The sequence below is a fragment of the Pseudomonadota bacterium genome (assembly GCA_018823135.1).
Lineage (GTDB): Bacteria > Desulfobacterota > Desulfobulbia > Desulfobulbales > CALZHT01 > JAHJJF01.
In genome coordinates this window covers 1-47,981 of the sequence record JAHJJF010000091.1, presented here as the reverse complement: position 1 = coordinate 47,981, position 47,981 = coordinate 1, and the positions used below count along the sequence as shown (strand labels likewise).

The following is a 47,981-nucleotide window of genomic DNA, read 5'->3' as shown; positions in this document are numbered from 1 at the left end:
AATGCCGCAATCAAGCTGGCCGGTGCCTATTCGCATTTCGGAAAAGGTGATGAGGCCAGGAGTTGGTATGATAAAGGCATTGCCATGGGCGCCGATGACCATATCATTAATGAGGTGCAATTGCCTGATGAAACAAGGCTCATATCCGGCGTTATCAACGGCAAACTGCGGGTTAATGGCGTTGTTCCCGCCGGGGCCAGGGTCGGCCTTTTCGTCTGGAAGGAGAATGATCCTGAGGAGATTGAGCCGTGGATCATGGGGAGCAGGCTTGCGGCTATAACAGATCTGGGCGGTGAGGGAACTTTTTCTTTCAAGAATCTCGGCCGGCACTCCTACCGTCTGGCTGTCAAAACCGACAGGACAAGCATCCCGTATGATATTGCTGTGGAGCAAATCAGTCTGAAAAATGCGCCGGGGATCATTTCCCTGGACTTGGCGAATCCAGCGGTTGATCTTGGGGTTATTGAGGTGTCGGTGGATTAATTACCAGTTGGAAGGTTTTGCCAGGATACGTTTTATTTTGAGGTCAAAGAGTTTGTTGGATGATTGCGGTGCGATCAAGGCCACGGTGTCGGCCCCACGGGCTGTTCCGGCAACGGTCAACACATCATCCGGAGAGATCAGCCCGGCATCAGAGGCCATCATGGCGATTTCCACACAAACTTTTATTCCCTGGCCGAAGAGCCGCAAGGTGTTGGCAATCAGATCCTGCTGCGAGTATTCCTGTTTGGCGCGGATTGCGGTGCCGATGGTGCGGAACGGCATGGTGCCGGTGTGAACAACAGCCCCCATTGCTTCTATTTCCTGGCGGGTTTCAGGCGGCATTTCTAGGACGCCGGGCTCTTTAAACCCGACATTATGGGTGACAACCACCACTTTCACTTCCGTTCCCTGAAACATGCGGGCCGCGGCAAGGCCGGTAGAACCGACGGTTGAGGCAACCACTACCTGCTTGATGCCATATTGGTTCAGGCCCTGTTTGAGTATGGCAAGGGTCTCTTCGGTATTTGTGAAACCGGGTTTTTCAAAATACTGAGTCATAATGCAATTCCCATGTACCCATATACCAGTTGCCTAAATAATCATCAGGCGTTGCAGGTTGGTTGTAGAGGTATGAAATTTTTGAGGACTGGTCTTCCACATGAGCGGCTTTAATCCTTCCGACGATATGTCCGGGGATTGCAAGGGTGAACTGTGCAATATAGGAAATCCATAAATCAATGCTGACAAAGCGCAATCCTTCACCGGAAACATAGGTCAGATAGGCCGGATAGAGTATTTTGTACGCTTCTTTTTCCCTGTCAGGCAATGATTCCTCCCGTGTATAACCTATGGCGTCGCCAGTGGCAACCGCCTCCTGATATAAAGAAAAGAAGGGGAGGATGCGCATCAGGGCATACCATCCCTTGAACCCCCTGGGTTTTTTGACAAAATCCTTTGCATGGGCAGCTTCATGAAGCGCTATGCCCGGACTGTCTGAATAAAGGCTGATGGAGTTGGTATAAGGATTGTAATGATCGCCGCCGAAGACTCTGCCCGGCAGGATGGTATAAAGGGTTGTGGAGACAAAGCCCACGGTGAAACGGAAAAATCCCGGCATATCCCTGTTTTTGAAAAGTCTTTGCCATTCGCTGCCAGGTGAGTATTGATTTATACGGATTTTTACATTGTTAAGGTCATTGTCCACAAGATATTTTGAAATAGCGCTTTCCGTATCTGTTGATATATCGTGATTTTCAACCTTCCAGCTCCAGAGGATGAGTTTTGATGGTATTGAAAAGAAGTAATGGCCCAGGCCGTCGACAAATCCCACCGGCCTGCCGCGGACGATCTGTTTTTCATTCTCCTTGAGCATTAAAGTGTTAACGGACTCAATGTCTTCACCATATTTATAGGGAACCGTTGCGCAGGCGGATAAGGTTATGAGGGATAAGGCCAGAAGACTTTTGAGAACCAGGGGAGAAATGTGCATGGAAAACTCCTGTGTTTAAATGCCGCCAATAGCGTCGGCGAGCAGGCCCACCGCAATGCCGAAACTGTAGGAACGGTTCCAGGTGAGGATAACATCGAAATTGTCATACACCATAAAGGCGCGGCCCTGCGGACCATCCGGTTGAATGATTCTGGCGGTGATTGCTGCGCCGGCAAGATCACTGCCATCGGCCTTTCTTACGCCCAGTTGCCGCCATTGTTCAAGGGGCAGTTTCTGCGAGGCGATGAGGCCAGAATCAAGTCCCTTGGGCAGAAGCACCTCACGGCCCCAGGTCCAGCCGGTCTGCCAGCCGGATTTTTTTAAGTAATTTGAGCCGGAAGCAAAAAGGTCGGCGCCGTCCTCCCAGAGTGAAATCTTGCCGTTATTATCAAAATCAACTGCATTCCCCCGGAAAGTCGAGGGCATGAACTGCAGGTAACCCATGGCGCCGGCCCATGATCCCAGCATTTCGTTAACAGTCATGTGACCGGCATCAATGATGTGCAGGGCATGGATGAGTTCGCGTCTGAAATAAGGGCCGCGGCGTGCATCATAGGCCAGGGTTACCAGGGAATTGATCACCGGGCTTTTTCCGGTGATCGTCCCGAAATTGGTTTCAATACCCCAGAGGGCCAGGACAAATCGAGGCGGCACCCCGTATTGTTTGGCAATTATTTTTAACAGCTCCTGTTTTTCAACGAGTTTGGCGCGGCCCGTGTCAACTCTGCCTTTTGTAACAACCGCGCTGAGGTATTGCTCGAGAGTTCTTTTGAATTCAGGCTGGTTGCGGTCCAGTTCGATAATCTGCGGATTGAGTGCAACGTTGTGGAATGCCTGTTCCGTGGTCCGGGGTGATATTCCGCCAGCATGGGCTTCCTGTTTAAGCTTTTCAAGCCAGAGTGCAAAATCGTCTTCCGCATGAGTGGTGGGAATATTCCAAAGCAGGATGATCAGGAAAAAAAATAATGCACCGGCGATCTTCGGGGTGGTATTTGAGGGAGTTGGATTATTCTGTTTCATGGGGCAGGGTAATGGAGATTATGGGAGGTTATTTACTGATGACGAGGCATGGATTGCTAACTTGGCGTATTGCTCATTACTGAAACAAAGAGTGGGGGCGGCGCCGGAATTATACATCCTTTGTTTTTTGTCCATCAGGGCAAAGACAATCTGCGGCAGTTTATTGCCGTATTTGAAGTTGTCAGAATTTTTTTCCCGGGAGTCGTCGATGAATATATCATCCTGCCAGATACCGGCAAACTTTTGGCCGTTGGGGAAGGTTTTAGTGCCTTTTCCAGAAGGTTTGTCGTTTTGCCAGTATCCTTCATAGATAAAGCCGTCATCTGCATTGTAAATGCCAAAACCTTCCAGGCGGTTATTGTTCCAGTGGCCGACATATTTTTTGCCGTCGGGCCAGATCTTTGCACCTGAGCCATGAAATTTTCCCTGATCCCAGTTGCCGACATAAACTATGCCGTTTGCCGTAGCATAGGTTCCGTGCCCGTGGAACAGGTTTTTCCCCCATTGGCCTTCATACCAGCTGCCGTCGCTGCAGACCAGAGTGCCCTGGCCCTGAAAAATTCCATTCTGCCAGTGGCCGTTATAGGTTGTGCCGTCGTTATGGGTAAAGGTCCCTGAACCATTGATGGTATTGTCGTTCCATTCACCGGAATAAATTTCACCGCCAGGGGTGATAAAAATGCCTTTACCGTTGTACCTGCCGTTTTGCCATTGGCCATCGTAACTGCTGCCATCGGCATAAAGGGAAACCCCATGGCCCTGCCGGCAATTGCCCTTGATGCAGGGAGTTTCGGTGCGGTGCTCAGTGGTGGACGGAGGCTTCGTGACCGCGGTTTGAATCACTCGGGATTTGTCCGGTAGGGTGACGCGTTCAGGCGTGCTGACCAGCTTTTTTGGTGTACAGTGAGCGACAATGATGCTCACGATAACCAGAAGAATGAGGTATTTATATTTTTTCATGGGGATTAGAAATTATGATTAAATGGCGGTAATAATTTGTATCAGGCAATCCTACGATATTTTTCAATAAATACAAGAGATGAATAGCAAAGAATCGCTGTTGGTGAGAGAAATTCGCAAAAGGTCGGTGTTTCATGGCGTTATGTTGTTTGCGAAGCTTTTACTTTTCTGTATCCTGATGAAACAAGACGCCGCAATGTCTGCAGGTAGTTGCTTTTTTTAAATTCTTCTTATTGCAGGACGGACATTTTTTCAGTTCCGGGATTAGGCCGAAAACAGCCAGGAGTATGACAAGTGCGCCGGAAACAACCGGTACGGGAGATGTTGGGATTTCGGTGTCATAGGTGAGCAAACCCATAATGAGTGAAAAAAAGCCTACAGCAATAGCTATGGTCTTAAGTGACATAAGTCTACTCCATGTGAAATTTAATGAACGCATGAAAACAACATAGTAACAAAGAAATAATATGCCTTAAATCCCTGTTGCCATGGGCTGTCTGCTTTAGCCGTTGGTTGATTGCTTGAAATATAATGAACAAGACCCTGTCTGTCTACCAGGATTATCGAGCGGGCTGAAAGCATAATATCATCTTAACAGGAAGCCTCTTTGCTTTTTTATGTTTTGAGGGAAATTTTTGAAAAAACAAACGGTTCATTCTTGAACGCAAAAGGAGGAGCGCTATGGAATTAAAAGGCAAAAAAATAATAGTCCTTGTGGAAAATCTCTATAACGACCGGGAATTCTGGTACCCCTACTACCGGCTGAAAGAGGCCGGGGCCAGGGTAACGGTTGTGGGTCCGGAAACCGGCAGGGTCTATAACGGCGCCGCAGGCATTCCAGCGGTAGCGGAGCAGTCGGCCGGGCAGATTAATCCTGATGAATATGACGGGCTGGTCATACCCGGGGGATATGCGCCGGATCATATGCGTCGGCATCCGGCCATGGTGAAACTGGTCAGGGACATGGTTGAAAAAGACAAGTTGGTTGCGGCGATCTGCCATGCGGGATGGATGCTGGCCTCTGCCAAAGTGCTTCAGGGTCGGACCGTCACCTGTTTTTTTGCTATCAAGGATGACGTGGTGCATGCCGGAGCAACCTTTGTGGATGAAGCGGTGGTGGTTGACGGAAAGCTTGTTACCAGCAGGACGCCGGATGATCTGCCGGCCTTTCTCAGGGCGATAATTGCTGTACTGGTTGCATGAAAAAATCATTTTTCAGCAATAATTTCATTGGGTTGAATCGTCTGGATGATTGCGGTTTCAAGGCATGGATTTTTGAGCCCGGGATGCTTATTGCTGCTGAGGATCAATGGTGGGGTGATTCCGCCAAACGGTCTGTACCCCATGAAGGCCTGGATATTGTCTGTTTTGTCGACGCAAACAACAGGAGACATCCCTTGCCGCAAAAGGCTCGTGTTCCGGCGCTTTTTGATGGAGAGATTGTCCTGGTCATGGATGATTTCTTAGGGCAGTCGGTATTTATAAGGCATTTGTTTCAAGAAGAACGCGGGACTCTGTACAGTATTTACGGTCATGTCGTATTGTTGGAGCATTTATGCATCGGCAGCATGATACGGGAAGGAGATTGTATAGGAATGATCAACCATGACAAGGCAGTAAAATGCCCACCGCATCTTCATGTTTCCGTAGCCATTATCCCTGATGCAATAAACCCCGAGCAGTTGTCCTGGAAGAAAATATCTGAAACCCGTGAGATAACGATCCTTGACCCGCTGGATTTATTTCCTGCGGCCCATGTTGTGGTTCAGCAATAGCTCAAACGCCTTAGTTGTCATGAAACTCACCACCTCCGGTGGTGGACCCGGAAAGGTTCAACCGATCCGGCGAAAAATCAGTGTTTTTGAAACCGCAGAACATCGAACAAGGTGCCAATCGTCCGATGTTCTGTTAGAGGACAATATCGAATGTCGAAGTAAACAGCATGAAGTTCAAAGAAGAAGACCTTTCATGCAGGCAGTTCGCTCCTCAAAACGATGAAGGTCAAGAAGTATCAGTAGGTATTATCCTTCATCATTCGTTATTTTGCGGTTCGATATTCGATATTCAAATCTGTAGTAGTTAGGCCCCTTTTAGGGGGCTAACTGAGGCCTCCAGCTATGCTGGAGGAGACTCACTCTTTTTCTATTCCGATGTACGCCTTGTAAAATTTTCGGAATATCATCCTGATTCGATAAAACAATACGGGTCACGCTCTGTGAAAACATCATGCCCGGCACTATGGGCAATGGCAAGGCAGCCGCCGCAGGCCGGGCGGATCGGGCAGTCGCTGCAGTCTGTGCAGCCGTTTCTGTAGCGCTGGGCGCCTCCAGAAAAATAGATGTCACCTAAGGATTGATCAAAAATATTGCCGATCAGAGATGGAAATTTTCTGCAGGCATGCACCTCGCCATCAGGCAGGACGGTGAGAAAGTTGAAAGCCGCGCCGCAACCGTAACCGGCACAACCGTCAAGGGGGGGCAAGCCTTTCTGAAATTGCAGAATATTAAAGAGGTTGTCCTTGAGGCCGAGAATGGGATTTTTCCCCGCTGCAACCAGATAATCAGCCAGGAATTCCTTGAATCGGTCACGGTGGGCTGAGACCAGGTTGGCACCTTCGCCCACCCGGGAAAGGCGGTTGAAGGTGAAATGATCGGTTTTGTTCCTTAAAAACTCCGCCAGCGGCAGGACTTCACCCATATTGTCTTGGGTGAGAGTGAGCATGACCATGGAATAGATCTCAAGTTCTTTCAGAAGCGCAAGAAACTTGAGGGCACGCTTGAAATGTCCGGCCCCCCGGATGGAGTCGTTTTGTTTTTCAAGGCCTTCAAGGCTGATCTGGTAAAAGGCCGGTTTTCTGATGGCAATAATTCTTTCCATTGCCTGTTTCGGCGTCGGGTTTCCGAGGATTGCAACGCCCAGGCCCCTGTCCACCGCAGCCCGGTATAACTCGTGGAAATAGGGATAAAGCAGGGGGTTGCCGCCGGAAAAGGACACCTGGCCATCGACGTAATTTTCCAGGCAAAAAGCGCGCATCTGGTCAAGAACTATCAAGCCGTATTCAAGAGGCATGGGAGCTCGGTCGCTTCGGTCATAACAATGTTTGCAGCTGAGATCGCATTGCTGAGTTATATGCCATTGCAGGGTAAAAACTTCAGCGGTTTGATATGCGTCAAAAGCAGGTCCAGCTTTAAGAAAAAGGGGATCCCGGCGTATTTTTGATCCCGGGGACAGCAGAATTCCTTTGCGGACGGCTTCTTTCAATGTCTGGTCCACCGAGCCCACAGAAAGATCACTTCCGGAAATTAATGATTCCGGAGGGATTTCTTCAATGATAATTTTAAGCGCTAACAGGTCGGTTTCAATGGCCGGCCGCATCACAACCTCACCGGAGTGTTGCAGCTTCCAGACAAGAATCATCTCGCTTTCCCTGTCTTGGTCATCGGGATGAACTTTGTTCAGCAGGGGCAGGAGTTTTTGCCAGGATATTTCCAGCAGATGGAGAGATGGATTGATGGAAATCGATTCTGGATTGGTTGCCACCGCAGTGTTTTCAGCTGCGTGGGCTGCAAGCTCCAGACGGGCGAGATCCGGTAATAAATTTTTATCGTCGTCGCCCGCCTGGAAAGAGAGAGTGTTCAGGAATTTTTCCGGCTCAAAGTCCGGTCCGCATTCTTCTACAACACTCTTCCAGTCTTTAGCGGGAAGGGTTGCTTTGCAGAGCGGAAAAATTGTATCAAGGGTTTTTTTTAATGTCTCCTGCACGGGTATCTCCATATCCGGTCCTGGGCCGGACGAAAGACGTTAGTGACTAATGAAAACAACTTAAACGTTACCCTTGATCCTGAGCCGTAAGCAAGTGATTTTTAGAAGCGCCAGGGGCAACCCGCACAGGTATCAGCCCCCTCATCCACTTTTTTGCGTTTATCGGTGCTCAACTGCACCGGATTTGCTACCGCTTCAAGCGCTTGTTCCGGGTTTTTCGGTGCTACCTGCACCGGGTTTTTCTCCCGTTCAAGCGCTTTTGCCTGTTTTCGTGCAACCGGTAATGGAAAAAGCTGCTCCGGCCAACAGGCTTGCGATACCAAGTCCGGCAAGGATTTTCTTCAGATTTTTTGAATCCATAGAAGCCTCCCATGGTATTTATGGGTTAATAATTGAGGGCTCCTCTCCCAGGAATGAGAAACCCGGTGGATCGGAGATGTCTTGTGATGATGAATCTTTTATAGAATCAGAGGGTATCAGGCGTGATGAGCACAAGTCAAAAAAATAATTATGGAAAAAACGTATTTAAGAGGTGCAGGGATTATGACACTTGCAAACCCGAGTTGCTTGTGTATGATTATCTGTATTCTGCGCAGAAGAATTTTTTAACGGAAATTCTACAATTGGAGGAACATAATGCTGGTAAATAAGGAATGGACTATTGGAAAATTGCTCAGCACCTCAACAGCGTTCTGGAAAGGCTGCGCTTTACAGGCAGGAGTCAGGCTTGATGTATTTACAATCATAGGCGATCAGTGCAGGAGCCTCTCATTTATTGCAGAAAAAATCGGTGCCGATCAGCGAGGTTGCGAGTATCTGCTCAATGCCTTGTCGGCAATGGGCTTATTGAACAAAAAAGCTTCGATCTATGTTAATTCACCAGCCGCCTTGGAATTTCTTTGCAAGGATTCAAAAAAATATATCGGCTATATCATTTTACATCATCATCATATTCTTGATGGCTGGGCACAACTGGATAAAGCGGTTATTACCGGAAAGCCGGTTGAAACAAGATCCTACGGTGAGGAGATTGAGCGCGAAAGCTTTCTTATGGGCATGTTTAATCTGGCCATGGGAAACGCGCCTGTGGTCGCTGCCCAGACAGACCTTTCCGGGAAAAAACGGCTCCTCGACCTGGGCGGTGGTCCCGGCACCTATGCCATTCATTTCTGTAAGGAAAATCCAGAGCTCAATGCGGTTATTTTCGATCGCCCGACCACAGAGCCTTTTGCGCGGAAAACAGTAACCAGTTTCGGACTTGGCGAACGGATTGATTTTGCGGGTGGCGATATTAATTTCGATTCGATTACCGGCGGCCCGTACGATGTTGCCTGGCTTTCGCATATACTGCACAGCAACGGCCCGGATGAATGTCAGGACATGATAAATAAAACCGTTGGTGCAATGGAGCCAGGCGGCCTGATCATGATTCATGAGTTCATCCTTGATAATAACAAGGATGCCCCGGAGTTTGCGGCGCTGTTTTCAATCAACATGCTGATCAATAATCCGGCGGGAAGGTCCTATTCCGAAGAAGAATTAACCTCAATGCTGGAAACCGCCGGGGTCAGAGATATTTACCGGCATCCATTCAAGAGCCCTAATGATTCTGCAATTCTCTGCGGGATAAAATGATTCGGTCATTATGATGACGCACCTCAAGCCAAAGACCTCCCTGCTGGCAAGCGACCTGGACGGAACGGTCATTCCTTTTGAACCCGGACCGGAAAGGGATGCCGAGATTCAGGAATTCAACCGGTTGATGGCAGACAATGAACATGTTGGTCTGGCATATGTCACCGGCAGACATCTGGAACTGGCCCTTGCGGGGGTTTCGCAATACCGGTTGCCGGTACCGGACATTTTTGTCTGTGACGTCGGGACAACGATTTATCTCCGCGAGGGGAAAAACTGGGTGGTTGATCAGGAGTTTCGAAATCGGCTCAAGACTTCCTGGAAAGGATTTTCTGGAAGCGATATTGCTCGAATTCTTCGGGGAATTAAAGGGTTAACTCCTCAGGAAGCCGAGAAACAGAAGGAATTCAAGCAGAGTTATTATGTTCCTGTCACCCTTGATTATCGGGAAATGGCTATCCGGATAAAGGACCGCCTTGCCGGAAAAAATGTCCGGGCCAACGTCATTTACAGCGTTGGTTGCCAGAATAATATCGGCCTTGTTGATGTGCTGCCGCAGCGGGCGGCAAAAGACTATGCGTTAGCCTATTTATGGCGGAAGCTCGGATTGAAGAAAGAGCGGGTGGTGTATGCCGGAGATTCGGGCAATGACTTGTTGGCGTTTGTCAGCGGCTTTAATGCGGTTGTTGTGGCAAATGCATCCGGGACGGTAAAAGAGGAAGTCCGGCGACTGACAGGGGATAAAGGCATTGCCGATAAGGTGTTTTTTGCATCGGAAAGATACGTTAAAGGGGTTATGGAAGGTTGTTTTCATTTCAAATTATTTTCCCAGGGAGACGATCACTGACCCGCTCCGTTCTTTGCTGCTTTTTTCCCACTTAAAAGAATTAACAAGCTTTCTCTGTCTGAGTTCCTGCAGTTTGCCCTCAACCGCATCCGGCAAAACCGCCTTGCCCTGGGAATGCAACCCCTTGCCGGTAATAATCCTGATCTCCCTCAAGCCATTGCCTCTGGCCGTATGGATAAATGCTTCGGTTTTGATCAGCGCTTCAGCAGCAGTGAATCCATGCAGATCAATTTCCGCCTGCGGTTGGGCGGGGTAGGTGCTTTTCGACAAAGATTCGGCTTGTTGATGTTTTTCAGTTAAGGCATCCGGACAGGGCAAAGGGATGTCGCAGGATTTGAGAAGCTCCGCAAACCCGGGTTCCTTCTCTGTGCTGTCACTCTCATCACCCATAAGGCGGGAATTGATATTTTCTGCCCCTTTAAATATACGTATTCCGTGCTTATCTTTTCTGTAAGATTTCATTTTGTTCGATCAAGTGAATGAATTTGTTAGTGGCACGATGATTTGCGGAGAGACATCAAGCATGAGGATAATATTACTTATATGGTGATAAATCAAACAACTATCCGTTTATGGGACAAGTTTTTTTTACTGCCGGGACATAAAAACTGTTTGTGCTTGACACTTTTAAAAAGCACGTAATACAACAAAGATAAGAATGAAGCAGGAGATTTTTTAGAACTTTCAACCCATTGTGGGCGGAATATCATAAAATATCTACAACCCAGGAGGTGGAATATGAATAAGATTCTCATCGCAGTAGATGACACGAAGAGCGCTAAGGAAATTTTTGGTAAATGCAGCGAGATGTGCAAGTGTATGTCGCCTTCCGAAGTAAACCTTGTGTATGTGGAGATGTTTGAAGGAAGATCTTTGATGGATGATATGCTGGGTGATGCCGAACTTTCAACACTCAGGAATGTCCTTGAGGGGTCGGAATACAAAAACACTTTGGATGTAAAAGCACATAAAATACTTGATTACTATAAAGCGGCCATGGAAGGCAATGGCTGCAGTGCAAAAATAAAGAAAACCGTCAGGTCCGGGCATCCTGCTGACGAAATCATCAAAGTTGCCCAGGAGAGCAAGGCTGATATGATTATTATCGGTTCCCGCGGCAAAAATGTCTCTAAAATGTTCATGGGAAGCGTCAGTCGGGAGGTTGCCAATAATGCGGAGATTCCGGTGCTTATCATGCGCTAGTTTCCGGCCCGGCAGTGAACAGGGCAATTTGGGATTAGCCTGACCTCATAAAACCGGATGAGTTGAGTGCCCGCAGGCTTTCTTATCCGGTTTTTTCAATTTGGAGAAAGCCCAAAAGCTTAAAGGAGCATTATGACGAAATTAATTGTCTGGGAGACGGATTTGGCTGCGGCCGTGAAAAAGGCCAAAGCGCAGGGGAAAACAGTTTTGCTTGATTTTCATAATCCACATTGAATCGGCTGCCAGCAAATGGATGCCGTGACGTATCCTGACAGCAGTGTTGCCGCGTTTATTATGGAGAACATAATCCCGGTGAGGGTTAAATCTGACAGCCAACCCCTTGCCACGGATTTTAACATTAAATGGACCCCTTCGCTGATTACCCTGGACGGCAAAGGCGAAGAACATCACCGCACCGTAGGGTTTCTCGACCCGGCGCAACTCATTCCGTCATTGATTCTGGGTCAGGCAAAGACAGCGTTTGATGCCGATCAAACCGATGTAGCGTTGACCTTTCTTGGCAAACTTCTGGATACTTATGCAAAGAGCGATGCCGCACCTGAGGCTGTGTATCTGCAAGGGGTGTGCAGATATAAAAGCACCCAGGATCCCGCACCGCTCAAAGGTGCATATGAAAAGCTTGCCGCCACCTGGCCGGAGAATGAGTGGACGCGGCGGGCATACCCATACCGGCTGCTATAAGTCAACCGATGCAGAAAAAAGATCTGCTGCTTATTATCCTGGCGATCTTTCTGGCTGTTGCAATATTCCTCACGATAATCTTTGGTGGAGGCAGGAGCCGTCACGGGTACGGCTCCTGGTTTCATCAACAGTCCGTCACCCATACCGCCTGATACCGGCGGTAACCGTCAAATAAATATACTGCTATACTGTTTTGGCGCATGAGCCGCGGCTTTTCCGAACATCTTCACCGGCGGGAAAAATCCCTTATCCTGCGTGCTCGGCGATGTGTGATTTTCTGTCACGCTCCCGGCGGGCCTGATTGCTTCGAAATCAGGGCCGGGCGCAAGGGGCCTGAATGATGTCATATAACAGCAGAGAATTCTTAAGAGTCACAAAAAAGTAATTGTAAGCATGTGGTTTTTGTGGAAACTATACGCGGATGAATAAAAAAACGATCAGCAAACTAATAACTGTGGCAATGGTCCTTATCTTGATAGGGCTGTTTTTTTACGTCAAAAACCAAAATACTGTCCCGGAATGCATTGAGGGCGATTGTCAGAATGGAATCGGCACCCTGATTTTTGATGACGGCAGGCGTTATGCAGGTTCTTTCAGGGAAGGCTATTATGATGGCCAGGGAACCCTTACAATTGCCGACGGCCGGCAATACGTCGGGTCATGGGAAAAAGATCTGCCCAGCGGACAAGGAGTACAGACCAATCCTGACGGAACAAAATACGAAGGGGAATGGAAGGACGGCAACTATCACGGCCACGGGGTCCTGACCCTTCCCGGCGGCGGTGTCTACGAGGGCGGCTGGTTTGAGGACAAGCCGCACGGGAATGGGACCTATACCCATCCTGATGGGAGAAAATATGTCGGGCAATACAGCAAGGGCGTTGCTGAGCAGGGAGTGTTGATCATGCCGGATGGCACGGAAAAGGTGATTAATTCTTTGTAATATGCGGGGATCCTGCGTTGTTTGGGCCAACAGTGCAGGGTCGGGCTATTTTGCCGAGGCAATACGGGCGGAATTTGCCTTGTGGTGTTTTTTTACGGTTAAAGCAAGATCTTCAACCAAGAAAGGCTTAACGATATACCCTTGAATGCCCAGTTTGGCAAAAGCAACAATGTCGTTTTTTTCAGTGACTCCTGTAACAACGATCACCGTCGTCCAGGTGTCTTTTTTATTTTCACGCAAATCTTTTAGAAACTGATAGCCGTTCAGATTCGGCATCATGTAATCAAGCAGAATAACATCCGGTTTCCATTCCTCGTAGATTGCAATGGCTTCCATTCCATCATTTGCCATCTTGATCTCGAATTCATTTTCCGACAGGCCACGTTTATAAAACAGTTGGATCTGCTTGGAATCTTCAGCTATAAGAACTTTGAGCTTTGACATCAACAGGCTCCATTTAAAATTTATTGTATCACGCTACAGCGTTGAGTCCCGGCTTTCATGATGCAGGAGAGTTCTGTCCGGGTGTGAACGAAAAATCAGTAAAACTCAGCGGTGGTTTCTAAGTGCTCAGGCATGTTGTGGCCACAGCACGCCTCTTGCTGTCCACGGGAGTGATTTTTAAAGTGTATGCAGTATACCTATTTAGAGACAAAAATTAAACAGGAATATAACCGCAAGTATTTTCACCGGTTCAGTTCAGACCAGCAGACGACCTGGTTTCTGCCGAGATTTTTTGCGCGGTAAAGGGCCTGGTCCGCCTGGCTTATCAGTGTGGATTTCTCTTCGCTGAAGACAGGAAATACGGTAAGCCCCAGTGAAAGTGTGACATTGGCGGTCTGGCCTTCATGCCGGACAGTCATCTCTTCTATGGCGTTTCTGATTCTTTCAGCCATGAGGCGGCCGCCCTCCTGATCCGAGCCTTCAAGGACGATGGCAAATTCTTCGCCGCCGTATCGGGCCGCGAGGTCAACGGTCCGGACTGTTTCAGAAAGTATTCTGGCAACAGCCATCAATACCTGGTCGCCGAAGGGATGGCCGTAGGTGTCGTTAACTTTTTTGAAAAAATCGATATCACAGAGGATGAGGCAAAGTGGAGTTTTTTGCCTGCGGGCGCGCTCCAGCATGATAACGAAACCATGCTGAAAAGTACGGTGGTTTGCAAGTCCGGTAAGTCCGTCGGTTGATGCCATGGTGTTGATTTTTTCATGGGCCTGGCCCAGATCAATTTTGATGGCGATCTGGGCGGCGATCAGTTCCAGCATGTCACGGCGGTGTTTTGTGAAAACCCCAGGCCGGCACGCCGCAACGATCAAGGCGCCGATAACCTCCCCTTCCTCTTTTAGAAGAGGCATGATCAGCAGAGAGCGAAATTCGGAAATTTTTTCATCGTTGCTGAAGATCGGCGCGGGGCCGCGGTATTCTGCGGTTAAGGGAACCGTCCTCTGGAGTTTGAAGGCCTGACCGACCAGCCCCTCAGTTGCGGATTTTTCCAGGTCTTGAAATTGCTCGGCAAGCAGTCCCTCGGCCCGGACCACGCGGTGTTTGTCTTTGTTGCGAAGGCTTATGGCAATACAGTCGGCATCAACCAGGGTGCGGATCACCGTGAATGTCGCATCAAATACATGTTCCAGGCCAAGGACGGAGTTGAGTTCACGAAGGCCGACACAAACGCGCTGCATGGCTGATTTTTCTTTGTCCAGAGTCAGCATTTTTCGATTCATCGAAAGTTCAAGGGAGAATTTGCGGGCTGCAGTGCGCAGGACATTTCGTTCCGTTTCCGTCCAGGAATCGTCACTGGTGCGATCAACACAGAGAATCGCGGTTATTTTAGGGGATTGATTTTCATCATCAGGCGCCAAATCGTCCTCCACCCTGAGGGCAAAGAGACTTCCCACGCCTTGCTGGTTTTTATAATACGGCAGGCTCCAGGAGCCACCTTTGGCCGGGGCAAGTGCGACTTCACTGCCGGCTGATTTCAGAGCGCTGACAAAGCCGCCTTGACCGGGATAGGGCCCGGAAAAAATATCTTTTCTTGAGGTGGTAAGGTTTCTGAGGCGCAGTTCCGAGCCTGTCGGGTCAAGGGATAAAATTGCAACAGTGGTGAGTCCCAGGGCTTTTCTCAGCAATTCAAGCTGGAGATTGAAAGAAGCGGTGACCGCTTCCACTGCTGGGCGGCTGTTTTGCGGCTTGTCGAGGTCTTCCGTTAAATTCAGGGAGTTCAAGAGAGACGGCGTGTCGCCCATGAGGGCGAAATCCAAAGCATATTCATCTGTTTCCGCCTGGGCTTTAGATCGTGCCAGGGACTGGCGCATTCTTCTGCGATAAGCCTTGCTGTCTGTAAAAAGGCTTAAAGCGGTTATGGCTGCGGTATAAAAAATGAGATTGAGCACAAGAACAATAATCGACTGCGCGTCGGCAGCAAAGAGTCCGATCTCCATGAAAACAGCTGCCATGGTCGGCAGGATGAGTTGTTTGATGGGAAAAGACACATAGAGCCAGGCAGCAAAACAGGCCGGGAGGAAAAGAGCATGTTCGGCAAAAGGAACCAGCCGGCGAAAAAGGATCCAGATCAGGATGGTCCAGAGTAAAGGGCCGGTAACAGCATCAAGATACCGGTCGGAAATTTTTCCCTGCAGCCGAGGGTAGAGATCGCGGCAGCTTGCAAAGATCAAGAGACCGACGACAATGATTTGCAGCAAAACATTTGAGTCCGGCTCGAACAGGCCCATGGCGACAGCGGCGACGCCAATAATGCCGAATAGCGATCCGTACCAGTTTCTGATGAGAAGAAAACCTGTTTCGCTGAACCGGGACTGCTTTTTTCTGGACAACGGCTTCTCCTGCGGACAAAGGATAAATTTCTGGAAAAATCGGTCTGGCAAACCCTTGAGAAGTCGGCTCTTGTTTTCTGTGCGGCCAGCGAATCTATTTTCGCCTGCTCACATATCGCTTCGGTTTTATGCAGGCGATCTTATCAGTGAATCTTTTAATTACCTCGAAATACATTCTGCCCGTCTTTTCAATGATCGTATTGTGGTCGGCGCCCGGCACCATCTGAAATTCCTTGCCCTTGGCAGGGCTCAGCGATTGCAGTATTTCGGCGCTTGCTACCGGAATAATCTCGTCGAACTGGCCATGGAGGATAAGCGTAGGTTTGGCGATACCGGAGATTTTCTGGGCGTTTTTGAAGCCGTTCATTTCAGAGAAATCCAGCGTATTAGCGTCCACCCCCAGCGTCAGCAGTAAAGGCAGGGTGTGGGCAAAGCCGCTTTCAATGATCAGGCCGACAATGTCTTCCGGGTAGGAAGCGGCAAGTTCAATGGCACAGGCGCTCCCAAGGGAACGGCCCATGACGATCAGGGACCCGGTACGGTTTTCCCGCGACATCCATTCTTTAATCCAGCTAAAGATTGTGTGAGCATCGGCCATCATGGAGCTGGCAGTGGGCGTTCCTGTGCTGTTGCCGTAGCCGCGATAATCAACAGCCAGAAAATTAAGTCCGACAGCGTTATACATGGGCCCGATGTCGTCATAATCGCTGACGATCTCGCCGTTTCCGTGAAAGAAAAGGATGTGCGGGGCGGCTGGGTCAGAAAGATGCAGGCGCCCTTCAACGGTAATGCCATCGGCAACGCTGATATCATGTGCAACAGCATTGGGTGGCGGTTGTGTGCTTACGTCTTTGCGCGGATGGAAGAGAACGGCAAGAATATCAGGGTGATCAAGTTTTGCGTAACCGAAAGGGATTTCCGTCATGTTGTTCCTTTTTGAATTAACGTTTTAAAGATCCTATTAAAATATGTATCACCGGGTTTGTCAAAGCACATATACCGGATTTTATACGGCTGTCAAAATGGTTATTATACAAGATGCTCCATGGGTTGAGAGTGTGGTAACAGAAAATCAGGGATTTAAGAAGCGCAAGGAATTCCCGCCAGGCATAAACTGTCGCGGCTCGGGTTCAATCTGTCATGTGAGTTAAATCCTGTTTGAGCAGGTTTGCCTTTACTATGGTTGAATCTTTGTGGCAGGATAGACGAATGGTTCGATCTATCCTGATTTGAGCGGTTCGAATTTTAAACAGGACCTGCGAGTGCATTCTCCGAGGCTCAAAGCCTGGCGCTTATCTGCCGCGGGGAGCTTCAATCCGGTAAATATTGTTCGATTATCAAGAAATTAAAAAGAGGTGAGGTCATGGGGGGTGAAGTCTCTTTTGTGGCGTTAGGCAGCCGGATGCGGGCGATTCCAGAGGTGCAGACCCTTGGGGTCAAGCCCAATTACCATGATTACACTCCCCGCGAAAGACAAATGATTAACCAGGCTAAGCTGATTCTTTATCCATCATTGAATTATGCGCAGTTTTTTACCACGGCCGGGAGAAAGATATTCCCCAGTGTTGAAACCTACCTGTATGCTGATGAGAAAATAAAGCAGACAACGCTTTTTAATCTGCTGGAAATTCCTCATCCGAGAACGAGATTTTATTATTCACGGAAGAAGGCGGATATCCTTGATGATTTCACTTTTCCATTCATCGCTAAAATTCCACGCGCGTCATCCATGGGCAAGGGAGTTTTTAAAATCACCAATCTCCCGGAACTTGAACAATACCTGCGAGTCGTAAAAGTGGGTTATATTCAAGAATACCTGCCGCACAGCAGAGACCTGCGAGTCGTGTTGATCAATTACCGGTGTGTCCTTGCATACTGGAGAAAGTGCGCCCCCGGTAATTTCAGGGCCAATATCTCACAGGGAGGGGAAATTGATTTTGATAATGTGCCCGAGGAGGCCATAGGTCTTGCGGAAAAATATGCCAGGCGCTGTAAGTTTAATGACGTTGGGCTGGATTTATTGCTCCATGATGATTCATGGTATATTATCGAAGCCAACATGCAGTATGGGCGAGAGGGCTTCAGGAAGAAGAAAATGGTTCTCAAGGAAGTAATTCGTGAAAAGCTCTTGTCCGGGGAGTTGTTTTCATCCCCTTGATCTGTGTTTATGCTGCTGTCCCCGTGAATGCCAAAAACGGAAGCATTTCTGTGGTTTTTCCGGCTGGTATTTTCGCGCGGCGGAGCAACAGGCCCGGGCTACGCTCGTTATCGCTTAAACGCTTTGATTATCCTGGTAATTTCATGAAGAAAGTCTGTGAAGTGTGTGGCGGATCGGGCCAGATAAGCTATTTTAAGGGGGTCAGCCGGTTTTTGCTTTCCACGGAAGAATGCCCGCAATGCCTCGGCCTTGGCTCTGTCAATCCGGGCGACGAGGGAACGGCATCCAAAAAGATAAAGACGGAAAAAGGCGATAAACCTCGGAAGAGCAGGAAAAGATAATTTTCTTAACAATTATGATATCCCGGTTGACTGCATGTGTGGGTTTGTGGTAATCGGTGAGATGCTGCGTCTGAAATCATGCGTTTAAACACGGATCTGAACAAAAAAGAAAACAGGAGATACCATGAATATTATCATTGGTTCATTGCTCATATCAATAATTGCGCTTAAATTTCAATTTGAGTCGGCATGGCCTTTTTTCCTCTGTATTGCCGCAGGTCTTCTGCTCGCGCCGATCCATAATAAACTCCTCGGGGAAACCAAGAACGCACCCATTGGAGTTGCCTATCTGGTGGTGGTTCTTGCGGCGGCATCGGGAATTATTGTTCAGCCGCTGTTTTTCAGTTTCGTACAGATAGCGTTACTTTTTCTGGGCGGTGCATTGCTCTATGCAGGCTTCAAGGAGCAGTACGCTATCAGGGGTTAACCCCTCCAGTCTCGTTCATAGATAAAGTGCATTTTTTCATAAGCGGCGGAAGTTTTAAGGCTCCCGCCGCTTATTTTTTTGTTTTCCGGGTGGGTTGCCGGATTAACAGGATTGATGAAATCGCAGATAGCGAATGCAAAGAGACTTGGAACAGACTGATTTAATCGACAGGGGTTGTAACGTGTTGATTTTGTGAGGTGGACCTTTTGCTGCTGCAACTTGATACGATTCCGACAAGATTGATCACCGTAACTTCCGGGGGAGCGAGAAATCGAATCGGCGGACCCCAGGTTCCAGACCCTCTGCTCACATACAGTAATGTGCCGTTTTTCCTGTTGAGATGGCCGGCCCTCACCGGATATCGAAACCAGGTCAGGAGATTAAACGGAAAGATCTGCCCCTTATGGAAATGGCCCGAGAGTTGAAGATCAAAAAAGGGTGCACTGTCCGGGTCAACCTCTGGCCGGTGTTTCAGGAAAAGCACAAACTTTTCGGGGATGATGCCGGAAAGAAATGTCTTTTCCGGTAAAGCAGGGCGCTGGGTGATAAAATGACTCGTTTCATCGTCAACACCTGCAAGGATCAGGGTGTTGGTTATCGACAGGTAATTACCGTGAAGCAAAGTAAAGCCGGCACTTTCGGTAAAAGACACTGATTTTGATAATCCTGCGTAATATTCATGATTGCCGGTAACGGCATATTTTCCATACCGGGGCTTTATTTCCTGAAACATTGCGGCAAGATCAACCGGTCGAATTATAGAGCCGTCAACAAGATCGCCGGTTGAAACAAGCAGATCCGGCTCTGCGGCCTTGACCGCCGAAAGTATTTGTTGAAGCCTTTTTTCTCCGACAAGAAGCCCCAGGTGTACGTCAGAAATCTGCACGATTCGCAATGAGGTGTTAGATGGTAATTTTTCTGTTTCAATGGTGATTGTCTCCATGCTTATATTTCGGGCTTCGAAAAAACCATAAATGCAGATCGCCGAGGACAGCGCCAGGGGAACGAAAAAGACCAGCGCTGGATTCAGCTGAAAGGCCGGGAACTTTTTTCTTGTGAAGAATTCCTGGAGTTTTGAGGCCACTCTCAGGAAGTCCACCACAACGGCAATGGAAACAAAGAGGAACAGGAACCCCATCCAGCAGTAGCCAATCCACGCCATGAGTAATGCCGGAGTTTCATGGGCGGACCTTTCCAGCAGACGGACAATGATCGGTGCTGCTGTCATTACTGACAGGAACAGGCAGAGCAGAGAAATTCTATTACGCCCGAACTTGAAAGCGCTTTTGGCCTTTATGAAGAAATAAAGATGTGCAGAACCGTAAATAGCAAGAAATGTGAGCAGAAAAAGGGACATGGTTTTTTATAGAAAAATGTTGCTCTTGTGATGTGGGATAATCATCTCACCTTTTTAACTGGTCGTATTACTAATAAGCAAGTAAAGATTATTGCACTGTTTTTGGCGCGGGGAGTTTCACCAGAGAAATTATTATAGCATCAACCCCAGGAACAAAGGAAAAATGATCCTGATCTTCTGATCAAAACGTTTCAGGTCATTGTCGTATCCTGCTCGCAGCTGAGAATTATAAAGATTCACAAAAAGGAAAATATGATGAAAGACGATCATGCAGGTCCGAGAAAGGAAAAGCCCGATCCAGACAGAATGGCGATTTTACGATCCCTGCCCATTGAGGTGAAACAGCAGATTACCGGTGAGGAGGCGCAGGCCTTTCTTTATAACGAACCGCTGCCGGATTCCTTGCTTGAGAAATTGAAGGATTATCTTGTGGAAGACAAGGACCGCGCACCTTAAGGGAGCAGAAATTTATTGGTTGACCCGTTTCCTGAAAAGGTTTAGCGTAATTTCTCGATATTACCATGAGTAATACTGTTGTTAGCCCCAAATTGCCAGATCTTGCAAAGAGAGAATTTTCAGGCTGGTGTTTAATGATTATCGGAATTCAGTAAGGGATGACTGAGCGAAAAACAGAAAGGGAAATCTGGGCCATAGGCGGTGGTAAAGGCGGTATCGGCAAGAGCTTTATCATCAGCAGTATCGGCAGCACGCTGGCGATGCGCGGCAAAAAAGTCGTGCTCATAGACGCTGATTTGGGCGGCGCCAATTTGCATTCGTTCCTCGGCATGAGCCGCCCGAAAACCTCCCTTTCTGATTTCTTTGATAAAAAAGCCCCTTTAGAGGATTTGCTTGTCGAGTCCGGCATCCCTAATCTCAAGCTTTTGAGCGGTACAGTCAATTCGCTCTCCTCTGACAGCATTAAGCACGCGCAGAAACGAAAGTTTTTTCACCACATCAAAGAACTCGATGCCGACCACATCCTCATAGATCTCGGCGCCGGGACCCATTTCAATACCATTGATACCTTCCTGCTTGCCGATAAGATGATTGCGGTGATCGTTCCTGAGATGATCGCCATAGAAAATATGTATTATTTTCTGAAAAACGTGTTTTTTCGGAAACTGGTTACCGCCATGACCATGGCCGGTAAAAAGGACGTTGTAACCGCTTCCTGGAAAAACAGGGGAAAGCTCGGCATTGAGACCCTCAAACAATTGCTGGATTATCTTAAAGGATATTCCGAACAAGTCGAAGAGGTAATCACCAGTGAACTGAATAGTTTCACCGTAAATATTCTGTTGAATAAGTCGAAAAACGGCAAGGACGCTCAAGTCGGACATTCAGCTAAAAGCGTCTGTATGAAGTATTTCGGCTTCAATGCAAAATACGTCGGGCATGTAGAGTTTGACGAGTTCGTCACCAGGAGCACCAACAAAAGGCAGGTCTATGTGCAGCAGCATCCGGCCTCAAAAACAACCAAGCAACTCGATAAGGTCATTGACAACCTCATTGAGGGTCGGCAGGTAGGAATGGCCGGATGAAAATAAACAGGGACGAGTTCAGAAATCACTTTGAAGTGCTCGAGCTTCCTCTTGATTCGTCATTGCAGGAAATACGGACATCGTATAATTATCTGAAAGAGCTGTATTCAACGGATTCCATTGTCACTTTGCCGGCGGCAGGGGAGATTTCCAACGAAAGCGTTGCGGAGATTCTTGAATCAATCGAAGATGCATACCAGCATCTGCTTCTCTTGTTCAAGGAGGAGGGTAAGGCCCTTGATTATGAGCTGAAGCGCCTGGTTGACGAAATATCTGAATTTGACGGCCATGCGTTAAGGCAGATAAGGATTGCCCTGCACGTCGACCTCGAGGATGTGGCCGACACAACAAAGGTTCAACTCCGGCATCTAAAGAATATTGAAGAAGAGGACTTCGCAGCCCTGCCGGTCCCGGTTTATACCAGAGGATTTGTTGTGCTTTTGGCAAAATATCTGTCCCTTGATCCGGAAAAGGTTGCCCAGGATTATATGAAGCGTTTTGCCGACTGGAAAAAAGAAAATCCCTAAGCCTGGAAAGCCCGGAGTTGCTGTTTGGGAGAGAGGCTGAAGGTGTTTCAGAACCCAAAGCGTACCGTGCGAAATATCCAGGTTAGAGCCGGGGGCGTATTTTTCAAAAGATATTATTCCTGAAAGTTCATCTCTCCGGGAATCCGTTCTGAAAAGACCCGGACCAAGGTTCCTGTGATGCCAGACTCCCTTACCCGTATAATCAAGAGAAATTGCGATATTTCCGACGCCAGGGACAATGGCATATACTCAATCTGTATTCTGGTATTAAAACTCCGCAATCTCTATAAATGGGAAAAAGGCCTGGAACCATGGGAGGAGCCCGAATCCCATGCAGTACTCGATTGGATTGACACCAGGGAGTCTTGCTGGAAGACCCTGCTTGGAGATGATTATGCCAGGCTTTCGGTAAATGGCAAGGCCTTGGATCCTTTTGATATCCGGTCGGTGAATGAGTCTTTAAGCAAAGGCAAACAGCTTTACGGCGCTGGCTACGGCAGGTCTTTGAAGGCAGTGTTTTTTCTTGCCGAGATTCTTGAAGAGCGCCGGGTCGAAGACTATCAGGTCTTTATTCTCGGGCACGAAGAAGCCCGGGAGCTTGCCAGTCCTTTTGCAATGTCTCAGGACGGGGTTATTTATCTGCGCAGGGAGTCGTTGCGGTTTTTCTTCTGGGATCATCTTCAGGAGGCGAGGCCTTCAGCGAAAGCGGCTATTCAACATGCCCTGAAACTGTACGGTGTTCTTGACCGGGATGATCATCTGGACAGGGACAGCCTGAAAAACACCTTTGATTATCTGGTGGATGAGGAGATGGAACCGCTTATCTATCACGAAATCGGCGAAATAAAAGAAAAAGAAGTAAGCGGTGATATCAGTCGGCGGCTTATCAGGGATTATCCTGACAGCCTGATAGAATTTTTTTCACGGGCATTAAAGGATGTGCTGGCGGACACCCACGAGAAGGGAATGCTCAGTTATATCCTCAGGACTAGAAAGGAGACCTCTCTGGCTTTTTATATTTCATTTCTCTCTGGGATCAGGAGAATGCTTGCCCCTGAACTTTTAGACGCTTTTGATCATTTTCTTATTGACCGGAACTGGGACCGCATTGAAGAGGCAAGGTCTGTGAGCCGCGAAAACAACCTTATTCGTGCCCGGAAACTTGCGGAGATTGTTGGCAATAGCGACGCACCTGGAGAGATTACAAGGCAGAAAATCGAGCAGGAGCTTCTCGCACCCCTCGGTTTAATGCATTGAATCTGAGGCAAAGAGGGTGATCAGTAGTCCTCTTTTAACCGGTATGGCGTGAAGCGGTTTTTTCGATCACCATGAAAAGCTCTTTTGGTTTTATCGGCTTTGAAACATAATCATCCATGCCCGCATCAAGACATCGTTCTCTGTCTCCTTTCAGGGCATGGGCTGTCATCGCAACAATTGGAATGTGTTGCCCTGTCAGCTTTTCATCTTCGCGGATTTTTCTGGTTGCCGTCATGCCATCCATTTCCGGCATTTGAATGTCCATCAGCACAAGATCAAAGATGTTTTCCGCCAGGGCGTCAAGGGCCTCTCTGCCGTTTTCAGCAAGCTGAAGAGTATGGCCGCGTTTTTTCAGCATCATCATTGCAAGTTTCTGGTTTACCTTGTTGTCCTCAACCAGCAGAATTTTGAACTTGGGGGCGTCTTCCCGCAGACTGTGCCTTGTTACCATGGTTGGCGTTGAAGCGGTGGATTTACCTAAAACCGTAAGGATTGCATCAAGCAGCTCCGCCTGTTTTACCGGCTTTGAAAGGTAACCGTTGACCTTCAGTTTGGTGCAGAGCAACGCCTCGCCTCTTTCGCCGATGGAACTCAAAATAATGATTTTCATTTCCTTGCAACGGCCATCTTGCGACAGTTGCTCAACCAGCTCCAGGCCGTTCATCCTTGGCATCTGATAATCGAGAAGCATGAGGGGGATGGGGGCGCCTGATAAACATTTTTCCGAGAGAATTTCCATAGCGGCAGCGGCATTTTCAGCGGTTATCGGCTTCATGTGCCACCCTGCAAGAACATCATGGAGGATGCGCCGGTTTGTTGCATTATCGTCAACAATGAGCACCGCCATATCTTTGAGGGATTCCATAGATGCCCGTTCAATTTTTATGCGCGCATGGTGCTGAAGGCCGAAAGCTGCGGTAAAGGAAAATTCGCTCCCCTGGGAAACAGCACTTTTCACGCGGAGTCCGGCACCCATCATATTTGCCAGTTTTGCAGAAATGGAAAGGCCCAGGCCTGTTCCGCCGTATAGGCGGGTCGTTGAACCGTCTGCCTGGGAGAACGCTTCAAAAATTGTATCGATCTTGTCTTCCGGAATGCCGATACCGCTGTCAATGACCGTAAAATGCAGAGTGGCCGCATCAGCAGTCACCTGATCGGCGTGGACCCTGAGTACTACTTCACCTTCTGCGGTGAATTTAATTGCATTGCCCACAAGGTTGATGATGATCTGTTTAAGCCTTCCCGGGTCGCCGATCAAGGCATCGGGCACGTCATTTTTCATATCGAGAATAAGCTCGAGATTTTTTTCGTCAGCCTTTAAGGAAAGAGTATCAATTATTTCGTCCAGCGCATCGCGCAGATAAAAATCGATGGGTTCCAGGTCCAGCTTGCCGGCCTCAATTTTTGAAAAATCAAGAATATCATTGATTATCGTCAACAGAGAATCAGCCGATATCCTGACGTTGCCGAGAAGGTCTCTTTGCTCATCGGTGAGTTCAGTCTGCATGGCAAGTTCGTTCATGCCGAGAATGCCGTTCATCGGCGTGCGGATTTCATGACTCATGTTGGCGAGAAATTCACTTTTTACACGATTGGCTTCTTCGGCCTTGTGTTTTTCCGTAACCAGATCTTCATAGGAGTTGTTCACCTGCTCAGCCATGGCGTTGAAGGCTGAACAGATTTTACCGACTTCATCGGTGCTGATATGTTCAAACCGGAAGGCAAGATTGCCCCTGCCGAATTCTTGCGCCCCGGTCTCGAGGATTTTCAGCTTTTTCTGAATCAGGGCGACGGTTGTCAGTGCAGTGATACCCATGAGAATAACGACGCCGAACATGAAAGAGAGAATAAAGCGCGAAAGGGTTTCATTTTTCCTATAAATTGATTCGTCAAGTTCCTTGATCCGGAAGCGATTCAGATGGATCAGGGTGGTAAGAGAGGTTTTAGCCTCCAGGGTTTTTTCAAGTATGGACTCATCCATTTCTTCAACAAAGGAACCGGAGGAATCGTAAAAAAAGGCATCACGGAACAGTGAAATGATATAGGCAATTTCTTTGATGTTTTTCTTGAGCCCGGCATGAAGAACTTCCTCACGGGAAACAAAGGCAAAGGGGGGCTTTTCAAGCAGGGCCTGAATCTCTGTGAGCCGGTCGATTATCGGCTGATAGTTGTCGATTTTGCCAAGCAGGTAGCTCTGTATCAGGGGAGCGCTTTCCCCGATTTTCTCTTGAATGTTGATCAGAAAGTCAAGGCTGGGCCGTTCAACGAGGATGATCTTTTCAAGGTCCGTGTCTATTTGTTCATGGCTTCTGTAGAATAATAACAAACTGATGATGAATAAAGACGCTAGAATACCTAATCCCCAGTGAAGAATATTTTTGATGGAAAACGTTTTGATCATGAATGGCTCAGGTTATTTTCCGAAAATAAGGGTGAGGTTTTCAGATACGTCTCCGGTGCCGTATTTCGGTTGTTCGGATTCCGGCTCCTCTGGGCGGCCGGCAATTTCATAGCGGGAGACGCCGAACTGATACGCGGCGACCGGGGTAAATTGAATGTCATCAAGATGCCGGGTGTTCAGCTTGCGAGCAAACTCAAGAGTCCATCGGCCGTTTGCCCATATTCCTTTTGCCTGTACGTCGGCACGGCTGGCAGTGGGTTGCCGGTAGGTGAATTGCGGGACAATATCTCCTTGATAATCCAGCAGAATCGTCGACTTATAAGTGCTTTTGCCCTGGTCGCCGGTTCTGAGCAGAAACATTGTCTTGCCGGATTTGGAAAAAACATCTTCTGCCTTGTTCTGCGGTTCCGATGAAAGCACCTGGATCTTATCATCGGCATATCCTTGTGGATCTGTCCGGCACGCCTTCCAGAACCAGATGTCGGCGGTATAGGGATTGTCGGCATAGATGCTTAAATCCACCGGGTGCTGCGACAGGTTCCATTTCAGGACAAAGATGTCTTCCCGGTCAGGACCCATGCCGTACAGTTGTTTTGTTTTGTCCCATTTCCAGCTGCGGTGCAACCGGGACTCGTCGGCATCGGCAAAGGTAACAAGGAAAAATATCTGTTCATCGGTGTATACGGATTTAATGATGATATCGAGATCGGCAACCATGTCGTGGGTGGTTATGGCCTTTGCCACGGCCCACGCGTCATCCTCTGCCTTTCCGTCAATAATCGGTACGGTGGAAATTTTTGCAGAAACCAAAGTCTGGTCGGCCAGGGCAGGACTGAAAAGGAAAAGAACACAAAGAAAAGAAAAAGGAATTGATCTATGCATTGGCAGCCTCCGGGTTGATGACGACGTTGGATACATAGTAGATCATATCAAGAGGATACAAAAGAAAAAAGTCACCGGACCAAGAACTGATCCGGTGACTTCGGGGAGGATTCAACTTCTCCTGCATTTTTGGGGAGGGGGGGTTATTTACATTTTGCAGGAGAAGGTGAGTCGTACGCATGGTTGTAAAGATAGCTCAAGACGTCCTCAAGCTCTTGGTCGGATTGTTTCTGCCATTCGGCATTGCACTTGAGACCCATGTATTTATCTTTTTCAAAAACCCGTTGCCATTGTTTCATGGTTTTGCTGTCAGGGCCTAATTCAGCGGCTGAGCCGTCTGGTTTGTGGCACTCACGGCAGTTTTTGCGGAAAAAGTATTTTCCTTTGCGTTCGTCACCCTTTGCCGAAGCCATTCCGGCGCTGAGCAAACAGATCGAAAGTACGATGAGAATTGCTGTGATAACTGTTTTTTTCATTTGTAAATCTCCTTTATACGAGTACGCATTTGTCGTGTTTTTCGTTCCAACGGGCCCAGAGGATCCAGACTATTAATATCAGCAGAAATACCGGTGGGGTAAAATACCAGGTGATAACCTTGGGCAAAAACGTTCCTGTGCCGAGTTTGGGTTCAAGGCCGCTTGTATTGAGCAAGAGGCTTACCATGGGATTGGTCAGTGCAAAAGCAACCAGGGTAACCATTAATTTGGTGTGCCCTTCGCCCACCCGCCAGAGGGTGCTGCTGGCGCAACCGCCGGCAAGCAGCATTCCAATGCCGAAGATCGTGCCGCCGAGAAGGCTGCCGATCCAGAACGGATGGTAGACGCCCATCATGTCAGGCTGCAGATAATTCCATTTGATGACGGCCGAGCCAATGCCATAGACGATGAGGCTGATGGACACCGCCTTGACCATTTCCGATTCGCCGGTCATGAAAGGACATCGGAAAGCCCTGGAAAAACAGAATCTCGAGCGGTGCATGATGATGCCGATGAGAAAACCGAAAAACAGCAGGCCGCCCAGCTGGGTCTTATCCAGTGCATCATAGAAGTAAAATGCGCCGATTATGCCGATCATTAAAAGTCCGCCCAGGTAGGGCTGAATCTTTGACCAGTCCATGGGCGGAGTTTTCGGGGGTTTTGGGGGGGATGGTTTGACCGGCAGATGATCCATTTCCCAGAGCAGTACCCGCAAACCGAGATTTGCTCCGACGCCAAGGCCGATCATCATGGCATAGCCGCCCATGGAAAACATGCCGATCGCAGTATAAAAGCCGCCGACGTTGCAACCGCCGGCCAGGGCCGCGCCGGTACCCATGAGCATGCCGCCAAGGAGACCCTTGGTGTATTCCCGGCCTGAGGTGCCGCGGATAGCAAATTGCTTGCTTATCAGCGCCGAAATCAATGCGCCGGAAAGCAGGCCGATATTGGTGAGTGACATGGTATTGGTAAAGGGGGTGGTATCCGGGGCGGTATTTGAGATCCCCACCAGATAATAAAACCACTGTCCCCAGTTTTTATACCCGCCGGCAATTCCCCAGGGACCCTGCCAGAGAAAGATAAGCAGAGCCATGATCGCCATGAGAATCCCGGCAAGCCATGTGGGCCATTCGTTCTGGAAGAGAGCGTTGTAGGCGCCCTTAAGGTCTTCCTTGACGCTGCTTAAAAAACTTTCGTTATCCATGATGAACTCCATTTGGTGGAGATCTCCTGCAACGGGGGGGTGTTGCAGGAGATCCCCAGCTAAGGATTAAATTGTATTAGAAGCGCAATGTTGCTGAGAGATTTGCAGTCCAAGCCTTGTCAACAATCGGGAAGAGTGCATCCAGGCCGGTTGCTTCATCAATTTTCACCGGCTCGCCCATAGGGTTGCCACTGCCGGTATATTCGTAGTCATAATACTGATAGGCAGCTTTCAGGAAGAAAGTATCACCATAAATTGGTTGAATGTAATAGCCTTCATATACTTGACCCCTTACTGCCATCTTGCTGCCGATCAGTGAATCTTCAGCACCGGTGAAGTTGAACCAGTACTTGGAACCCCAGTTGTATTCCAGGCCCAGTTTAGCCTCAAGAGGCATGGGAATGACTGCGCCCACAAGAATCATGTAGCCGTCGCGTTTTTCCATGTCGCCGTTTGAGTTCAACAGACCCTGGCCCATCAATTCATAGAATGGGTTTGTGGAGATATGTTCAGGTTCGGTATGACTCCATGATCCGGAAAGGAACATGTCAAAATCAGCAACGTTCGTACGGAAGAGCATGGTTAACGCATCCCAGTCGCCGATATTGGTCATGGGCTGCATACGGCTGATAAAGCCGCCGGCATTCTGGGTAAAGGTATATATATCGTCTGTAGCAGGATTGCCGTCATGATCCGACTTGGAAACGATGAAAGGCATTACAGTAAGACCGGTGAAGCCGTCGGTGATATCCGAGGCATGGGCATAGTTCATTTCGACCTTGTGGGTATCATCGTCAAATAACGACCAGATGAATCCCATCAGATGGACATCGTCGACATCGGCGGTTGCGTTGATGGAGTAGGAATTGCCCCAGTCGCCTTCAAAGCCGACACCGTAGCAGAGTTTGAATGCAAAGCCTGGAATTGTCGCGAGCTCTTCAAGGCCGAAGCTCAAAGATGCGCCGTCAAACTGCCAGTTGATGATGGTGGCTATGGGTGAGCCGCCCTCAAGGCTGTAATTGCCGTATTCACGGGGTGGGCCGTCGGTGGAAGGTCTGCGTCCGAATGATAGGTTGAAAGGCACGGAGCCGGCCTGGTTTTTGTAGTTGAAATAGGCCCTTTCCAGGCGCATGGTGTCGCCGTGGGGAAGGCTTGTGGTGTTGCCGTCAAAAGTGACGTCGCCCAGACTTCCTGAATTGAATTTGACCCCGGAACTGTCACCCCAGACCTTATAGGCGGCAAGTCGGCCCGCAAAGGACAGGTTGTTGTTCACCTTGGATTTCATGTTGAGATGGAATTTGCTGGTCCAGATGTTGCCGTTATCAAAATCATAACTTTCTGTGGGGGGTACCATTCCAAAGGTCTTCATCATGTCCATCATGTCTGTTGCTTGTTGAAGGGTTGCGCCTTGAAAACCTCCAAATGGATCCCCGACAAAGGTAAATGGAGTGAAAAACCCCTGGATCATGGATTGCGGCGCAAACTGCATATTGTCATAATGGATGCTGTCTGCCTTGGTGCGCATTTCTACACCGAAGGATACCTTGTCCGTTGAGGTGTGCAGTTCCGCCTCGTTGAGGCGGTCGTCCATCTCGTCGATGGTCTCCTGCATGTCGGTGATTTTCTTTTTAAGTTCGTCAATTTCAGTACTTGCCACTACTTGCGACGGGGAAAACGCGTTCATTAAGAGAAATGAACCGGCCGCAAACGAGAAAAATGCCGCCTTTCTAGTTGATAACATTCTCATTTTTACCTCCTGTACAATGTTTTATGAAACCTCCCAATTACATAGTCTTAGTCTGTTTTTTCAGTAAGCGAACGTTCCCCGTTCACTCCAGATTGTCAGGATAAGACCATCTAAAGTCAAGAGCAAAGTTCATGCCAGTAGGTAAAAAATTAATTAAAAGCTTTACTTATTTGATTTTGTTGGATTTTTAACAATTAAATATTTGCTTGCCAAGTTGGAGTGTAAACCTTATGTTAATTAGTGTAAGCTGTACATGTTAACGGTTAACATAAGGGGGTAACAGGTTTGGATGAGATTGCTGCTAATTGGAAAACTGTTGCAGATACCTTGCGGGATGGGTTGCTGGTCGTCGATCGAAACGGCAATATTCTGGCGGTTAATGCGGCAACTGAAACATTGACCGGCTATAAGGCTGAGGAGTTGATCGGCAAATCATGCAGGGTGTTAAACTGTACCGGCTGCAAGACGGTGGGGAATACTGATCTGGATGAGCCGTGGTGCAAATTGTTTACCGTGGGCAAGAGCAGAGATAAAAAATGCCAGATCACCGGCAAAGACAAGCATATTGTCCAGATTCTCAAAAGTGCTACGGTCTTGCGTGATAAGCTGGGGGCGGTAGTAGGTGCAGTTGAGACCCTCACCGACATGTCGGAAATTGAGCGCCAGCATCAGGAGATCACCAGCCTCAGAAAAATCTTCATGCTGGACGATGGTTTTCATGGCATTCTCGGCAAGTCTGAGGTCATGCAAAAGCTTTTTGGGCTTATTGATAATGTCTCCATGTCGGATGCGCCGGTGATGATCCACGGGCAGAGCGGGACTGGAAAGGAAATGGTTGCCCGGGCGATTCATCTGAGCAGCCACAGAAGAAAAAATTCGTTTATTAAAGTCAATTGCGCGGCGTTGAACGAAAACCTGCTTGAGAGTGAATTGTTCGGCCATGTCAAAGGAGCGTTTACCGGCGCAGATCAGCTGCGGATCGGGCGATTTGAGGCGGCGCATAACGGCACGCTCTTTCTGGATGAGATCGGGGATATTCCTCTGTCCATACAGGTGAAATTATTGCGGGTGCTTGAGGAAAAAGAGATTGAAAGGGTCGGCGATAACACGCCGATTCCTGTTGACGTCAGGGTTGTAACTGCCACCAACAGAGATCTTGATCAGTTAATAGCCGCAGGTGCATTCCGAAAGGATTTTTATTTCCGGATCAATGTCTTTCCCCTGTATTGCCCGACCCTTGCGGAAAGACGGGAGGATCTGCCGATCATTGTACAGCATTTCATCTCAAACAATAATTCATTCAGCAAGGATAAAAAACTTAATGGGGTTACGGCGGGGGCCATGGAAAAACTCTGGCGTTATCCCTGGCCCGGAAACATCAGGGAACTGAGAAACGCCATCGACTACGCGTTTGTTCTGTGCCCGCAGGGGGAAATTGATGTCCAGCATCTGCCGCCGAAAATTGCAAATTCCGGGGAATTTCCGAACACCTCAGGCAGGAGGCATACGGATGTGTTGGGTGCAAAGGATCAACTCATCGATGCCCTGTGCCGGACCGGAGGCAATCAGAGTGAAGCGGCCAGACTCCTTGGCGTCAGCCGGGTGACGGTGTGGAAGCGGATCCGTAAGTACGGCATCGACCTGGAACGGGATCTGTTCTGATTTGAAGCCAGAAGCCAGGAGTCAGGAGTCAGAAGAAAAACTGAAAAAGACAAAGCAGGCGGACTTGCAAAAAGTTGTTGCAGCTTAAGGTTTACCAGGTGAAATCAACATGTTGCATGGAAATAACTCAATGAAATCAGTCTTTTTTACGATTTCATTCAAAGAAAACTATGCTGCTTTTTTCTCTGGCTTCTTTTGTGAAACTTCTCAAGTTGTATGAATGTGTAGCAAGTCGAAGATGCTTACTTTCTTTCATTCCAGCGCAGGCGGCAGCGCTGACTTCTGTCTCCAGGCTTCTGGCTCCTGATGCCTTGCGACCCGAAGTCTGGTGCTTATCTACTGCGGGGTGGTTTATTTGGTATCAGGGGCAGTCTTATCAAAATCCTTGTTCAGGTCGATGAGCACGGTCATGTTGTTATGCTGAACGTCCAGTTTCTGTTTATCCGGCGAATCTTCAAGAAAGGCGCTATACGCAGTATGTACTTCCTTGTCTATTGCGACCATTTTTAATATTGTGTTCCTGTAGTCCTGCTTTTGAGACGCATCAGCCCAGTGGTAATGATTGCTTTTGATGAAACTGTCATAATTGTTTGAGATCTGCTGCCTTAAACCGAAATAATCAAGCAATCTGGTCTGGGTCGACTCTATTTCAAAGGTGAGCTCATCCTGAAGTTCGGTAACCTTCTTTTCAAGGCCCTGAATTTTCAGTTGCTTCTTGGCTTCTTTTTCAGGGGTTGTCTCGGTGCTCTGCAGTTGGGCGAGCTCATTTTTAGTCTTGATGATTTTTGCTTTTGTTGACTTGATCGCTGCAATTTTTCCTGAAATCACATCCACCACGTCATCAGCCAGGTCCGTATCTTCGGCATAGATCGGCGGTGTGGGAAAATTAAAACCGAAATCAATTTTTACCACCTTGTCCGGTTCACTGGTGTTGTTGCTGCTTCCCGGTTCAATAAGAGAACCCTCAAATCCGGTGTATTTTTTTTCACCGTTGGCATAGGGGCCGCCGTTTAAAACAAGATAGCGGATGCCGCCCCGGGGCAGGCTCAGGATGTAGATGTATTCAAAAACACCACTATGACTGCCAACATTATCATGGGCAATAATCGGCCAGAATTCATCCTGGCCGGCGTTATCCTGAGCAAGCACCTTTACATAGCCGGTACTGTAATTTATTTTGTCGGTGAAAAGCTCGATCTTGATATTTTTATCATTGGCTGAGCTCAGGCTTTTTCCCACAAGAGAAAGGCTTGCCTGGGCCCGGCCTTCTTCCTTTACCTCAGCACGGGCTTCCCTGGGAATGAGGGGGAGGCTTTCGTTTGTGTAGGCGGCCCGGCTGTCTAGTGCCGCCTTGGACAACGAATGGGCGTTTACGGAAGAAATCCCGGCAGTTCTTTCGCTGAATAAGCCAGTAGAGGCACAACCGGAAAGGATCAGGCTGGCAACTCCGATACAGAGTATGGCGACGGTTTTTTTGGGCGAATTGCTGAAAGTCAGATCGCTTATTGATGAATGATTCATACCCATGTTATCTCTTCCTCCCTTAAAGACGGTAATGGATTTTGGAACTATGTTGGTGATCGCAGGATTATCAGACGAAGCAATGTAAGGCCTTATGCAAATAGAATGAATTGGGCCGTGAGAAATTCCGGTTAGATTACTATGAAGTCGTGAACTTGCCAAACACTATTTATCAGCCTGGATAACAATGCGGAGGCAGGTCTCTTTTTTCAGGGTTTTGAAGAGATAAGACCGGCAGACCCTGCGGAAATCCAGCACTGCCGGCCGTCGGCAAGCTCGATATGGAGCCATTGACCGCGGTCTTCAATAAGCGTGAAGTCGGTGCCCGCATGCAGGGGTTCTTTGAAGCTCGGCTGATAGGTGTGGCCGTCGCCTTTACGGGCGATGGTTTCCGGGGCAAGGATAACGCCTTCCGGGGCAGGAGGAAAGAGCAGGTGGTATGATAACGAGCCGCCAATGAGCAGGGCGAGGACCAGAGGAATAGCCATGGCCCATTTTGATAAGGCCCTTCCGGAAAAAAGTTTAGCGGTGGAGATCACCCAGAAGGTCGCGTAGAACAGGGCAAAGAGCATCAACCGGACCTTGAAGGACAAGTCGTAATGCCAGAAGAACAGGGTTTTGACAATTTTTTCTTCCTGCCTGGGATCAATTTTGTCCTGGCGTTGGCTTTCAGCATAAGCAAGGTTTTGCGCCAGGCTCGGATCATCGGGAATATACCGCTGGGCTTTGCGGTAATGCAGGATTGCCCGGCCGATATCGTCGAGTCTGAAATAGATGTTACCGATATTATACAGGAGCTTGCCGTTTTCGATGCCGCTTTTTGAAAGGCGCTCAAAGCGGAAAAGAGATTTACGGTACAGTTCTTCAGCAGCCTGCCGGTCGGCGTCATAGGCTTCGTTTGCCTGCTGGAAAAAGTCATTTGCCTGTTGCAGGAGTTCCACCTTTTCGTGGTCCGAAAGGGCAAAATCCTCGGCATGCCCTGCAAAAGGGAAGGAAAGACAAAGGAGCAGAAAGAGCAGGGAAGAAATATGTTTTTTCATGAACCAAGGTCCTTCTCAAGTTGGCCGACCAGCGCGATGCCGCGATTTTTCAGATCATTGATGTTTTGCGGGGAGGCTGAGCCACCGGCATAACGCCTGGCTTCAAAGGTTGTGAACAGATCCATGAGGGCCGCAATATTTTGCGGGGAGGCTCCTTTTTCGGCAAGGGGCGTCTCAATATCATCAAAGGTGATCGCCCCCGGCTTAATCCCCATTTTATACCCAAGATAGGTCTGCAGGGCGGTTGCCATGGTCTCATATGCCTGTTCGGACTCGGTATTGCCGGAAACGCCTTTCATGGATTGGAGAAACAATGAATACGCTTTTCGGGTGTTTCTGGCTGCAGGGTTCTTTGCACGTCTTTGAATAAAAAATAAGCCGAGATACAGCAGCATAAAACAAGCCGGCGGCAGGAGGAGAACCACCAGCCAGAAGGGCGTCGGTTTCCTCTCTGAGACCGGTTGTTGCATTTCAAGGACGTCCGGGCCGGCATAATTATGGGCGATACCTTCTTTTACCGTTTGCAGTTCCTTTTGAGCCACAGAAAGAACCCGGCCTTCGGCATCGGTTGCGGTGACAACCTTTGTTGCTTTGACGGTAATTGGAATGGGCGGGCTTTGGGCGGTTTCGTAACGCCCGGTGTCGGTGTTGAAGAAATTCAAGCTCACCGGCGGGATTTCATTTACCGTAGTTTGTTTTGCACGGATGGTCTGGGTGAAGGTTTTGACCATGGGCGCAGTCTCGCCCGGGGCAATTTCCTGAGGAATCTTGAAGTGTTCTCTAAAACCTGGAAGGGATTCAAGTGCGGGCAGCTCGACATTTTTTATATGTTTTCCGGCAACCTGCACAGTCAGGGTAATGGGATCGCCGATGCTGACATCCAAGGGTTCGGCGTTGGCGGTGAGACTGAATTTGCCGATCAGACCTGAAAAATCTGCAGGCCTGCCATTTGCCGGCAAGGCTTGTACCAGCAACTCCGGTTGATTGGAGGGAGTGACAACCGTTGTGTAAACTCCTCTGCGGCCACGCCCGAAAAAGTCATCATCAAACATGGAAAAGGGGTCACGGCTTTGATTCCTGTTGTATCCTGTTAATATCTTGCTGGATACGGTTGCCTGGGGCAGGGTGATTTTCCCGACCGGCTTTGGGGTCATGGTTTTGCGGAATTCCAGGGTCATGTATTCCTTGCCGTCCAGGACGGCTTTCCCCCGGTCGCCGATCACCTCGCCGCTGCCAAGGGGAATCCGCACTGCGTCATGCATTTGAGCGGGATCTTCAAAGTCCTCGAAACTAAAGCGGTCATCATCCAGAAACGGCATATTGAACTCAATGTCCCGCACATCTTTGCTGACATACCAGGTAACCGTAAGGGTGATGGGTTCTCCCACATAGCATTGATCTTTACTCAGGGTTATCCGCAATTTAAATTCATCGGTCTCCAAGGGTTTTCTGGCAATGATCGTCACCGGATCGGTCACCAGGTTTTTATTGCCGGCAACCACCGTAATCGGCGGTATGGTATGGGTGCCGGCCCGCTTCGGGGTCAGGCTGTAACTGAACACATAGCCGCTTTTTGACACCTGGGTGACCTTGCCGTTGATAATCGTTATGGATTTGCCACTATTGGTCTGGCCGCCTTTCTGCTGAACATGGAAAGCAGCATCAAGGCTGCTTAAGTCGGGTTGAGCCGGGGCTTCATCGCCTTCCACCTGGACTTGAAACAGAAAGGATTCACCCACGAAAACCTCCTGTTTTTCAACCGCTGCACGCGCCGCGAGTTCCTGCCCGGAGGCAAGAACCGGCAGAAAGATGACGGCTAGTATCCATGCAATAATAAAGATGTTTCGCAATTGATTCATTACCAGTCCTTTTCTACCTGACTGTAACCGGAAGCCTGCTGCCTGCTGCGGCGCAGGTTGAGATTCTGCTTTTCCTGGTTGAGGATATCTTTGGCGGTCTGGTTCGGGGCCATGGCCTGCATGGATTGCTGATCCTGCTGGGGTTGGCTGGCAGGCGAATCCTGCTGTTCTCCCTGCTGGCCCTGGTCCTGTTTTCCCTGGTTCTTGTCCGCCTGTTCGTCAGACTTTTCAGATTTGCTTTGTTCTTCCTTTTTATTTAATTCATTTAAGGCGCCTGCAAGTTTTTCCTCCGCCTTTTTCTGGGACTCATGCGCTTCTTTCGGGTTGTTATTTTGAAGGGCTTTTTCTGCTTTTTTCTGGGATTCTATGGCATCCTGGATGTTTTTCTGCGTCGCATCATTTGTTGCATCCTGGTTTTTTGAACTGCTCTGCGCCATTTTTTCAGCCAGGTTTTCTGTCTGTTCCCGGAGGTCTCCCTGCTCCGCTGCTTGTTTCATCGCTTCTTCGCCGGTATCGTTTTCAGGCGATTTATCCTTGGCAAGGCCCTCGCTTTTCTGCGATGCCTTCTCCTGTTGGTCGATGAGCTTTTGCAGGTCATCGGCAAGTTCTTCCTGTTTTTGTTGCTGTTCCTGGCATTGCTGAGCCTGCTGTTGCATCTGTTCCATGGCCAGTTTGATGTTTAACCGGGTCACTTCGATATTTTCTGCCGCTGCTTTCAAGGTGGGGTCAAGCTCCAGGGCCTGCCGATAATACCCGAGACTCTGGCGGAAATTGTCAAGGGACTGTTCCGGGTGTTCCTGCAATTTTTTCTGCGCCTCCCGGAAATGGGCATTGCCGAGATTATACCTGCTTTTGGCCGCTAACCCGGGTGTTTTCTGATCTATCGATGAACGCTCAAAAGCCGGGATTGCCTCTGATGGATTATCAAGGCGATACAGCGCTGCTCCCTTATTATATTCGGCGATGGCCGCAGCTGGTTTTTTTTCAAGGGCCTGATCATAAGCTTGTATGGCCTGGTCGAATTTCCCCTCCTGAAAAGCAGTATTGCCCTCCCGGATCAGATCATTTGCCGATTCCGCCCAAGATGCTGCAGGAGCCAAGCTGATCAGGAGAAAGCAGAGCAGTGTGTATGAATTAAATTTTGTCATAGTGCCGGGAACAAAAAATTATTTTTAATGATGAAAAAACTGCTTATCACCTAAAGGATGTTGACCGTATACCACGCATGCCGGTTCCGGGGTGTAGCTGCAGGTGCCGGCCAAGACGCTGAGGCGTTTTCAACATTTTCGCGCCAAGAAGAAAGGGTCCCTACGGATAATTTGCAGAGACCAGCTGGGCTTCCGACACCGGCCCTGTAGCTACACCCCGGAACCTGGCTCTTCATCGGATACAAATTTGTGATTGCCATCGAAATTCAGCTACCTCCGGAATGCATTCCATTCTGCCGTTTATCCGAAATCAGTGCTTCAATTATCAACAGCATGAGGGCCAGGCCGATAAACAGCTGAAATTTTTCTTCGTAGCGTTTGAAGGTCTTGGCGGCAAGTTCTTTTTTTTCGGCCAGGGCAATGAGCTGTGCGTAGACATCTCCCAGGTCGATGGTGCCGGTGGCAACCGGCAGGTAACGGCCGCCGGGGGTCGCGTCGGCCATCTGGCGCAGGGTGTCGGCGTCGAGCTTGGTCCAGACCTCACGGCCCTGGTATTTGAGAAAGGTTTTCTGCCCCTGGGCATCGGTTAGCGGAATTCTCTGTCCTTCTTTTTCGTCACCAAGGCCGATGATGATCAGCCGTATGCCTTTCTCTCCGGCCATACGGGCCGCCTCCACCGGAAAACTCTCATGATCTTCGCCATCGGTGATCAGAATTATATCCTTATATTTTTTCACCTGATCGTCAAACACCTGATCCAGCACGGTGCGGATCGCATCGCCTAAAAGCGTGCCGCCGCGGCTGGTGCTTTCCGTTGAAATATCATCAAGCATCATCCTGAAAAAACCATAATCCAGAGTCAAGGGGCACTTGATGGTCGCGGTTCCGGCAAACGCCACCAGGGCCACGCGGTCACCCTGCAGACGGCCCACTGCATCGAGGATTGCGAGTTTGGCCCGTTCAAGACGGTTGGGAACGAGATCTTCGGCAAGCATGCTCCGTGAAACATCAAGCATGAAGACAACATCGCGACCGGAGCGTTTTACCGTTGCCTCGCTGGGGTTCCAGGCCGGACGCGCCAGGGCAAAGACTATGCAGCCAAAAGCTGCAAGCACAAGCGCCGCTTTCCAGCCCCGCCGCATTGGGCTTATGGGAGGAGGGTTTTTTGCGTAGAGTCCGGCGCTGATAAAATTGAGCATGGCTGTTTTCCTCTTTCTGGCGGCATAGATAAACAGCCCCAGAAGGAAGGGCAGCGCCCAGAGGAGAAACAGCATTTCAATGGTATTGAGCTTGAAAGCGGTCATGGTATCTTCCTGAATACCGTTGTGCGTAATACTGTTTCGAGAGCCAGCAGGCAGAAAGCCATCAGCGCAAAGCGGCTGAAATATTCTTTGTAATCCATGTAGCGGACGCTTTCCACCTCGCTTTTTTCAAGCTGGTTGATCTCTTCATAAATTGCCCGCAAGGCTTTTTCGGTATCAGCCACCCGATACATGCCGCCGGTTTTTTCAGCAATCCGGGTCAGCGTCTTGTCATCCACGCCGCGGCCGGTCTGGACCACCTGCGTCCCGAAAAAGGTTTTAATCTTCATCAGGCCGTCATCGCCGCCCACCCCGATGGCATAGATTTTTATGCCCCATTCCTCGGCAAGAGCCGCAGCGTCAAGGGGCGAGGTTTTGCCTGCATTGTTTTCGCCGTCAGTGAGCAGGACGATGATTTTGCTTTTTATTTCATATTTTTTGTCTGAATCGGAATTGGTCCGCGCCAGAGTTTCTTCAGCGGTCTTAAGCCGGGCTGCAGCCAGCATCAGGGCATCGCCGATGGCAGTGCCGTCTTCCGGGCGCTGGGTAACCAGTTGGACATTATCCATAAAGCGGTCCAGGGCGCCATGGGCCAGAGTCAAGGGGCAGATGGTGTCCGGATAACGGGCAAAGCTGATCATGCCGATAAGGTCGTTTGTCCTGCCGGACAGCGACGTATCATTTCCCTGAACAAATTCGGTAAAGAGCCGTTTAACGACCTCAAGGCGGTTGAGGCGTTCCCCTTTATAGTCCATTTCCTGGCCCATGCTGCTGGAACGATCCACTACCATTTCAATGGCAATGCCCTTGCTGATATCGATGATTTTTTCGGTGCCGGCCTGGGGCCTTGCCAGGGCAACGGTGAGGAGGATCACCGCGATAATCCTGAGCAGCAGCGGTAACTGGATAAGGCTGTTTCTCAGCGAGTGTCCGGCAGAGAGGGTGAAGCTGTTTGAGGAAAAACGCACACCCGACCGATTGGTGCGTCTCAGCTGAAAATAGAGGATAAGCGGAATGACCAGCAGGACAAGGAATGCCCAGGGAGTTGCGAATCTCATAGGGTGCGCTCCTCCTGGTGCGGTTCGGTTTCCTTGATGAAATTGCGCAGAAGGCCCACGGTTTCACGGGTTTTTTCATCACTGGGTCGGTGTTTTGCAAATTTTACCAGATCGCAATGGGTAAGGAAGTTTTTAAGCTGCGGTTTATGCTGGGAAGGAATTATCTGGTTTGAACCCAGTTCGCCAAAGAATTCCTCGGTGGTCTGCTCCGGCGCTTTTATGAAAAATCTGTTTTCAATGTAATGCCTGAAAATGTCTGAGACTTTTGAGTAAAAACGTTTTATTTCACCACGCTCAACCAGGCCGAGGGCGACAAGGGCATCAAGCTCCTGATACGCACGGATATGGGCCGGAACCGGCGGCGCCTGTTTTTCAGGTTTATTTTTGTGGAAATAAAACCAGTACACCAGGGCAGCGATTGCCAACAAGGCGAAAATTGCCGCCAGGCTATAGAGCAGGGTTCTATCAGGCGGAGGTTCCACAATGTCTGCTATGTCGGCGATATCCGGCCTGGTGGTGTTTTCAGGGAGCAGGGACTTGACGGTGACTGCAAGCTCCTCGGTGCTGATTTCAAGTGGTTTGGTTTCCTTTCCCGGGTTGAAGATGATGGTCAATGATGGAATTGTGTAAACGCCGGCCAGAAAGGGTTCGAGGATATAGGTACGCATCCTGCGAATGGTGTTGTCAGCGGCAAGAAATGGTTCGGTATTGCTGAAATCAACCACCGTGAACTCGCCAAATGAGTTTTCCGGATTCGGCATCACCACCTCATATCCTTCCGGAGCGATGGTGGTCAGGGAAAGGGTTATGCGATCCGCAACGGTGATTTCATTTGTATCAACAACAAGTAATATTTTTGCCGGCCCCTGTTCAAAGGATTTGGTAATTGCCGTAGATATCTCTGCGGTCTCGGGGGCTTTACGTTCGCAGCCTGAAACCAGAAGGCAAAGCAAGGCAACCATAATAATAAGCGAAGCAAAATGATTTTTCCCCAACATATATGAACGGTCCATTTGCTAGTGTCGCCTCCGTTCCCTTCTCTTGAAAAAGTGAATGAGATCCAGAAGATAATCGTGATCCGTCAAAAGCTTGATATGGTCTACGGAATTTGCCCTGAAGTTTTCCCGAATGCTTTCCTGTCGTTCCCGGGCCAGTCTGGAATAGTTTTCCCGAATCTTTTGGCTGCCGGTGTCAATCAGCACCAGTTGGCCGGTTTCTGCATCTTCCAATTCTATGAGGCCGACGTCCGGAAGGATTATTTCCCTTGGGTCAGACACGGAAACTGCGATGAGATCATGCCGTTTGGAAAGAACTCGAAGGGGTTTTTTAAAGTCCGGGGCGATGAAATCGGAAACCAGAAAAACCACCCCCCGTTTATGGATCACCCGGCCGAGATAATCAAGGGCACTGCCGATATCGGTCCGGGTCCCTTGCGGAGTAAAGCAAAGCAGCTCGCGGATCAGCCTGAGGACGTGGGAGACACCTTTTTTCGGCGGGATGAACAGCTCGATGCGGTCCGTAAAAGCGATGAGCCCGACCTTGTCGTTGTTCTTTATCGCTGAAAAGGCGAGGAGCGCGCAGAATTCAGCGGCAATTTCATTCTTGGTTTTTTCACTGCTGCCAAAGGAGCCGGAGGCGGAAAGATCCACCAGAAAAACCACGGTGAGCTCCCGTTCCTCAACATACTGCTTAACATAGGGGTGGCCGGTTCTGGCGGTGACGTTCCAGTCAATGGTGCGGATTTCGTCGCCGGGCTGGTATTCGCGTACTTCGTCGAACTGCATGCCGCGGCCCTTGAACACACTTTCGTATTCACCGGCCAGGACATCGTTTACCGCCTTGCTGGTGTATATCTGGATTTTTCTGATTTTTTTGGCGAGTTCCTTAGAGATCATGGCACTTCGACGGATTCAAGGATCTGACGGACAATGTCTTCGGAGGTTTTTTCTTCGGCTTCCGCTTCATAGGTGACAATCACCCGGTGCCTGAGGACATCCGGGGCAATGGTTTTCACATCCTGCGGGGTCACATAGCCGCGGCCTGCAAGAAGGGCTACTGCCCTTGCTGCCATGGCAAGATAGATGGTGGCCCGGGGTGAGGCGCCGTAACGGATGAGATCGCCGATTTTAAGACCGTATTCCGATGGGTTGCGGGTGGCGTTGACCAGATCGACGATATAGGTCTCTATTTTTTCGTCCATGTAAATGGTATCAACAAGCTGCCTGAGTCTGATGATATCCTGGGGGGAAATCACCGGGTCTGCTTTAATGTCGCGGGAGGATCGCGCCATGAGCTTGAGGATTTTATGTTCCTCCTCTTTTGAGGGATAGGTGATGGAAAGCTTGAGCATGAAACGGTCAACCTGGGCTTCGGGCAGGGGATAGGTGCCTTCCTGTTCCACCGGGTTCTGGGTGGCGAGTACCATGAACGGCTCGCCAAGGGCAAAGCTTTCGTTGCCGATGGTCACCTGCCGTTCCTGCATGGCCTCAAGGAGTGCGCTTTGTACTTTTGCCGGGGCGCGATTGATTTCATCGGCAAGGATGATATTGGCGAAAAGCGGCCCTTTGCGAGTGGTGAACTCCCCGGATTTTGGATTATAGATCAGGGTGCCGATCAGGTCGCCGGGAAGCAGGTCCGGGGTGAACTGGATGCGCTGAAATGATGCCTGGATGGTCTGGGCAAGGGTGGTTACCGACAGGGTTTTGGCAAGACCCGGCACGCCTTCGATGAGCACATGCTGATTGCAGAGCAGGGCAATCAGCAGCCGGTCGACCAGTTTGGTCTGGCCGATTATTACCCGGCCGATTTCATCGCGAACCTTTGCAAGCAAAAGGCTTTCTTTTTCAACCTGTTCATTTATCTGTTGAATATCCAAAGACATGATTGTTCCCCCTTATAATGCAAGAAATCAAAAAATATATTTTTTTGTGGATTTTATCTATAACCGGTTTTTTCAAGATTTATTTGTAGTATGATCTGTAGCATGAAAAAAAGTTTCAGAAAAATTATGACGTTGTCGGAATCTTGTCAAGCAGGAGTGTGAACACAATGAAAAAGCTTCCTCCGAAAGTGGAGAACGCCTATAAACGGCTCTTGCCATATTTAACGGCCCTGTTTTTTACATCCGGGTTCTTTTTTGATGTGGTCACTCTGGGCCGGATTGACAATATCCTGAATATCCTCAGCCATGGCGCCTATCTCTTGGCTGTAATATTTATTCTTAGAAATCAGATAGTTGGAGCAGCAGCACCCCCCCATGCACACAGGGGCATCCTGCTTTTTTTTGAATACCAGAATGAATTGCTGCATTTTCTGTTGGGCGCTCTGCTCAACGCCTTTGTGATTTTTTATTTCAAGAGCGGCTCGGTTGCCAACACCTTTGTGCTCCTCATGATTCTCGCGGTTCTGCTCATCGCCAACGAATTGCAGATTTTTAAAAAACAGGGTCCGGCATTAAAGGTCGCACTGATTGTTATCAGTTTGGTCAGTTATTTCATTTATCTGGTGCCGGTCACCCTTGGAAAGACCGGCACCGGTATTTTTGCCTTGAGTGTTTTTTGTGCCTGTGTGGTGCTTGCCGGGTTCTGGTATTATCTTTTCAGAAAGCAGATTGACAGAAGAAAAATTTATAAAAATCTTGTAATCCCGGCAGGTTGCGTTCTGCTTGGCTTTGTGCTGCTCTATGCCCTGAAAATAATCCCGCCCATACCGCTGAGTCTCAAGCATCTGGGGATTTACCATGCCATGGAGGTGTCCGGCGACCAATATATTCTCTACAGGCAGACGCCGAACTGGCGGTTCTGGTCAAAAGGCGATCAGGAGTTTGTGGCGCGGCCCGGCGACCGGATTTATCTGTTTGCCAAGATTTTTTCTCCGGGCGGTTTTAAGGGCAAGGTTTTTCTTCACTTCCAATACCATCTGAGGAACGGGGAGTGGAAAACCTCGGACAGGATTCCGATGAATATTGTAGGGGGCCGCGCCGACGGGTTTCGCGGTCATGCCTATAAACAGAATTATGATCAGGGCGAATGGCGGGCAAAGGTGGAAACCGAAAACGGTCTTGAAATCGGCCGGATCAGTTTTACTGTGACATTGTCAGACGAGAAGGAAGAAAGAAAATTTTATACAGAGCTCCATTAAGGGCTCCTCTCAATCTCCAGACTTGTCAGCCTCGTAAAAAGTATTGGGATGGCAAAGTAAGAAGCTTGAGATACGAGGCGTATTGATTTTTTAGGTGCGAGGCAATACAACGGGTATGCCGAGCAGCTAAAAAATTATTACAACGAAGTAGATTGAGCTTATTACTTTGCCATCAGCTTTGATAATCCACCTGCTTCTGAAGTTCCTTCACCCGGCGGCTGATATATTTTTCCAGCAGGCTGGTCTGTTCCCTGCCCAGTTCTGAGAAGCATAATCCAAAGGTTTTGTTGTCTTGATCAATATGCTTCAGATGACCGGTTATCTCGAGCTTGTCTCCACCGGGAAGGACCACAACAAAGTCAATGGCGTCGTCCGGCGGTATCTGGGTAATAATCTTGGCGCCGCCAGCCTTTAACCCTCCAAGGCTGATATCCTGAATATCGACATTTTCGGTTTTGTCATCCTTGATTGCCCGGGCATCGAGGGGTTCTTCCGGGGAAGGATGCACCCGGACATGCAACCGGTTATCCCTGATTCTATTTTCAACATATGTTCTGAGGATTTCCTGGTCATAGGAGCGGATTTTGGTGAAGTTGATCCCAAAACAGATATTGCCGGAATCATTGTCCTGGAGTTTTTTGTGCATGATGACGCCGGCGGCATCAAAACTTTTGAAACCGGGAAGAGAAATGATCAAGGTGACTTCCTTTTCAATGCCGGCGCTGGCAAAGCTCGGCGGCACAAAAATGCCGATGCCGTTTCTGCCGATGTCCCGCGCATTGAGGATATCAAGAAAGCCGTCTCCCATGATCTGCACTTCGACAGGTTCAAGCTCCAGAGGCAAAACCCTTTTTTCTTTTCTGTGCTCTTCCATCCTTTCTTTGCCCGATTAAGTCATAAGTGATCTGAAAGATTTCTCAGTAAAGATAAGAACTAAGCAGCATCAAAAATTGTCGGACTCGCACGAAGCGCTCGTCGGACGCGTATTCCGCCGTTACCTTGTTGAAATTACGGGAGGCGATAATTCAGTATTCCATATCTGCGATTTCATCATAAATTGTCGGACTCGTAAGTCGTTGTCGCAGTAAAAGGTCCACCAAGCAAAATCAACATGTTACAAGGGGATAACTCGATGAAATCAGTCTTTTACCGATTTCATCATAAATTGTTTGATAGTCAAAGGCAAGAACAGGAATGACCCTGTGATGAATTTGGACTTTTATATATTGACCGGGTAGAAAAGAAAGATGATTTTTGCCTAGATCATACTTTTATTGTATATATATCATGACACGTTTTCATTACCCGTTCAGCAGTCAAGATACTGGAGGTGAAGTTTCATGGCCCATTGCTCTCCCTGGTTACGCGTTGGTATTTTGTTTAGAAAAAAGGTCTGCCTGATCCCTGCGGCCCTTATGGTTCTTTTCCTCCTGATTCTGTTTTGCGGGATTTCCATGGGATCCGGTCCGGATTCACCAACCTATGACCCGGAAAAAAGAGTACTCGATATTCCCTGTGTGGATGTCCGCGGCGAGCAGTTGAGCTGGTTACTGCAGGAAAGCGCTCGGAAAAAGGGGCAGTTCACTATAATTTCCGAAGCGAAATCCAAGGTGAAATCCGAGACAAAACCGGCGGTGTTTTATCCCAGTGTGAACACCTTGATTATTCCGGGACTGGTGATGGGTAATAAGGTGCTGGACTGGACATTGTCCCGTAATCCCGACGGGTCATTCAAGTTTGAAAGCGAAGTGCTGGTAAATATTCTTTCTGCCGAAGCGGTTGTCGAGAGTCATCATGGCGATGCGTCATTCAAGGCCGTTGGCGAGGTTGTCTATGTTGTCGGGCAGGCCTACAGTGAGGAAGGCTCAATCTCGCTGCCCCTTCAAACCGGCAGTCCGATCTATAAAAATAATATTATCGTCACCAGGGAACTGAGCCGTATAGAAATCCATTTCAGTGACAACACTATTCTTGCCATGGGCGAAAACAGCAGAATTGTCATTAACGAGTATGTTTTCAGCCCTGAAAACGAGGACGACTCAACGTTGCTGATGCTGATGTCCCATGGCAGATACCGGGTCCTTGCCGGCAGCATTGCAAAAATTAATCCTGAGAAATTTACGCTCAAATCGTCCCTTGCCGAAATCCGTATAAAAGGCACAGAGGTTATGGTTGTCTCCGACCCTGAAGGCGATCAGCTCTATGTGCTGGAAATCAGCCAGGGCCGAAGCCTTGAGGTCAGTGATAAGGCAGGCAACAAGCGGGTGATCCAGGCAGCCAGGACTGCGGTGGATCTTGCACCGGATAAGGAGATAGGTTTTGTCCGCAGGGTGACTCCGGGTGAATGGGACAGGCTTGAGAAGATGCTACCCATTGTTTTCAGGCCGATTCAAGGGAAAGGCCGGCCGGGGCGGTCGTCAGTCATTGACCAGATAGTTGATAGACAGTTCATGATGCGGATTGATGAAAGCATGGAGTCATCCGCAGAGCAATGGTTTGTGTTTCCAAAACCCCGGGAAATCAAAACGCAGGATGCAAGGATCCTTGACCGCTCTGATCCGCAACGCTACAAGTTTAACGCCGATTCGTACCAACCCTTGGAATGCGATAAGTGCCATAAGGCTGATTATGCGAAAATCATGGAGAAGAAATATGTCCATCTGCCGGTGCTTAAAAAGGATTGCCCGGTGTGTCATGTCTCATTGAAAAATCGGCAGGCGATGAAAATCGAAATGCTCCACTTTTATAAATTTGTCGCCCAGAAGGAATCCTATGACGGCAAGAATGACAAGCCGTTGACCGAAAGAGAAAAAAAGACGGTTATGGCAACTCTCGAAAGAGAGGAGGATGAAAGGATTTATGTCCACGCTCAAACTGATGACGCCCGGGATTATTACCAGAAAATTTTTCTGCCGCCGATGAAAACCCTGCCGGAGTTGGATGCGGATAAGGGGCCGTTGAAAATTCATGATGTACGGGTAAGTGAAATAAAGCATGATCTTTTTACCACCGCCACCATCACCTGGAAAACAAACCGGTTGTCCAGGGCAATCATTAATTCAGGCATTGATCAATTGGATAATTCGCCGATTATCGACCGGAGCTGGGGCTATGAACATGAAATTACTCTTTCCGAGTTGAGACAAGACACCAGGTATCAGTTTTCAATCATTGCCAATGATCTCCAGGGCAAGAAAGCTGAGTCCGGCATTCATCGTTTTTCCACCAAAGAAGACATCCTGGAAACCAGGGAACAAAAGATAAAAGGGTCAATGGACCTGGCCAATGAGTTTTTCTGTTATGAAGATAACTATATTGTCAGATTTACCGCCAATCAACCCATGTTTTTACAGCTCGCGAGGCTTCCGGATGCCTTTGCCGCAAAGGAATGGCTGCTCCCGGAAGATCATCCGATCATGACCAGCAGAAGAATGATGAATATTGATATCTGTTATAACTGCCATGAATACCGCAGAGGCCATGTGGTTAATGTGCCACCCCGTCGGGGCATGAAATTCCCGGCCGAATACCCGGTGCTGCCTGACGGGCGTATGACCTGTCAGTCCTGCCATATCGGCCATTCAGCGGATATCAATCAGCGGGTGAGAAACGAGGATTTAAGCCTGCTCTGCATCGGCTGCCATACCGAGAAGGGCTTTGTTGTCAGGTATGATGTTAAGGAATGATCCCTGGTGTCCGCCGTTAAAGAGTCTACGGTGATACTATTCGGGATAAAGATGTGAACCGGTAAATACAGCGGGAGGGATGATTTCCTCCCGCTTCTTTTTTTTCAAACCGTTAGAACCGATAGCCGATTCTCATTTATCTTTTTAGTGGCGATTTCTGTAATCCCATCTTTTGTGCCTGCCTCAATTTTCCCCGCAGGCGCATTCCAAACATTTTCATGCAGCGAATCAGAATTATTGAAATATCAACTAGTTGATTCGGTAGCATCGGTTGTTTCATTATCTGTTCGTGTGTAAATCCCAATAGTTGCCTGTCGCGTCCTGAAAAAAATAAATGTTGACACCAGTTGTCAGGGTTGTTAGGTTTTTT

Annotated in this window: 47 protein-coding genes; 19 read left to right on the top strand and 28 right to left on the bottom strand. The window is 48.8% G+C overall.

Annotated features, from left to right (window positions below):
- Positions 1-483: hypothetical protein (locus tag KKE17_09970; protein MBU1710319.1), on the top strand; the 483-nt coding region annotated here is incomplete at its 5' end.
- On the opposite strand, the gene KKE17_09965 is transcribed toward KKE17_09970, so the two are convergent.
- The 5 genes from KKE17_09965 to KKE17_09945 all read right to left on the bottom strand — a co-directional run bounded on the left by KKE17_09965 (position 484) and on the right by KKE17_09945 (position 4,358).
- Entirely contained in the window at positions 484-1,041 is a 558-nt protein-coding gene (locus KKE17_09965; GenBank protein ID MBU1710318.1) for a hypothetical protein, read from the bottom strand.
- Complete coding sequence (locus tag KKE17_09960; GenBank protein ID MBU1710317.1) at positions 1,025-1,972, bottom strand: hypothetical protein; 948 nt, start codon at positions 1,970-1,972, stop codon at positions 1,025-1,027. The genes KKE17_09965 and KKE17_09960 overlap by 17 nt, the downstream gene beginning before the upstream one ends.
- Positions 1,973-1,987: 15 nt before the next feature.
- A complete protein-coding gene (locus tag KKE17_09955; GenBank protein ID MBU1710316.1) occupies positions 1,988-2,992 on the bottom strand; it encodes a lytic murein transglycosylase in 1,005 nt (334 codons plus the stop codon).
- 18 nt (positions 2,993-3,010) lie between these two features.
- The gene (locus KKE17_09950) at positions 3,011-3,952 is read right to left on the bottom strand and encodes a hypothetical protein (GenBank protein MBU1710315.1); all 942 of its coding nucleotides are present in this window, start codon (positions 3,950-3,952) and stop codon (positions 3,011-3,013) included.
- A gap of 160 nt (positions 3,953-4,112) precedes the next feature.
- Complete coding sequence (locus KKE17_09945; GenBank protein ID MBU1710314.1) at positions 4,113-4,358, bottom strand: zinc ribbon domain-containing protein; 246 nt, start codon at positions 4,356-4,358, stop codon at positions 4,113-4,115.
- 275 nt (positions 4,359-4,633) lie between these two features.
- Between KKE17_09945 and KKE17_09940 the strand changes: the two genes are divergently transcribed.
- Both KKE17_09940 and KKE17_09935 read left to right on the top strand, forming a co-directional pair.
- Positions 4,634-5,155, top strand: a complete 522-nt coding sequence (locus tag KKE17_09940; protein ID MBU1710313.1) for a type 1 glutamine amidotransferase — start codon at positions 4,634-4,636, stop codon at positions 5,153-5,155.
- Positions 5,152-5,727, top strand: coding sequence for a M23 family metallopeptidase (locus KKE17_09935; protein ID MBU1710312.1), 576 nt, complete (start codon positions 5,152-5,154; stop codon positions 5,725-5,727). The genes KKE17_09940 and KKE17_09935 overlap by 4 nt, the downstream gene beginning before the upstream one ends.
- A 403-nt stretch (positions 5,728-6,130) precedes the next feature.
- On the opposite strand, the gene sbtM is transcribed toward KKE17_09935, so the two are convergent.
- Both sbtM and sbtA read right to left on the bottom strand, forming a co-directional pair.
- Complete coding sequence (gene sbtM, locus KKE17_09930) at positions 6,131-7,714, bottom strand: selenobiotic family peptide radical SAM maturase (protein MBU1710311.1); 1,584 nt, start codon at positions 7,712-7,714, stop codon at positions 6,131-6,133.
- Between the two features lie 249 nt (positions 7,715-7,963).
- Entirely contained in the window at positions 7,964-8,074 is a 111-nt protein-coding gene (sbtA, locus tag KKE17_09925) for a selenobiotic family radical SAM modification target peptide (protein ID MBU1710310.1), read from the bottom strand.
- Between the two features lie 279 nt (positions 8,075-8,353).
- Between sbtA and KKE17_09920 the strand changes: the two genes are divergently transcribed.
- Together KKE17_09920 and KKE17_09915 are read left to right on the top strand one after the other, a co-directional pair.
- Positions 8,354-9,349, top strand: a complete 996-nt coding sequence (locus tag KKE17_09920) for an SAM-dependent methyltransferase (protein ID MBU1710309.1) — start codon at positions 8,354-8,356, stop codon at positions 9,347-9,349.
- A gap of 10 nt (positions 9,350-9,359) precedes the next feature.
- Entirely contained in the window at positions 9,360-10,196 is an 837-nt protein-coding gene (locus KKE17_09915) for an HAD family hydrolase (protein MBU1710308.1), read from the top strand.
- Here KKE17_09915 and KKE17_09910 read toward each other — a convergent pair.
- On the bottom strand, positions 10,170-10,658 hold the full coding sequence (locus KKE17_09910) for a Smr/MutS family protein (protein MBU1710307.1): 489 nt from the start codon (positions 10,656-10,658) through the stop codon (positions 10,170-10,172). The two genes, KKE17_09915 and KKE17_09910, sit on opposite strands and share 27 nt — an antisense overlap.
- Before the next feature lie 276 nt (positions 10,659-10,934).
- On the opposite strand from KKE17_09910, the gene KKE17_09905 reads away from it, so the two are divergent.
- The 4 genes from KKE17_09905 (at position 10,935) to KKE17_09890 (ending at position 13,044) form a co-directional block, all read left to right on the top strand.
- Positions 10,935-11,399 (top strand): universal stress protein, encoded by a 465-nt coding sequence (locus KKE17_09905; GenBank protein ID MBU1710306.1) that lies wholly within the window; start codon positions 10,935-10,937, stop codon positions 11,397-11,399.
- A gap of 249 nt (positions 11,400-11,648) precedes the next feature.
- Positions 11,649-12,101 (top strand): hypothetical protein, encoded by a 453-nt coding sequence (locus tag KKE17_09900; GenBank protein MBU1710305.1) that lies wholly within the window; start codon positions 11,649-11,651, stop codon positions 12,099-12,101.
- Positions 12,102-12,109: 8 nt separating this feature from the next.
- Positions 12,110-12,253, top strand: coding sequence for a hypothetical protein (locus KKE17_09895; protein MBU1710304.1), 144 nt, complete (start codon positions 12,110-12,112; stop codon positions 12,251-12,253).
- Between the two features lie 269 nt (positions 12,254-12,522).
- A complete protein-coding gene (locus KKE17_09890) occupies positions 12,523-13,044 on the top strand; it encodes a molecular chaperone Tir (protein ID MBU1710303.1) in 522 nt (173 codons plus the stop codon).
- A gap of 45 nt (positions 13,045-13,089) precedes the next feature.
- Here KKE17_09890 and KKE17_09885 read toward each other — a convergent pair whose 3' ends face one another.
- The 3 genes from KKE17_09885 to KKE17_09875 form a co-directional block, all read right to left on the bottom strand.
- Positions 13,090-13,488 (bottom strand): response regulator, encoded by a 399-nt coding sequence (locus tag KKE17_09885; GenBank protein ID MBU1710302.1) that lies wholly within the window; start codon positions 13,486-13,488, stop codon positions 13,090-13,092.
- 242 nt (positions 13,489-13,730) lie between these two features.
- Positions 13,731-15,878, bottom strand: coding sequence for a sensor domain-containing diguanylate cyclase (locus KKE17_09880; GenBank protein ID MBU1710301.1), 2,148 nt, complete (start codon positions 15,876-15,878; stop codon positions 13,731-13,733).
- Between the two features lie 94 nt (positions 15,879-15,972).
- Positions 15,973-16,803 carry an alpha/beta hydrolase gene (locus KKE17_09875; GenBank protein ID MBU1710300.1) on the bottom strand — a complete coding sequence of 277 codons (831 nt, stop codon included), beginning with the start codon at positions 16,801-16,803 and terminating at the stop codon, positions 15,973-15,975.
- Between the two features lie 438 nt (positions 16,804-17,241).
- On the opposite strand from KKE17_09875, the gene KKE17_09870 reads away from it, so the two are divergent.
- The 3 genes from KKE17_09870 (at position 17,242) to KKE17_09860 (ending at position 18,804) form a co-directional block, all read left to right on the top strand.
- Positions 17,242-18,036: a RimK family alpha-L-glutamate ligase gene (locus KKE17_09870; GenBank protein MBU1710299.1), complete on the top strand. Its 795-nt coding sequence runs from the start codon at positions 17,242-17,244 to the stop codon at positions 18,034-18,036.
- Between the two features lie 143 nt (positions 18,037-18,179).
- Positions 18,180-18,377, top strand: coding sequence for a hypothetical protein (locus tag KKE17_09865; protein ID MBU1710298.1), 198 nt, complete (start codon positions 18,180-18,182; stop codon positions 18,375-18,377).
- A gap of 124 nt (positions 18,378-18,501) precedes the next feature.
- Positions 18,502-18,804, top strand: a complete 303-nt coding sequence (locus KKE17_09860; protein ID MBU1710297.1) for a hypothetical protein — start codon at positions 18,502-18,504, stop codon at positions 18,802-18,804.
- A gap of 160 nt (positions 18,805-18,964) precedes the next feature.
- Here KKE17_09860 and KKE17_09855 read toward each other — a convergent pair whose 3' ends face one another.
- Entirely contained in the window at positions 18,965-20,161 is a 1,197-nt protein-coding gene (locus KKE17_09855) for a metallophosphoesterase (protein ID MBU1710296.1), read from the bottom strand.
- Positions 20,162-20,416: 255 nt separating this feature from the next.
- Here KKE17_09855 and KKE17_09850 point away from each other — a divergent pair, with 255 nt between their 5' ends.
- The 4 genes from KKE17_09850 (at position 20,417) to KKE17_09835 (ending at position 23,486) form a co-directional block, all read left to right on the top strand.
- Positions 20,417-20,617, top strand: a complete 201-nt coding sequence (locus tag KKE17_09850; GenBank protein ID MBU1710295.1) for a hypothetical protein — start codon at positions 20,417-20,419, stop codon at positions 20,615-20,617.
- A 158-nt stretch (positions 20,618-20,775) separates the two neighbouring features.
- A complete protein-coding gene (locus tag KKE17_09845; GenBank protein ID MBU1710294.1) occupies positions 20,776-21,702 on the top strand; it encodes a P-loop NTPase in 927 nt (308 codons plus the stop codon).
- Positions 21,699-22,229, top strand: coding sequence for a helix-turn-helix domain-containing protein (locus tag KKE17_09840; protein ID MBU1710293.1), 531 nt, complete (start codon positions 21,699-21,701; stop codon positions 22,227-22,229). Before KKE17_09845 ends, KKE17_09840 begins: the two co-directional genes overlap by 4 nt.
- 177 nt (positions 22,230-22,406) lie before the next feature.
- A complete protein-coding gene (locus KKE17_09835) occupies positions 22,407-23,486 on the top strand; it encodes a hypothetical protein (protein ID MBU1710292.1) in 1,080 nt (359 codons plus the stop codon).
- A 34-nt stretch (positions 23,487-23,520) separates the two neighbouring features.
- On the opposite strand, the gene KKE17_09830 is transcribed toward KKE17_09835, so the two are convergent.
- The 5 genes from KKE17_09830 to KKE17_09810 form a co-directional block, all read right to left on the bottom strand.
- Positions 23,521-25,146: a response regulator gene (locus tag KKE17_09830; protein ID MBU1710291.1), complete on the bottom strand. Its 1,626-nt coding sequence runs from the start codon at positions 25,144-25,146 to the stop codon at positions 23,521-23,523.
- 753 nt (positions 25,147-25,899) lie between these two features.
- The gene (locus tag KKE17_09825) at positions 25,900-26,769 is read right to left on the bottom strand and encodes a hypothetical protein (GenBank protein ID MBU1710290.1); all 870 of its coding nucleotides are present in this window, start codon (positions 26,767-26,769) and stop codon (positions 25,900-25,902) included.
- Positions 26,770-26,912: 143 nt separating this feature from the next.
- Complete coding sequence (locus tag KKE17_09820) at positions 26,913-27,245, bottom strand: cytochrome c (GenBank protein MBU1710289.1); 333 nt, start codon at positions 27,243-27,245, stop codon at positions 26,913-26,915.
- Between the two features lie 13 nt (positions 27,246-27,258).
- Entirely contained in the window at positions 27,259-28,449 is a 1,191-nt protein-coding gene (locus KKE17_09815) for a YeeE/YedE family protein (protein MBU1710288.1), read from the bottom strand.
- Between the two features lie 76 nt (positions 28,450-28,525).
- Entirely contained in the window at positions 28,526-30,196 is a 1,671-nt protein-coding gene (locus KKE17_09810) for a DUF3373 domain-containing protein (GenBank protein MBU1710287.1), read from the bottom strand.
- A 285-nt stretch (positions 30,197-30,481) separates the two neighbouring features.
- Between KKE17_09810 and KKE17_09805 the strand changes: the two genes are divergently transcribed.
- Entirely contained in the window at positions 30,482-31,858 is a 1,377-nt protein-coding gene (locus tag KKE17_09805; protein ID MBU1710286.1) for a sigma 54-interacting transcriptional regulator, read from the top strand.
- A gap of 351 nt (positions 31,859-32,209) precedes the next feature.
- Here the strand turns inward: KKE17_09805 and KKE17_09800 are convergent, their stop codons facing one another.
- From KKE17_09800 to KKE17_09760, 9 genes are all read right to left on the bottom strand, one after another.
- The gene (locus KKE17_09800; protein ID MBU1710285.1) at positions 32,210-33,385 is read right to left on the bottom strand and encodes a hypothetical protein; all 1,176 of its coding nucleotides are present in this window, start codon (positions 33,383-33,385) and stop codon (positions 32,210-32,212) included.
- Between the two features lie 203 nt (positions 33,386-33,588).
- Positions 33,589-34,419 carry a hypothetical protein gene (locus KKE17_09795; protein MBU1710284.1) on the bottom strand — a complete coding sequence of 277 codons (831 nt, stop codon included), beginning with the start codon at positions 34,417-34,419 and terminating at the stop codon, positions 33,589-33,591.
- Positions 34,416-36,278 (bottom strand): BatD family protein, encoded by a 1,863-nt coding sequence (locus KKE17_09790; protein MBU1710283.1) that lies wholly within the window; start codon positions 36,276-36,278, stop codon positions 34,416-34,418. Before KKE17_09790 ends, KKE17_09795 begins: the two co-directional genes overlap by 4 nt.
- Positions 36,278-37,426, bottom strand: coding sequence for a tetratricopeptide repeat protein (locus KKE17_09785; protein MBU1710282.1), 1,149 nt, complete (start codon positions 37,424-37,426; stop codon positions 36,278-36,280). Before KKE17_09785 ends, KKE17_09790 begins: the two co-directional genes overlap by 1 nt.
- 266 nt (positions 37,427-37,692) lie before the next feature.
- Positions 37,693-38,730 carry a VWA domain-containing protein gene (locus KKE17_09780; protein ID MBU1710281.1) on the bottom strand — a complete coding sequence of 346 codons (1,038 nt, stop codon included), beginning with the start codon at positions 38,728-38,730 and terminating at the stop codon, positions 37,693-37,695.
- Positions 38,727-39,785: a VWA domain-containing protein gene (locus KKE17_09775; GenBank protein ID MBU1710280.1), complete on the bottom strand. Its 1,059-nt coding sequence runs from the start codon at positions 39,783-39,785 to the stop codon at positions 38,727-38,729. The genes KKE17_09780 and KKE17_09775 overlap by 4 nt, the downstream gene beginning before the upstream one ends.
- Entirely contained in the window at positions 39,782-40,798 is a 1,017-nt protein-coding gene (locus tag KKE17_09770; protein MBU1710279.1) for a BatD family protein, read from the bottom strand. The genes KKE17_09775 and KKE17_09770 overlap by 4 nt, the downstream gene beginning before the upstream one ends.
- Positions 40,799-40,801: 3 nt before the next feature.
- Positions 40,802-41,680, bottom strand: coding sequence for a DUF58 domain-containing protein (locus KKE17_09765; protein MBU1710278.1), 879 nt, complete (start codon positions 41,678-41,680; stop codon positions 40,802-40,804).
- Positions 41,677-42,666, bottom strand: coding sequence for a MoxR family ATPase (locus KKE17_09760; GenBank protein MBU1710277.1), 990 nt, complete (start codon positions 42,664-42,666; stop codon positions 41,677-41,679). Before KKE17_09760 ends, KKE17_09765 begins: the two co-directional genes overlap by 4 nt.
- A 167-nt stretch (positions 42,667-42,833) precedes the next feature.
- Here KKE17_09760 and KKE17_09755 point away from each other — a divergent pair, with 167 nt between their 5' ends.
- Positions 42,834-43,925: a DUF2914 domain-containing protein gene (locus KKE17_09755; GenBank protein ID MBU1710276.1), complete on the top strand. Its 1,092-nt coding sequence runs from the start codon at positions 42,834-42,836 to the stop codon at positions 43,923-43,925.
- Between the two features lie 172 nt (positions 43,926-44,097).
- Here KKE17_09755 and KKE17_09750 read toward each other — a convergent pair whose 3' ends face one another.
- Positions 44,098-44,799: a PilZ domain-containing protein gene (locus tag KKE17_09750; GenBank protein ID MBU1710275.1), complete on the bottom strand. Its 702-nt coding sequence runs from the start codon at positions 44,797-44,799 to the stop codon at positions 44,098-44,100.
- A 466-nt stretch (positions 44,800-45,265) separates the two neighbouring features.
- Between KKE17_09750 and KKE17_09745 the strand changes: the two genes are divergently transcribed.
- The gene (locus KKE17_09745) at positions 45,266-47,611 is read left to right on the top strand and encodes a FecR domain-containing protein (GenBank protein ID MBU1710274.1); all 2,346 of its coding nucleotides are present in this window, start codon (positions 45,266-45,268) and stop codon (positions 47,609-47,611) included.
- A 136-nt stretch (positions 47,612-47,747) separates the two neighbouring features.
- Here KKE17_09745 and KKE17_09740 read toward each other — a convergent pair.
- A partial coding sequence (locus KKE17_09740; GenBank protein MBU1710273.1) for a hypothetical protein occupies positions 47,748-47,981 on the bottom strand: 234 nt, incomplete at its 5' end.

Coding starts and splice junctions, on each gene's coding strand:
- KKE17_09855 (MBU1710296.1), bottom strand. CDS start 20,161: ATGTCCCTTTTTCTGCTCACATTTCTTGCTATTTACGGTTCTGCACAT.
- KKE17_09910 (MBU1710307.1), bottom strand. CDS start 10,658: ATGAAATCTTACAGAAAAGATAAGCACGGAATACGTATATTTAAAGGG.
- KKE17_09890 (MBU1710303.1), top strand. CDS start 12,523: ATGAATAAAAAAACGATCAGCAAACTAATAACTGTGGCAATGGTCCTT.
- KKE17_09755 (MBU1710276.1), top strand. CDS start 42,834: ATGAAAAAGCTTCCTCCGAAAGTGGAGAACGCCTATAAACGGCTCTTG.
- KKE17_09950 (MBU1710315.1), bottom strand. CDS start 3,952: ATGAAAAAATATAAATACCTCATTCTTCTGGTTATCGTGAGCATCATT.
- KKE17_09905 (MBU1710306.1), top strand. CDS start 10,935: ATGAATAAGATTCTCATCGCAGTAGATGACACGAAGAGCGCTAAGGAA.
- KKE17_09885 (MBU1710302.1), bottom strand. CDS start 13,488: ATGTCAAAGCTCAAAGTTCTTATAGCTGAAGATTCCAAGCAGATCCAA.
- KKE17_09940 (MBU1710313.1), top strand. CDS start 4,634: ATGGAATTAAAAGGCAAAAAAATAATAGTCCTTGTGGAAAATCTCTAT.
- KKE17_09895 (MBU1710304.1), top strand. CDS start 12,110: ATGCAGAAAAAAGATCTGCTGCTTATTATCCTGGCGATCTTTCTGGCT.
- KKE17_09935 (MBU1710312.1), top strand. CDS start 5,152: ATGAAAAAATCATTTTTCAGCAATAATTTCATTGGGTTGAATCGTCTG.
- KKE17_09790 (MBU1710283.1), bottom strand. CDS start 36,278: ATGAATCAATTGCGAAACATCTTTATTATTGCATGGATACTAGCCGTC.
- KKE17_09765 (MBU1710278.1), bottom strand. CDS start 41,680: ATGATCTCTAAGGAACTCGCCAAAAAAATCAGAAAAATCCAGATATAC.
- KKE17_09830 (MBU1710291.1), bottom strand. CDS start 25,146: ATGGCTGAGCAGGTGAACAACTCCTATGAAGATCTGGTTACGGAAAAA.
- KKE17_09820 (MBU1710289.1), bottom strand. CDS start 27,245: ATGAAAAAAACAGTTATCACAGCAATTCTCATCGTACTTTCGATCTGT.
- KKE17_09835 (MBU1710292.1), top strand. CDS start 22,407: ATGCCAGACTCCCTTACCCGTATAATCAAGAGAAATTGCGATATTTCC.
- KKE17_09870 (MBU1710299.1), top strand. CDS start 17,242: ATGGGGGGTGAAGTCTCTTTTGTGGCGTTAGGCAGCCGGATGCGGGCG.
- KKE17_09965 (MBU1710318.1), bottom strand. CDS start 1,041: ATGACTCAGTATTTTGAAAAACCCGGTTTCACAAATACCGAAGAGACC.
- KKE17_09915 (MBU1710308.1), top strand. CDS start 9,360: ATGATGACGCACCTCAAGCCAAAGACCTCCCTGCTGGCAAGCGACCTG.
- KKE17_09840 (MBU1710293.1), top strand. CDS start 21,699: ATGAAAATAAACAGGGACGAGTTCAGAAATCACTTTGAAGTGCTCGAG.
- KKE17_09955 (MBU1710316.1), bottom strand. CDS start 2,992: ATGAAACAGAATAATCCAACTCCCTCAAATACCACCCCGAAGATCGCC.
- sbtA (MBU1710310.1), bottom strand. CDS start 8,074: ATGGATTCAAAAAATCTGAAGAAAATCCTTGCCGGACTTGGTATCGCA.
- KKE17_09775 (MBU1710280.1), bottom strand. CDS start 39,785: ATGAGATTCGCAACTCCCTGGGCATTCCTTGTCCTGCTGGTCATTCCG.
- KKE17_09825 (MBU1710290.1), bottom strand. CDS start 26,769: ATGCATAGATCAATTCCTTTTTCTTTTCTTTGTGTTCTTTTCCTTTTC.
- KKE17_09785 (MBU1710282.1), bottom strand. CDS start 37,426: ATGACAAAATTTAATTCATACACACTGCTCTGCTTTCTCCTGATCAGC.
- KKE17_09760 (MBU1710277.1), bottom strand. CDS start 42,666: ATGTCTTTGGATATTCAACAGATAAATGAACAGGTTGAAAAAGAAAGC.
- KKE17_09750 (MBU1710275.1), bottom strand. CDS start 44,799: ATGGAAGAGCACAGAAAAGAAAAAAGGGTTTTGCCTCTGGAGCTTGAA.
- KKE17_09795 (MBU1710284.1), bottom strand. CDS start 34,419: ATGAAAAAACATATTTCTTCCCTGCTCTTTCTGCTCCTTTGTCTTTCC.
- KKE17_09900 (MBU1710305.1), top strand. CDS start 11,649: ATGGATGCCGTGACGTATCCTGACAGCAGTGTTGCCGCGTTTATTATG.
- KKE17_09960 (MBU1710317.1), bottom strand. CDS start 1,972: ATGCACATTTCTCCCCTGGTTCTCAAAAGTCTTCTGGCCTTATCCCTC.
- KKE17_09865 (MBU1710298.1), top strand. CDS start 18,180: ATGAAGAAAGTCTGTGAAGTGTGTGGCGGATCGGGCCAGATAAGCTAT.
- KKE17_09945 (MBU1710314.1), bottom strand. CDS start 4,358: ATGTCACTTAAGACCATAGCTATTGCTGTAGGCTTTTTTTCACTCATT.
- KKE17_09875 (MBU1710300.1), bottom strand. CDS start 16,803: ATGACGGAAATCCCTTTCGGTTACGCAAAACTTGATCACCCTGATATT.
- KKE17_09745 (MBU1710274.1), top strand. CDS start 45,266: ATGGCCCATTGCTCTCCCTGGTTACGCGTTGGTATTTTGTTTAGAAAA.
- KKE17_09850 (MBU1710295.1), top strand. CDS start 20,417: ATGAAAGACGATCATGCAGGTCCGAGAAAGGAAAAGCCCGATCCAGAC.
- KKE17_09845 (MBU1710294.1), top strand. CDS start 20,776: ATGACTGAGCGAAAAACAGAAAGGGAAATCTGGGCCATAGGCGGTGGT.
- KKE17_09780 (MBU1710281.1), bottom strand. CDS start 38,730: ATGACCGCTTTCAAGCTCAATACCATTGAAATGCTGTTTCTCCTCTGG.
- KKE17_09810 (MBU1710287.1), bottom strand. CDS start 30,196: ATGAGAATGTTATCAACTAGAAAGGCGGCATTTTTCTCGTTTGCGGCC.
- KKE17_09770 (MBU1710279.1), bottom strand. CDS start 40,798: ATGGACCGTTCATATATGTTGGGGAAAAATCATTTTGCTTCGCTTATT.
- KKE17_09800 (MBU1710285.1), bottom strand. CDS start 33,385: ATGGGTATGAATCATTCATCAATAAGCGATCTGACTTTCAGCAATTCG.
- KKE17_09815 (MBU1710288.1), bottom strand. CDS start 28,449: ATGGATAACGAAAGTTTTTTAAGCAGCGTCAAGGAAGACCTTAAGGGC.
- KKE17_09860 (MBU1710297.1), top strand. CDS start 18,502: ATGAATATTATCATTGGTTCATTGCTCATATCAATAATTGCGCTTAAA.